Here is a 57,671-nt window from a genome sequence, read left to right as displayed (position 1 = left end):
TGCGCATCACCTCGGGCCTGCCTCTGCGCTCCGACATGCTGCGCAGCGCCGCCTCGGTGGTGATCGGCCAGACCGTCAAGGTGGTCGCCGAAGGACCGAATTTCACGATTTCGTCGGAAGGCAGCGTGCTCAACAACGCCGCGCCCGGACAGCTCGTGCGCGTGCGCACGCCGAACGGGCAGATCATCAGCGGCGTGGTGAAAGACGCCTCGACAGTGCAGGTGCAGATTTAGGGTCGATTCAGTGGGAGATTCGCTGGCCGATTCGCCGTCCGGACGTTCGCGATCGGGCCCGAAAACGCTCAGGATGGCTATGCGTGAAAGCACACGTAACATCGTGTAACGGCTGGAGATTCGCGCTAAAGTTCGCGCGGTTCCTTGCCGTTATCAAGGCCATACGGATCAGGAAGCCCCATCGTGAAAATCGACACCTCCACCCGCAATGACGCGCTCCCGCTGCAGGATGGCCTCGCGCGTACGCAGCAAGGCGAAACCGCAAGCACCGCGACGACCGGTGGCACGGCGTCCGGCGCCGCTACCGCGAGCGCCGCGAGCACTAGCGGAGACGCCAACGTGAGCCTTTCCTCGCTTTCTTCCTCGCTGCGATCGCTCCCAGCGAGTGGCTCAGCCGACATCGACACGGCGCATGTCCAGTCGATCAAGGACGCCATCAAGAACGGCACGCTGCAGATCGACACCGGCAAGATCGCCGATGGCATTCTGGAGACGGCGCGCGGCCTGGTGAAGCCCGCTTCGGGCAATTAAGCGGCCAGGCAGCGACGCTGCGGGCCGTCCCGCACAACCTGCTTTAATGGTGGTACCCGATGAAAGACGCTCTTCTCGCTACATTGATCGACGAACACGCCGCAGTGGAAGCGTTCGCCTCGCTGCTCGCCTTCGAGGAGAAGGCGCTCACGTCGGCCGAAGGCATCGACGCGTTGCCGCAGATCGTCGAGCAGAAGACGACGCTCACGCAGCGCATGGCGGGCCTCGAGAAGGTACGCGACGCGCAGCTCGCCGGCCTCGGCCTGCCGGGCGGACGCAAGGGTATCGAAATGGCCTGCGGCAGCGATACGCGGCTGGCTGGCACGTGGGAACTGCTCAAGGTTTCGACCGAGCGCGCACGCCGCCAGAACCTGACCATCGGCATGATGATCCGCACGCGCATGGAACATAACCGCCGCGCGCTGGCGATCCTGCGCGGCGAAACGAATAGCGCGACGTCGATGCTGTATGGACCGGATGGGCGCTTGCCGCAGTTCGGGCTGTAACGGGTCTTGAGATTTGCCGCGCGGTTGAACACCGCGCGAGACGGGAAAGCCGGAGCGTGAGTGCTTCGGCTTTTTGTTTTTGGGCAGCAGAATTCCCTTTCCCGCTTCCCGCCATCAGCGCATCACCGCATCACCGCATCACCAATAAAAAAAGCCGAAGCGCTCGCACGCTCCGGCTTCCCCTCCCCGTCGGCGCCGCCGTAGCCGCGCCGTTTTTGTTCAGTTTTCCGTCCCGGCCCACGCCATTTCGCGCAGACGCGCACGCAGACGCGCCACGGCCTGGCTGTGCAACTGGCACACGCGCGATTCGCTGACTTCCATCACCGCGCCGATTTCGCGCAGGTTCATGCCGCGCTCGTAGTAGAGCGACATCAGCAGCTTCTCGCGTTCGGGCAGGCGATCGATCGCTTCGACCAGCGCGCCGCGCAGGCTGTCGTCCAGCAGCGCCGAGAGCGGGTCCGAATGATCGACGCAATAACGGTCGAGGAACGGCTCGTCCTCGGCAGAACGGTCGAAATCTTCGTAGTAGATCAGCTGGCTGCCATGCAGGTCCTGCAGCATCGACTGATATTCGTCGAGCGGCATTTCCAGATGGTCCGCGATCTCGGTTTCGCTGGCCGCACGACCGAGGCGCTGTTCGACCTTGTGCACCGCGCTTTCGACTTCGCGCGAGGTGCGGCGCAGGCTGCGCGGCAGCCAGTCGTTGCTGCGCAGCTCGTCGAGCATCGCGCCGCGAATCCGCTGGCTTGCGTAGGTTTCGAACTGCGCGCCCTGGTCTTCCTTGTACCGGTTCGCGGCGTCCATCAGGCCGATCATGCCGGCCTGGATCAAGTCATCCAGATCCACGCTCGCGGGCATCTTCGCCACGAGTTGCAGACCCAGGCGCCGCACAAGCGGCGCGTATTTCGCCAGCACATCGGCCTGCGAAATCTTTCCTTGAGCGTTATACATCGTGCTCTCCTCTCGACCGCAGCCGACGCTGATGCGCCCGCTGCGATCCCATGCAAATAAGTAGCCTGTTTCCCTTGCTGCGCTCTCGAAGCCCCACGTCAGGCGTGCTGGGGCGTCGGGCGCGGCACGGGCGGGTCCGCCCGCCATCCTGCATGGGCCGACGCAGGCGCGGATGGAACGCCAGTGACGGTCGAAACAAACGATTCCGCGGATGAAGCCAGTGCCGAGACCGCAGCCGCCGCCACGCCGGCCGGCGCAGTGGCCACCGTCGGGCTGGCCGCGCTGCCGTTCGAGGCGTCTGCCGAAGCGGCCGCCGCGCGGTTATCCGCCGCCACGGCTTCGGCGAAACTCGGCGAGCGCGCGGCGCCCGTCGAGCGTGCCGACAACGCCGGGCGCATCGGCCAGTGCGGCAGTTCGGCGGCCACGTGACGGAAGTCGCGCGCGGCCGCCGTCGACGGAAACGCATCGACGATGCAGCGCGACAGTTGCACGGCGCGCGGCATGTGCGGATCGGCGGCCACGCAGCCCGCGCTTTCGAGCGACACGGTGAGGTAGCGGCTTGCCACTCCAGCGAGGTTCTCGAGCGCGGCCTGCGCGTCGTGGGCATGCTCGACGTGGTTCGCCAGCACGCGGAACTGGCCGATCGCATGCGCGAAGTGCAGCCGTTTCATGCAGGCGTAGGCGTCGGTGATCGCCTGCGCGGACACGCGCATCACGATCAGCAGATCGTGCGCATGCATCGCGAGCGGCGAAAGCGCGCCTTCGGCGTCGAGCTGGGCGTCGATCAGGACGAAATCGGCCGGACCGGTCAGCACCTTGTTCAATTGCGCGCTGCTGTACTGCGCGCGGTGTTCGCGCGAGGCGGCCAGCACGCCGAAGCCGAGCGCATGACGCCCCACGGCTTCGTCGAGCGGCATCTCGCCGCGCATCACCGCCGCGAAGTTGCCCGCGCCGCGCACGCCGCCGAGCAGCCCGCTCACCGAACGCGGCCCAAGGCACTCGTCGATGATGAGCACGTCCTTGCCATGCGCCGTGAGCGCGGCCGCGAGGTTGATCACGGCGGTCGTGCGTCCCGGCGCGCCGGGACCGCCCGTCACCGCGATCACGCGCGAGCCTTCGCGCGCCAGCAGGCGCCGCAGACCTTCTGCCTGATCGATTACAAACTTATCCAAACCGGACCTCGGGGGCTTGCGAATTCGAACGGTTCGACAGCGCGGACAGCAGCGCGGGGATGTCGTCTTCGTGCGGCACGAACGGCGAGCGGTCGCGCGGCACGCAGAAGGCGCTGCGAATCAGGAAGCGGCGCGTGGCCACATACAGGTTCTCGGGCACCTTCTGGCCCGTCGAGACGTAGTGCACCGGCAGCTTGTAGCGCAGGACCGTGTCGAGCGTGCTGCCGAGGTTGGTCGCCTCGTCGAGCTTGGTGAGAATGCAGCCGGTCAGCGGCGATTCGTCCGGGCCGCTCTGGTAGGCCTGCACGACTTCGTTGAGCGTGTCGCCGTGATTGGTCGCCGAGAGCAGCAACAGACGCTGCACCGGGCGGCCCGTGCCGCACAGCATGGCGATCTGGTCGGCCACGGCGCGGTCGCGCTGGCTCATGCCGATCGTGTCGATCAGGACGATGTGCTTGTTCTTGAGTTCGGTGAGCGCGAGTTGCAGATCCGCGCCGTCGCGCACCGCATGCACCGACACGCCGAGGATCTTGCCGAAAATACGCAGTTGCTCGTGACCGCCGATACGGTAGCTGTCGGTCGTCAGCAGCGCGACCTTGCTCGCGCCGAAGCGCATCACGCAACGCGCCGCGAGCTTCGCCGTGGTCGTGGTCTTGCCCACGCCCGTCGGGCCCATCAGCGCGAATACACCGCCGCGCTCCATCAGCGCTTCTTCGTCTTCGAGCACCGGCAGATTCGATTCGAGCACCGACTGCAGCCACTCCATGCCGGCTTCTTCGGTTTCGACCGCCGGCAGACGCTCGATCATCATCTTGACGAGCTGCGCCGAGAAACCGGCCGCGAAAAGCTGCTTGGTCAGCGCGCCCTGCACCGGGCTGCGGCGTTGGCGCTCGCCCCACAGCAGGCCGGCGAACTGTTCTTCCATCATGCCGCGCATCGACGCGAGTTCGTTCATCACGGTCTCGTTGACCACCTGCTCGATGCGCGAGCGGATCGCTTCGCTGACCGTCTGCGCCGTGTTCGATGCAGCGGCGGCAGCGGCCGCAGCGGCTTGCGGGCCCGGTGCGGGGCCGGCGGCTTCGGGGCCCTGGCCGATGCTGCGCGCGGCGCGGCGAGCGGCAGCGTGAGCAGCTTCGAGCGCCCACTGCGGCTGGCTCGCTTCGACATCGGCGGGATGCACGGGGTCGGCGGTCATGCCGAGGCCCTTGGCCATCGCCGCGGACGGCGACATGCCAGGCAGGCGGCCGTTATCCGGCTGATTCTGTTGACTCGCGATACGGCGCGCGTGGTCGAGCAGCCAGGGATTCGTTTCGGCCATCGTGCGCGGTGCGCTCGCGGGTTCGCCGAACGGATTCGCGACCGCCTGTTCGAGCATGGCGGCGGCTTCGCGCGCGGCGGCCTGGTTCGAAGCGGGACGGTTCGCGCCGTTCGAGGGGAACGTGCCGAACGGCGAGGCGGCATGGCCGGCCATCGTCTGCGCGGTCGGCGGCATGGTCGATTGCTGCGCGGCCTGGCCAGCCGCGGCGCGCGAGGCCGCGAACGGCTGCGCGGAGGCGCTGCCCAGGGCGGCTTCCATGGCTTCGGCGATCGGCTTCGCGGGCTTCGGCGGCGTGGTCTGGGCGAGCGAGACGGCGATATCGTCGGCGTGATCGGCATCGTCGTGGTCGTTCTGCGCGTCAGCGCCCAGCGCGCCTTCTTCCGCGCCCACTTCCGGGCTCGCGCCGAACACCGACGAAAACACATCGGGCATGCCGCCGCTTGCGTAGGGATTGCCGAAGCTGGCCGGCGCTGCCGGAGCGTTCGACGCCGCGCCTGCGGCGGGGTTGCTCATCGAAGGCAGGGCCGGGCGCTGCGTGCGCGGCGCGAGCGCCTGCAGTTGCGAGCTGCCGAGCTTCGCTGCATCCGCCGGCGTGATCGCCGCGAGGTCGCTGTCCGCGAGCGCAACGATCTCGACCGTACCGTCGTCGAGTGCGCGGTTCGACAGCACGACGGCGTCCGCACCCAGCGCTTCGCGCACGAGGCGCAGAGCGTCGCGGCTGGTGCCACCGATGAATTTGCGAATGTTCAAGCTATGCCCCTGATGAGGTAAGCGGCCTGCGCCGCCTGTCGTATGCCGATGAATTGCGTCTGGATCACTGCGGCTCACGCACTGCGCGAACCCTTTTCCGATGTTGGAATTATTTCGAAGGTGAGCCCTTCACGATCGGTGGATCAGGACGGGGAAATGCGGGTAATTCGGCCAATGAGATGGCGAGGGGGAAGCGGGCGCGTCGAACTCGACGATCTCCGGGCCGGAAAACAAAACGCCCGCGGCGATGCGCGGGCGTTGTGTCGCTGAGCTTCCAGTGCCGGTGGATTAACCTACCCCCACCACATTCACCACCTTCACATTGCGCGTATCCGGCACTTCGGCATACGACAGCACCTTGAGCTGCGGCAGGCTGCGGCGCAGGAAGCGCGAGAGCATCGGGCGCAGCGCGTGCTGCACCAGCAGCACGGGCGCGAGACCCAGCACCTGCTGACGGCCCATCGCCATTTCCGTCTGCGTGAGCAGCGTGTGCGCGAGACCCGGCTCCAGGCCCGGATTCGCCCCGGACGTCAGCGTCTGCGACAGCACGCGCTCCAGATTCGCGTCCAGACCCATCACCTGCATATCGCCGCTGCCCGGGAACCACTGCTGCGTGATCGCGCGGCCCAGCGAAATGCGCACCGCCGCCGTGAGATCGTGCGCGTCCGCCATGCGCGGCGCATGTTCGGCGAGCGATTCCATGATCGTGCGCATGTCGCGGATCGGCACGCCTTCTTCCAGCAGGTTCTGCAGCACCTTCTGCAGCGTCGTGACCTGCATGATCTTCGGCACCAGATCGTCGACGAGCGACGGCGTGTCCTTCTGCACGCGCTCGAGCAGCGCCTGCACTTCGCGGCGGCCCAGCAGTTCGGCGGCGTGCGTGACGACGAGGTGATTCAGGTGAGTCGCCACCACCGTGCTCGAATCGACCACGGTGTAGCCGAACACCTGCGCCTGTTCGCGCATGTTCGAATCGATCCAGATGGCCGGCAGGCCGAACGCGGGATCGGTGGTCGGCGTGCCCGGCAGCGCCGCGCTCACCTGACCCGGATTGATGGCGAGCCACTGGCCCGGATACGCCTCGCCCGTGCCCACTTCCACGCCCTTGAGCGTGATGCGGTAAGCGTTGGGGCGCAGTTCGAGGTTGTCGCGGATATGAATCACCGGCGGCAGGAAGCCGATTTCCTGCGCGAACTTCTTGCGGATGCTCTTGATGCGCTTGAGCAGTTCGCCATCGGTGTTCTTGTCGACCAGCGGAATGATGCGGTAGCCCACTTCGAGGCCGAGCGTGTCGATCAGCGCCACGTCGTCCCAGCTCGCTTCGGTGTTCTCGACCGGCGCAGCCGCGGCCGGCAGGACGTCCGCCAGCACGGCGCTTGCCTTCTTCGCCTCGGCGCTCTTCTTCATGACGCGGCCAAGCTGGATCGCCCCGCCGCCCAGCAGCAGAAACGCGAAGTGCGGCATGCCCGGAATCAGACCCATCATGAGGATGATCGAACCCGTGATCATCAGCACGCGCGGGTTGGTGAACAACTGGCCCGTCAGCTGCGTGCCGATGTCTTCGTTGGTCGCCACGCGCGACACGATCACACCAGCCGCCGTCGAGATCACCAGCGAAGGAATCTGCGCGACCAGGCCGTCACCGATGGTCAGCAGCGTGTAGGTCTCGCCCGCCGCGCCAAAGGCCATGCCGTGCTGCACCACGCCCACGATCAGCCCGCCGATGATGTTGATCGCCATGATCAGCAGACCGGCGATCGCATCGCCGCGCACGAACTTGCTGGCACCGTCCATCGAACCGTAGAACTCGGCTTCCTGGGCGATTTCCGTACGGCGCTTGCGGGCGGCTTCTTCGTTGATGAGGCCGGCGTTGAGGTCGGCGTCGATCGCCATCTGCTTGCCGGGCATCGCGTCGAGCGTGAAGCGCGCGGACACTTCCGCGATACGCCCCGCGCCCTTGGTGATCACCATGAAGTTGATGACCATCAGGATCACGAACACCACGATACCCACGGCGAAGTTGCCGCCCACGAGGAAGTGGCCGAACGATTCGATCACCTTGCCCGCGGCGTCGGGGCCGGTGTGGCCTTCGAGCAGCACGATACGCGTGGACGCCACGTTCAGCGACAGACGCAGCAGCGTGGAGAACAGCAGCACGCTCGGGAACGCCGCGAAGTCGAGCGGCTTCATGGTGTACATGCTGACGAGCAGCACCATCACCGAAAGCGCGATGTTGAAGGTGAACAGCAGATCCAGCAGGAACGGCGGCAACGGCAGGATCATCATGCCGAGGATCATGCAGATCAGGATCGGCCCGGCGAGTGCGCGCAGATTCGTGCTTTGCAGCACTTCTGGGCGCCGCGCGAGGAAACCGGTGCGGGCGTTCATTACGTTGCTCCTTCATTGCCGTCGCGCGCGGTATCGGCGCGACCTGCGGTGCTTGATGCTTGATTCGGTGCGGCTTTCGCGGCGTTGCTTGCTGCGCCCGCCTCGGGCGACAGCGTGTCGTCGGCTTCTTCGGCGGCGTCTTCGTCGCTCACGCCGCCCTTGTCGAATTCGGGCGGCACGTCGAGATCGGTCGGCGCCATCGGCACATCGCCGCCATGTTCGCGAAAACGCTTGAGCTGATAGACCCACGCCAGCACCTGCGCGACCGCGCCGTAAAGCTGGCCGGGAATTTCGCGATTCAGGTCGACGTTGTGATACAGCGCCCGCGCGAGCGGCGGCGCTTCGAGCAGCGGCACGTTGTTCTCGGTGGCGATTTCGCGGATGCGCGCGGCCACCAGATTCACGCCCTTGGCGACCACCTTCGGTGCGCGCATGTCGCCGTCGGTGTACTGCAGGGCCACGGCGAAGTGCGTCGGGTTGGTCACGACCACGTCGGCCTTGGGCACCTGCGTCATCATGCGGCGGCGCGCCATCGCACGCTGCTGCTGGCGAATCCGGCCCTTCACGTGCGGATCGCCTTCGCTTTCGCGGTGCTCGCGCTTCACTTCTTCCTTGGTCATGCGCAGCTTGCGGTGATACGACCAGAGCTGATACGGCACGTCGATGGCGGCCAGCAGGAACATGCCGCCCACCGTCATGCCGCAGCACACCACGATCAGATGGAAGGCATCGGCGAATGCGCGCGGCGCGGGCTGCATGCCCAGACCCAGAATCTCTTCGCGATGGTTCCAGAGCGCCGAGCCGCCGATCGCGCCCACCACGATCGTCTTCACCGTCGACATGCCGAGCTGGACCGGCCCGTTCATCGAGAAGATGCGGCCGAGGCCCGTCATCGGGTTCAGTCGCTCGAACTTCACGCCGATCGATTTCGATGAAAACAGCCAGCCGCCCAGCGCCATCGGCGCGAGCAGCGCGGCCGTGCCGGTCAGTGCCAGCACCGGCAGCACGGCGAGCAGGCCTTCGCGGGCCGCCGTGCCGGCGCCAATCAGCATGCGTTTGGTCTCGAACGCGCCCGCGTGATTGAAGGTCAGCGCGCCGCGCAGCATCGCCTGCAGATGCAGGCCGATGGTGTCCGACAGCAGCCATGTGCCGAAGCAACCCGCCGACAGCAAGGCGAACGTGGAAAGCTCCCGCGAACGCGCAATCTGCCCCTCCTCGCGCGCCTTCTCAAGGCGCTTGGGAGTGGCTGATTCGGTTTTTTCGAGGTCGCTGTCCTCTGCCACATATGCTCCGGTCGGCGGCGCACGCTGCCCGCCACCCTGGTGGTGACGGCGCACGCCCTTTTTCAGTGAGAGCGATTATTGCCTTGCGGGGCAAGCGACGATCGGCGGAGTAAGGCAGGGAAACCCGGGTATTTCACCGGATGGGCGCGCGTGCGGCGCCGGCGGGCGGGAATCGGGGATCGAACAGTGTGGTCAAAGCGGCCCGCCGCCCGCGATGCGGCGGCGGGCGCGCGGGTCTGCCCGGATGCGATCAGAACGCCACGTAAGGCGTCTGCGTGCCGCCGGTCGCGGTCTTGTCGATGCCGTAATAGACGTAGCGGCCATAGAAGAACGGCAGGCCGAGATCGAGGCTCGAATTGGAACCGAACTGCCCCGCGAGGTCGTTGAACGCGAAATAGCTGCTGTTGCCGAGCAGCGCCGACGCATTCACCACATTGAAGCTGATCGTGCCGGAGTCCTTGTTCTGGTCGACCAGCGTGGTGGTGAAGGTGAGCGCCGTGGACGGACAGTAGAACGCGCCCAGACTGCCGCCGCATTGGGTGATGGCGCTATCGGCGAAGAAAATGCCGTTCGAACCCGAGTCGAGGAAGGCGGTCAGCGAGCGGCTGTTGAAGGTCGTCGTCAGATCGCCCCAGGCGGTCGTGGTGAAGCGCTGCGAGGCCGCCATGGTGTTGTTCGACTGCGTGCCGATGCCGAACACCAGCGTGCCCGTGGCCGAAGCCTGACCGTTATTGGAAACGGGCGGCATCTGCAGGATCACGCCGTTGTTGTCGGTGGTGAAGTGCGCCACCGGGTTGGCCACCTGCTGCGTGAGGGCCACGCCCGTCTGGGTGCAACTGGTGCCGTTCGGACAGGCGAAGTAGTTGCTCGAGGTGGCCGTCACGCAGGTCGAGCCGCAATCCCAGGGCGCGACGCCAATGCCCAGGATACCGTTCGCGCCCAGCGCCGAGGTCGTGTTCTGCGCGGCGCCGATGTTCGAGCAGATGGTCGGCACCGAAGAGGTCGCCAGGTCGCCGATCACCTGGATCGGGATGGCGCTGGCCGTTTCGCCGCCGATCTTGACGTCGGCGCTACGCACGGTGCCCCAGGTGTAGCCGTCCGCGAACGCCGTGCATTCCGCCAGCGTGCCGCTGCTGGTCGCGATCGTGGAAAGCGCGCTGCGCATCGTGCTGGTGAACGCCGAATTCAGCACGCGCAGGCCGTACGAGCCGGTATCCACCTGAATATTGTCGACGGTCTGACAGGTGCTGCTGCCCGCCGCGCACACCGTCACGCTGACGGTGGGGATATTCGGCATCGTGTTGGTGACACCGCTGTTGACCGTGACGGCAACGGTATTCGCGGAGGTGGCGGCGATCGGCTGCTGGGTCGGGCCGGCGGGCAGCCCGGACGTATCGCCGCTCGCGCTGCTGGCGCTGCTCGACCCCGAGGAGCCGCCACCGCCGCCGCAGGCCGCCAGAACGGTGGCGAGCGCGAACAGGGCGCCCAGCGCGACAGCGCGGGCAGATTGACGGGACTCGCGCGGCTGGCGAGTGAAGGCGTTGAGAATTCCGTAGTTGAACACGCGTCGCCTCCCGTTCGTTATTGGATGTCGGACGTACTGAAGCCCGACGGCAGCGCCGAGGGCAACCACGCCTGCCCCGAGAACGCGCCCATATGGCCGCCCGAATGCACCACGAGCGCGCTGCTCTCGACCGCGCCGGGACCGCGCACGCCATTGGCGCGGCTGGCCTGCACGCCCGCCACGTACTGCGGGAAATACGTGCCGAGCAGCGCCGATAGATCGGGCATCTGCGGCCCGCTCCACGCCACGGCGAACACCGTGCCCGCCGAGCTGAGGTATTCGCGCACGGCGGTGCCGTTGACGAGCGTGGTCTCGCGCACCGTGTAGGTGGCGCTGCTGGTGCTGCTGGTCGAGGACGTACTGGAACTGGTGCTCTGGGCCGCCTGACGCGCGACTGTCGACGCGGCACTCCCGGAGGTGGTATTGACGCTGGCGCCGGACGGCGTGGTCATGGGCACGCCGCCGAGCGCGGCGCTGGCCGGCTGCACGACGCCCAGCAGACCCATCGCGCATAACAACGCTGCGGCGAGACGCATGGCTGCGCCGCGCGACATCACAGGCGCGCTACGACGGAAAAACGAAGTGGAGACACCAGACGCGCAGTCCATCGCGCCAGGTGAAACGGCGCTGCAGGATGCGGAAGATACCGCGGGGGAAACTGAGCTAAAAGCTGAGCTGGAAAAAACGGCAGACCCAGCAGCAGACCCAAAGGTCGAAACGTGCGGATTCAAGGCGGCCCTCCCTCTCTCGGTGGCGCGCTCCACCGCACGGCTCGTAACGCCTTGGGCGACAGCAGAAGGCGGACGTCGGCTCGACGGGGAACGGCTGGCTTCGCTTCGTTGCGCCGCAGCAGCTGCACGCGCGATTGCGTGTGTCCTGCAGCAGTGAGCGAACGCCCACTAGTATGCCTGTCCCGCATGACATGCGACAGCACGCCGTCGGGACCAAACCGGGACCCCGCGCGGGTTGCCAGGAAGGTTGCCAGGCGCCGCGCATCGCGCAACGCCGGACAGCCCGCCCGGCCCTTCCCGCCGCCTCAGAAACCGAGGCTGGCGAGCAGGTCGTCGACCTGTGCCTGATCCTGCACCACGTCGGCCTTGCCTTCCGGGTTGATCTGCGGCCCGTTGAGCAGACCTTCGGGGCTGCCCGTGCTCGCGTGGACTTCCGCGAGCGCCGCCGCCGTGGCCGCGAACTGTTCGCGCCGCTCCGGTGCGATGTTCTCGACCAGCACGGTCAGCAATTGCTGCTCGATCAGATAGACCACGTCCATGATCTTCTTGATCACCTGGCCGGTCAGATCCTGGAAATCCTGCGCGAGCATGATTTCGAGCAGATGCTGGTTCGTCGCCGCGGTGGTTTGCGGCACCACGTCGAGGAACTGGCGCGTGTCGTCCATCAGCGAGCGCACTTCCTCGCGCCCGATCGGTGCGTCGTACCAGGTCTCCCAGCGCGCCGACAGCACCTTGGCGTCGGCTTCGAGCTTTTCCTGCATCGGCTTGGCGAGTTCGATGGCGGTCAGCACGCGCACGGCGGCCTGCTCCGTCATGTCGGCGACGTAGCGCAGGCGGTCGCGCGCGTCGGGCACCGCTTCGGCGGCGCGCTCGACGTGCTTGTCCAGACCCAGCTCGCGCATCGAATCGCGCAGCGTGCGCGTCAACTGGCCGATGCGCGCGAGGATACGGTCCGTCGCGAACTCGCCCGAATCGGCGTCGTCATGCTGCCCGGCGGGCAACGCCGCGGACGCATCAATGGGCTCGTTCACGTCAGCTCCCGGTCTTCGCCATCTTTTCGAGAATCTTGTTGAGCTTCTCGTCGAGCGTGGCCGCCGTGAAAGGCTTCACGACGTAGCCGCTTGCGCCCGCCTGAGCGGCGGCGATGATGTTTTCCTTCTTCGACTCGGCGGTCACCATCAGCACCGGCAGGTGCGTGAGCGTGGCGTCGGCGCGAATTTCCTTGAGCATCGCGAGGCCGTCGAGGTTCGGCATGTTCCAGTCCGAAATCACGAAGTCGTAGTTGCCGCCGCGCAGGCGTGCGAGGCCCGCAGCGCCGTCTTCGGCTTCGTCGACGTTCGAGTAGCCCAGTTCCTTGAGCAGGTTGCGGACAATCCGGCGCATCGTCGGAAAATCGTCCACCACCAGAATCTTCATTCCCTTATCCATCTCGGTTCCATTCTCCAGGCTAAAACCCGGGCAATTATCCAGACAAGCGCCATGCCTATCCAGATAAATTAATCGTGATCGATCGCACAGTCCTTACAGAATCGTGCGATCTCTCGAAATATTGACTGCCAGCGCGTTGACGAGCAATGCGCGCGCCAGCTCCGTCAGACGCGCTGGACGCGGTCGCCCATCGAAGCCAGACGCGTCATCACGCGGCGGCTCATGTCCGACAGCGAGGCGATCTCGTCGGCGGCGCCGAGCGCAATCGCTTCGCGCGGCATGCCGAACACGATGCAGCTTGCTTCGTCCTGCGCGAGCGTAAACGCACCGGCCTTGCGCATTTCCAGCAGGCCAGCCGCACCGTCGCGGCCCATGCCCGTCAGAATCACGCCGATGGCGTTCTTGCCCGCGTGCTGCGCCGCCGAGCGGAACAGCACGTCCACCGACGGACGATGCCGGTTCACCGGCGGGTCGTCGGACAAATGGGCGATGTAGTTCGCGCCGCTACGCGCGAGCAACAGGTGAGCGTGACCCGGCGCGATGTAGGCGTGGCCGGGCAGCACGCGTTCGCCGTGCTCCGCTTCCTTCACGGTGATGCGGCACAGGCCGTTCAGGCGCTGCGCGAACGACTTCGTGAAACCGGGCGGCATATGCTGCGCGATCAGCACCGCGGGCGCGTCGGGCGGCAGCGGCTGCAGCACTTCGCGGATCGCTTCGGTGCCGCCCGTCGAGGCGCCGACGATGATCAGCTTTTCGGTCGACAGCAGCGGGTTGTTGATCATCGGCGCGGCGGCGACCGGTGCGTGCGCGTGGGCATGCGCGGCGTGCGCAGGCGCATGCGCCGAGGCACCGGCGGCACCAGCAGCCGGCGCCGCGGCGCGCGCGGGCGCCGCCGGACGCACGCGGGCGCGCGAAGCGGCGCGTACCTTATCGGCGAGCTTTTCGGCGTAGTCGAGCATGCCGTCGCGAATGCCGACCTTCGGCTTGGTCACGAAATCGACCGCGCCCAGTTCCAGCGCGCGCAGCGTGATTTCATTGCCGCGCTCGGTCAGCGACGACACCATCACGACCGGCATCGGGCGCAGGCGCATGAGCTTCTCGAGGAAATCGAGACCGTCCATGCGCGGCATTTCCACGTCGAGCGTAAGCACGTCGGGGTTGTGCTGCTTGATCAGCTCGCGCGCCACGAGCGGGTCGGGCGCGGTGGCGACGACGGTCATATCCGGCTGGCTGTTGATGATCTCCGTCATCAGGCTGCGGATCAGAGCCGAATCATCGACGCAGAGAACCTTGATTTTTTGCACAGCGTTCACGCCTCCTCTACTGTCCTGGCGTTGTCATGACCGAAACCAGGACCATGACTGGATGGCCGCGTGGCAGACGCACTCGCGCCGAACAACTCGATGCGCGGGCGCGCCGGCTGCGGCGCGGATGTTGGAAAGGGATTGCCGCCTGCGGTGCCGCCGGCACGCGAGCCGTTCAGGCCGAACAGCTCGACGCGGGCACGGGCGCGCGCAAGGCGCTCGGCACGCGCTTCGGCGCCTTGCTGCGCGAGTTGCTGCTCGCGCTCGGCCACGCTCGTTTCCTGCGACAGACGCAGTTTCTTGACCATCACCTGGCCCGTGCGCGGCAGGAACGCCACCTTGCGCGGATGCGAGCCCTGCAGGTCTTCAGCGGTGATACGGATGCTTTCGGTCGCCAGATAACGGCGCACGAAGGCGGAATTGCGATCGCCGATATTCATCGTCGTCATGCCCGCCAGCACGGCTGCGCCGCCGAACACCTTGGCTTCGAAGCGCTCGCGGCGCCCGCCGGCCTTGATCAGTTCGTTGATCAGCATTTCCATCGCGTAGGCGCCGTAGCGCATCGCGTCGGAGGCGCCGTGCGGGGCGTGGGCGGCGTCGGCGCCGTCGTCGGGCAGCATGAAGTGGTTCATGCCGCCGATGCCGGCGGTGCGATCCTGGATGCAGGCGGCCACGCACGAACCGAGCACGGTGACGAGCACCATGTCTTCGTTCGTGGTGAAGAATTCGTTCGGCAGCAGCTTCACGCCGGGGCGTTTGAAGTGCGCGTCGAAGTAGCGGTTGGTCGCGATCGGCAAGCGGCTCATACGGTCGCTCCCAGCGGTTCGGTCTTCGCGCCCGGCTTCACCGCCGTGGCGGTGGCCGTCGCGGCGGCGGCGCGGCCGCGCGTCAGTTCGTAGACGGTCTGACCGCGCAGACGGAAGGCCTGCGTCACATAGGTGAAGTTTTCCGAATGGCCCGCGAACAGCAGACCGTCCGGCTTCATCAGCGGTTCGAAGCGCGTGAGCACCTGCGCCTGGGTCGGCTTGTCGAAGTAGATCATCACGTTGCGGCAGAAGATCGCGTCGAAGGTCTGACGCAGGCCGTAATCGGCGTCGGTCAGGTTCAACTGCTCGAACTTGATCATCTGGCGCAGTTCCGGGCGCACCTTCACGAGGCCAGCGTGCGAGCCCGTGCCCTTCAGGAAGAAGCGCTTCAGCCGCTCGGGCGAGAGATGCTTGACCTGGTCGTAGGCGTAGACGCCCGCATCGGCCTTGGCGAGCACCTGGGTGTCGAGGTCGGTGGCGAGCACGCGCGACTCGCGCGCGGCACGCTCGCCGAGCGATTCGATCAGCGTCATCGCGATCGAGTACGGCTCTTCGCCCGTCGATGCCGCCGAGCACCACACCGAAACCGGCTGCGTGCGGCGTTTGACGAAGTCGGCGAGGATCGGAAAGTGATGCGCTTCGCGAAAGAACGCCGTGAGGTTGGTGGTCAGCGCGTTGGTGAACGCTTCCCACTCGTTCGCATCGTTGCGCTTTTCGAGTTCGTCGAGATAGTCGCGGAAGGTATCGAGGCCGAGCGCGCGCAGACGCCGCGCAAGACGGCTGTACGCCATGTCGCGCTTGTGGTCCGAGAGCGAAATCCCGGCGCGGCGGTGGATCAGCGCGCGGATGCGCTCGAAGTCCGCCGAGGTGAACTCGAAGTCGCGCGCGGCGCCTTCGCCGCCGGCGCGCGGCACATCGGCGTGACGATCGCTGCGATCGCCACGATCGGGACGGGAACGCAGCGCGTTCATGATGCCGCTCCAGCGCGTCGGGCGCGCAAGCCTGCTGCGTTCATCGAATCTTCCTGGGCCGTTGCTGCGTGGCCGCCCGCCTGCAATGCGTGCGGCGCATGCGCGGCGCGTGTCGCGTCCGCCGCCTTGCGGGCAGCGGCGCGGTGCATCTCCGGCCGTCCTTGTGCGCTCATGTGCATTGCTGTGCTCGTCGCGATTTCAGTGGTTCAAGGGTTCCGCTCGACGCGGAGGATCAAAACGATCAAAACGTTTCCCAGTCGGAGTCGTCCGAAGCGGACGCTGCCGTGCTGGCAATCTGCGGTTCAACACGTGCAGCGGGCTTGGGCATCGGCTTCGCTGCGGCCGGTGCGCTGGCCTGCGCTGCGGGCTTTGCAGCCGGTGCCGGCACGCGCTTCGCGGCGATGGCTTTCACGGCGGGCGCCGCTGCCTTCGCTGCGGGAGCTGCCGCTACAGCCGATGCCGAAGCCGTTGCGCGCACTGCACGGCTTTCGCCGCCGTGGTTGCCGCCGTGGTTTGCACCATCCGTGCGCCACGTCGCCAGCACGCTCTGCAAGTTGCGCGTCTGCTCTTCGAGCGACGCGGCCGCGGCCGCTGCCTCTTCCACCAGCGCCGCGTTCTGCTGCGTGACGGTGTCCATCTGCGTGACGGCGCGGTTGACCTGCTCGATGCCGCCCGACTGTTCTTCCGATGCCGCGCTGATCTCACCCATGATGTCGGTCACGCGACGCACGGCCTGAAGGATGTCGTCCATCGTCGTGCCCGCGCGGCCCACCAGTTGCGATCCGCTTTGCACCTTCTCGGCGGAATCGTTGATGAGTTCCTTGATTTCTCTTGCCGCACTCGCGCTGCGCTGCGCGAGGCTGCGCACTTCGCCTGCGACCACCGCGAAACCGCGGCCCTGCTCGCCCGCCCGCGCCGCTTCCACGGCCGCGTTGAGCGCCAGAATATTGGTCTGGAACGCGATCCCTTCGATCACGCTGATGATGTCCACGACCTTCGCCGAGCTGGTGGCGATGGCCTGCATCGTCGACACCACTTCGCCCACCACCGCGCCGCCGCGCGTGGCGATATCCGAGGCGTTCACGGCAAGCTGGCTTGCCTGGCGCGCGTTCTCGGCGTTCTGGCGCACGGTGCCGGTGAGCTGTTCCATGCTCGAGGCCGTTTCCTGCAGCGACGCCGCCTGCTGTTCGGTGCGCTGCGAGAGATCGGTGTTGCCCATGGCGATTTCGCGCGCGCCCACGTCGATCGAACCCGCGCCGTTATGCACGGCCGACACGAGCGACACGAGGCTTTCCTGCATGCGCTTGACGCCCGCAAAGAGACGGCCGATTTCGTTCTTGCTGTAGACGTCGATACGCTCGGTCAGATCGCCCTGCGCAATGCGCTCGAACGACTTCACCGCATCTTCGAGCGGCTGCACGATCAGGCCGCGCATCGCGAAACGGATCGCCACCACCAGCACCAGCGCCACCGCGATCACCACGCCGATCAGCGTGCGCATCAGCGAAATCTGCGAGCGCGCGCTTTCTTCGCGCGCCTGCGCGCCGTCCTGAAGCTGCTGCGCAACCGGGGCGGCCGAGTTGTCGTAATCGACGAACATCGGGCTGATCTTCGTATCGGCGATGGCGTGATAGGCCGCCTGGTCGTTCGCACGCAGCGCGGCGAATTCCGGCTGCACGCCGTCCTGCAGCAGCGCCGCGCGCTTCGTGTTGAGCGCGTCGAGCGTGGCCGCGTCGATACCGGTTTTCGGGGCGGCGACGAACGCCTTCCAGGCATCGTTCGACTTGCCGAGCAGGAAGTCGGCGCGATCGATGACTTTCTTCGCTTCGTCGTTCTGGCCGGCCACGTAAAGCGCGTTCACCCGGTCGAGCGAGACACGCGAGCGCAGCAGATACGACGAGGCGTCGTTGAGCGAATGCATCGCGACGAGATCGCCGCGCGCAATGGTGGCGAGCGAATCGCTCGCGTTGCCGAGCGCGATAAGCCCGAGCGCGCCGACCAGACCGGTCAGCGCCAGGAGAATGACCCCAACGCCCGTGAGCGTCGTGCGGATCGACCACTTGTGCAGCATCTCGTTTGCTCCTGTCCTGTGCGGCGTCGGGTATCGCGGGTTGATCGCGCAAGGTCGAGGCAGACCGGTATGGCATGGCGGTTGGGCCGCTCTTGCGCGGCGGCTTTCCGCTCTTCCTCTAGCGCGGGCCTTGCGGCCTCACCCCCGTAGCAACCTCGCCCCTTCCCTGATATCGGTATGCCTTGTCTCTCACACGCCCAGCGCTTCGATCAGGGCCATCTCGCGGCTCGTCATGAGCTTTTCGATGTCCATCAGGATCAGCATGCGGCCGTCCACGGTGCCGAGGCCCGTGAGGTATTCGGTCGTGAGCGTCGCGCCGAATTCCGGCGCGGGCATGATCTGGTCCATCTGCAGCGTCAGCACGTCGGACACGCCGTCCACCACCATGCCCACCACGCGATGCGCGACGTTCAGGATGATCACCACGGTCTGGTGGTCGTACTCCACGCGGCCGAGGTGGAACTTGATGCGCATGTCCACGATCGGCACGATGATGCCGCGCAGATTGATCACGCCCTTGATGAAATCGGGTGCATTGGCGATGCGCGTCACGCTTTCGTAGCCGCGGATTTCCTGCACCTTGAGAATGTCGATGCCGTACTCTTCCGCGCCCAGCGTAAAGACGAGGAATTCCTGACCGCCTGCGTCGGCCTGTTGCGCGTCGCGGCGGTGCGCGCCGGCGACTGCGCCCTGTGCGCCGCCGCCCTGGATGGAATGGACTTCTGCCACGTTAGCCCCTGAACGGTTGGGAAATGGTTGGTTGATGCGTGCTCATGCTGATGCGCCTGCTCAGGCGAATTCGGCGAACGAGCCGGAATTCGCGCCGCCGTGCGAGCCGACGGCAACACCGTGCGACGCGCGCGTTTCGCGGTTGAGCGCGGCCACGTCGACAATCAGCGCGACGCTGCCGTCGCCCAGGATCGTCGCCGCCGAAATGCCGTGCACCTTGCGGTAATTCGTTTCGAGGTTCTTCACCACGACCTGCTGCTGGCCCACCAGCTCGTCGATCAGCATGGCGAAGCGACGGCCTTCGGTTTCCATGATGGTGACGATGCCCTGGGTCGGGTCGGTGCGCGCGCCTTCGACATTGAAGACGTGATGCAGCGCGACGAGCGGCAGATATTCGCCGCGCACGCGCACCACGCGGTCGCCGTTGGTGACCGTGTAGATGTCTTCGTGGCGCGGCTGCAGCGACTCCATCACGAAGTTCAGCGGCAGGATGAAGATTTCGTTGCCGACCTTCACGGACATGCCGTCGAGAATCGCCAGCGTGAGCGGCAGCACGATGCGCGTGGTGCTGCCCTTGCCCGCGTGCGAGGTGATCTCGACGTGGCCGCCCATCGACTGGATGTTTCGCTTCACCACGTCCATGCCGACACCGCGGCCCGACACGTCGGTGACCTGCTCCGCCGTCGAGAAGCCCGGCAGGAAGATCAGGTTCCAGACTTCGTCGTCGGTCATCGTGTCGCTGACCTGCATGCCCTGCTTGGCTGCCTTGGCGAGAATCTTGTCGCGGCGCAGGCCTGCGCCGTCGTCGCTCACTTCGATCACGATATTGCCGCCGTGATGCGCGGCGGAAAGCACGAGCTGGCCCGTGCCGTCCTTGCCGGCGGCGCGGCGCGCTTCCACGGTTTCGATGCCGTGGTCGAGCGAGTTGCGCACGAGGTGGGTCAGCGGGTCGATGATGCGCTCGATCAGGCTCTTGTCGAGTTCGGTCGCCTGACCGAACGTGACCAGTTCCACTTCCTTGCCGAGCTTCGAAGCCAGGTCGCGCACCAGACGCGGGAAGCGGCTGAACACGTAGTCCATCGGCATCATGCGGATCGACATCACCGCTTCCTGCAGATCGCGCGCGTTGCGTTCGAGCTGCGCCATGCCGTTGAAGAGGCGGTCGTGCAGCGCCGGATCGAAGGTGCTGGTGGTTTCCGCCAGCATCGCCTGCGTGATGACGAGTTCGCCCACGAGGTTGATCAGCTGGTCGACCTTTTCCACGCCGACGCGAATCGAGCTGCCTTCCGCCGATGCGGCTGCAGCCGCGCGCGGCTTGCGTTCGTGGTCGGCGGCCGCCGACGCTGCGGGCGCGGCGACCGGCGCCGGTGCCGGAGCAACGGCAACCGGCGGCGCGGGCGCAGCCACGGGCGCCGCAGCGGGTGCGGCGGAAACCGCCATCGCAGCGGGCGCGCCAACCGGTGCCGGCGCGGCCGGGATCGGCGGAATCGTCAGCGCGGGCAGCACTTCGTCCGCGAGTGCGGGCGCGGCGTCGCCTTGCGGCGCGGCGCCACGGCCGATCGAAATCTGGCTTTCGTCGATCACGAAGCAGCACACGGCGACGATGTCGTCCGAGGGCACATCGGTTTCGAGCCACAGCGTCAGGTCGTCGCCGGTCTTCACCTGGCCGAGGATGCGGCCCAGATTGCCGAGTTCTTCGGCGAGCAGTTCCTGGTCCTTGGCGTCCACGCGGCGCAGCGTGATGCGCAGATGCGGGCCTTCGGCGGCCGGTGCGGCAGCGGGTGCCGCCGCGCCTGCCACCGAAGTGGCCGCGATCGCTTCGTCGACCACATGCTCGGGCACGTGCGTCGCCACGGCTGCGCCTGCCGCCATCGCCGACGGACGGTTCGCTTCGAAGGCCGCTTCGAGGTCTTCTTCCGAATCCATCGCAGGCGCGGGTGCCACCGCCATCACCGGTGCGGCCACGACGGGCGCCGGTGCCGGTGCTGCTGCGGCCGCAGCGGGCACGCCCTGGCTTTCCGCGTTCAGGCGTTCGAGCTTGGCGCGCATGGCGGCCGCCGTCGCCGCGTCGGGCTCGGCGCTCGCGCGGTAGGCCGCGAGCTGGTCGGACAGCACGTCCTTGGTTTCGAGAAACACGTCGACCATGTCCGTGCGCAACACGATTTCATTGTTGCGCGCGCGGTCGAGCAGCGATTCGAGCACGTGGGTCGTTTCGGTGAGCGCCGTGAAGCCGAAGGTCGCCGCGCCGCCCTTAATCGAGTGGGCCGCGCGGAAAATCGCCGCCAGATCTTCGGGATCGGGCTGGCCGACGTTCAGGTTCAGAAGAAGCTGCTCCATCTGCGCGAGCAGCTCGTCCGCCTCGTCGAAAAACGTCTGGTAGAACTGAGTGATGTCGAGAGTCATTGCTCTTTCACCGCGATTAATGCGTGGGGGGCGTGCCGCCGGTCCGGTTCCGGGTCCTGGTCGCTGCACTGACGTCAGTGCAGAGGCAGGATCTGCGTGCGGACTACTGCAGCGCGCCTGATGTCATGGTTGCGTTTCGCCGAGCGCGCTCGCCAGATCGACGAGCAGTTCGGGGTCCACCGGTTTTTCGATCCAGCCAGTCGCGCCCGCTTCCCGCACGGCTGCCTTGAAGCCTTCGTCCGATTCCGTGGTCAGCACGAGGATGGGCGTGTCCTGGTAAGACGGGTTCGCGCGCAGGCGCTTGATCAGGTCGAGCCCGCTCATGCGCGGCATGTACAGATCGGTGAGCACGAGATCGAAGCGCTGCGCGAGCGCATGCTCGAGCCCGTCTTCGCCGTCGTTGGCCACCGTCACTTCGTAACCCGCCGAGCCGAGCGCCGCACACAGGATCTCCCGCATGGACGCCGAATCGTCGATCGCCAGAATATTTCTGATCATCCGTTCCTCGTTCGCGCTGCTGTTCCGTCGATTGTTTCGTCGCTCGTCGCGTTCACCGCTTGTGCTGCTTTCACCTGGACGCCCCCGCCTTACGGCGCGGGCTTGCCAGGCATCGCGGGCGCCACGTTCGCCGCCACCGGCGCGAGCGACACGCCCGCGGGAGCGACCGGCGCCACACCCGGCGGCGCCTTCGTCACGTCCGGCGCCGGTGCCGCACCGCCGCTGATCGCCGGCAGCAACGAGCCCTTGCCCGAGCCCGCTGCGTCGTCCGACAGCGTCGTCGCGGTGCTGTCGTCGTGCTCGAGTGCCTCTTCCGACTTCTTGTTGAGCACGATGATGCTGATGCGGCGGTTTTCCGGGTCGAGCGGATCAGCCTTGTTCAGGTTCTGCGTGGAGGCCAGCCCCAGCACACGCAGCACCTTCGATTCGTCCATGCCGCCTGCGACCAGCTCGCGGCGCGAGGCGTTCGCGCGGTCGGCGGACAGTTCCCAGTTGCTGTAGCCGCTCTCGCCGCCGGCATACGGCACGGCGTCGGTGTGGCCTTGCACGACGATGCGGTTGGGCACGTCGTTGAGCGTCTTGCCGATCGCCTGCAGGATGTCGTGCATGTACGGCTCGACCACATCGCGCGCCGTCGCGAACATCGGGCGCTTCTGCGAATCGACGATTTCGATGCGCAGACCCTGCAAGGTCGAATCGACGCGAATCTGCTGCTTGAACTGGCGCAGCACCGGGTTCGCTTCGATCGCGGCCATCAGCTTGACCTGCAGGTCGTGCAGGCGCACCTGTTCCTTGCGCTCGAGCGAGCCTTGCTGCTGCTTCGACGCTTCGTCGTCGTTGTGCTTGACCGTGCTGCGGTCCGTGCGCTCGGTCTGGCCGTCGCTGCGACGCGTGATGCCGTCTTCCTGCGAGGAGATATCGCGCCCGCCGCCCTTCACGATCGACGAATCTTCCGCGCTGCGGTCGCCGCCCCAGAGCGTGACCTTGAGCGGCTGGTTGAAGTAATCGGCGATGCCCTTCAACTGCACCGTGGACGCCGAACTGAGCAGCCACATCAGCAGGAAGAACGCCATCATCGCGGTCATGAAGTCCGCGTAGGCGAGCTTCCATGCGCCGCCGTGGTGACCGCCCTTTTTCGGGGCGGCACGCTTGACGACGATCGCGCGGTCCTTGTTGTTGCTCATCGCGCGGTCCTTACTTCGCCTTCACGCGGCGCACGTGTTCTTCGAGTTCCGAGAACGACGGGCGCTCGGTCGAGAACAGCACCTTGCGGCCGAATTCGACGGCAATGGCCGGCGCGTAGCCGTTCAGGCTCGCGAGAATGGTCACCTTGATGCACTGGAACATCTTGGTCGATTCGGTCACGCGCTGCTCGGCGAGCGAGGCGAGCGGGCCGATCAGGCCGTACGACAGCAGAATGCCGAGGAACGTGCCCACCAGTGCCTGGGCGATCATCTCGCCGAGCACGGCAGGCGGCTTGTCGGCCGATGCCATCGTGTGCACCACGCCCATCACCGCGGCGACGATACCGAATGCCGGCATCGCGTCACCCACCTTCGACAGCGCATGCGCGGGCGCTTCGCCTTCGGCGTGATGGGTTTCGATTTCCTCGTCCATGAGGCTTTCGATTTCGAACGCGTTCATGTTGCCGCCCACCATCAGACGCAGGTAGTCGGTGAGGAATTCGACGATGTGATGGTCGGCCAGGATCTTCGGGTATTGCGTGAAGATCGGGCTTTTCTGCGGGTCGTCGATATCGGCTTCGAGCGTCAGCGTGCCTTCCTTGCGCGCTTTCGCCAGCAGGACGTAGAGCAGCGCGAGCAGCTCCATGTACACGTCCTTGCTGTACTTCGAGCCCTTGAACAAGGCGGGCAGCACGCGCAGCGTCGCCTTGATCGTCTTCATGCCGTTGCCGAGGATGAACGCGCCGAGTCCCGCCCCGGCGATCATCAGCACTTCGACCGGCTGCATAAGAGCGCCAAGGTGGCCACCCTCCATGGCATAGCCGCCGAAGACGCAAACGAGCGTCACGAGAGTTCCAACGATAATCAGCACAGACGGGTCCTCACTGGAGAAGATTGCGCTGCGAGCCGCCATTGGCCCGCGCCCTTAGAAGGGTTTACGGCACGGACGCGGAAAACTTTGAGCCTGGATGGGTGCTGGCCTGCTGTGGCGCGACGAATCGGCACCGGCCCGCGAAGCCGCGCCGCGCGGACGCGCTCACGCAGCGGCGGGCGATGTTTCATCGATGAATTCGTCGGCGGAATGAAGTGGCAATCTGTCGCCAATTTGCGGCAGCATTTCATTGCCTTACCTGCTGGAAACGGCGCCGCGCTCACGCGCCGCCTGTGCCCGGCAGCATGGGCGCCGGGTGGGCGCTGGCCGAAACGCTGGCAGAAACGCTGGCAGAAACGCCGGCCGGCGCGCGCCGCGTGCGTCCCGCGCGCGATGGCGGCTGGCACAGCCCGCACACGTAGTAGCGCTGCGGTTCGTGCGCATGCGCGACAAAACGCCCGCCACAGCGCGTGCAGCGCGTCATCTGCAGCAGCCCTGAGGCGAAGTAACGCACCAGCGTCCAGGCGCGCGTGAGACTCAAGGCGGGTTCGTCTTCCTGGATGCGCACGTGTTCGAGATAGAGCCGGTAGCTCTTGACGATCGCGCGCACCGGATCACAACGGCCGTGGCCGTTCATGAACAGATAGGTGTTGTAGAACAGCGAGGAATGCACGTTGGGCTGCCACGTCATGAACCAGTCGGTCGAGAACGGCAGCATGCCCTTGGGCGGCGATTCGCCCTTCACTTCCTTGTAAAGCCGGATCAGGCGATCGCGCGACAGCGAGGTTTCCGCTTCGAGCAGTTGCAGCCGCGCGCCCAGTTCGATCAGCTCGATCGCCAGTGCGATCTCCTTGACCTCGAGTACCACACTTTTTGTCGCCATTCGGCTCCCGCATCGACCCGCAAACCGGCGGTCCGCATGCGGACCCCGCGCTTTTCTGCGCCTGCGCCGCGCCAGGCTCTGTCAGAGCCGTGCAGCGAAGCCGGTCGACTCAGCCGACCTGTTCGACGCTCTGGCCGGCCATCAGGATGGCGGAATGGGTCTGTGCGGATTTGCCCTTGTCGGCGAGCGCGCCCAGGATGGCGTGATCGTCGAAACGGAAACGGCAAAGCAGCTGGTTGGACGATGCGAGGCGCGCAGTCTGCGCGAACGTCAGGTTGGCGAGCACCTCGGCAAGCTGCGCCGAAATGCCCATACGGAACATCCCCGTCGGACGGTCCTCGCGCAGCAGGCGCTGGGCGAGCAACAGATACGACAGATTGACTTCCTTGATCTCGCTGAGCATGTCGCTTGGCGTCGTCGCGCTCATGGATTCCCCCGAATTCGAAACGTAGCGGCTGGTCAGGCCTGATACGGAAACGTTTGCCCGTGAAATGCAGTGCGCAATGGCGCACGACAAAGCAAACGGCCCGTTTAGTGGTCGTCCTCGCATTGTGGCGACGCCACACGCAAAAGAAAATCGGAAGGATGCCGCGACGCGTTGCGAGAAAAACTTCCCTTTTTATGTAGGAATTTTTCTGACAATCGGTAGAAAAGTAAGATGGGAGGCTGTGTGACTCATGCCGAAGGCATATCAGCCTAATCCTCTGGAGATTATAAAAGGCTTTTCATAGCCACGTAACAATCCTCAGGCTACCCAATTCGAATTATTAACGGGGGTCGAAACCATTGTCTGTGCGCAGGCACACCAATTGCGAATTGGCCCCGCCGGCATCGCCGTGCAGACAGGCGTCACGTCTTGCAACCGCCGCTTACAGCCCATGTATCCCGCTGTAACAACATTAAGCGTTTGCAAAACAACTCGTAACGTGAATTCAAATGCCCATAATCGGAATCAGGGATAACCCGATACCGCAGTGCCCCCGTTAATTTTCGATGGGTCGTCGTCGTAGACATGCGGTTTTTGCCAAGGAGATCAAGCCAATGCGAATCGCACAAATTGCGCCACTTTACGAAGCCGTCCCGCCGAAGCTTTACGGCGGCACTGAGCGCGTCGTGTCCTATCTGACCGAAGCGCTGGTCGAACAAGGCCACGAGGTGACGCTGTTCGCCAGCGGCGATTCGGTCACCTCGGCAAAGCTCGAAGCGGCCTGGCCGCGCGCCCTGCGCCTCGACCAGACCGTGCGCGACGCGCTGGCGCCGCACATCGTCCTGCTCGAACGCGTTCGCCGCATGGCGCACGAATTCGACGTGCTGCATTTCCACCTCGATTACCTGCCGTTCCCGCTGTTCTCGACGCTCGACACGCCGTTCGTCACCACGCTGCACGGCCGTCTCGATCTGCCGGAACTGCAGCCGGTGTTCGATTCGTTCCCGCAGGCGCCGGTGATTTCGATTTCGGATTCGCAGCGCCAGCCGCTGCATCAGGCCAACTGGCTCAACACGATCTATCACGGCCTGCCGAAGAACCTGCTCACGCCGCAAACGAGCAAGAAGCCCGAATATCTCGCGTTTCTTGGCCGCATCTGCCCGGAAAAGCGTGTGGATACGGCCATCAAGATCGCCGCGCTTTCGGGTCTGCCGCTGAAGATCGCCGCCAAGGTGGACAAGGTCGACCAGGATTACTTCAAGAACGAGATCGAGCCGCTGCTGTCGCAGGCGCACGTGGAATTTGTCGGCGAGATCAACGAAACGCAGAAGCCGGAATTCCTCTCGGGCGCCAAGGCGCTGCTGTTCCCGATCGACTGGTCCGAGCCGTTCGGCCTCGTGATGATCGAGTCGATGGCTTGCGGCACGCCGGTGATCGCGTTCAACCGCGGTTCGGTGCCTGAAGTGATCGATCCGGGCGTGACCGGTTTCATCTGCGAAGACGTTCAGGGCGCCGTGGCGGCGCTGCAGAATATCGACTCGCTTTCGCGCGATGCGATTCGTGCGCAATTCGAGCGTCGTTTCACTTCGCACACGATGGCGAGTAATTATGTCGAAAGCTATTCGACGCTGATCGAAGCCGCCCAGCGTCCGGTGCTGCGTCGAGTTGCAGCGGGCGCTTGAGTTTGATCGGGCGTTTCGCTATATCGCAGAAAACGCTATCGATGCGATAAAAGCACCACAAATGGGCAATGTGAATCGTTTGCGTACGCCGAATTAGCGTAATGGCCGATCACATATAAAAAGAGCCGCATGTTTCATGCGGCTCTTTTTTATTGCGTGCCGGATTGCGCTTATGCAGGCCGGTCAGGCGATCAGATAGCGTTCGCGGTTCTTGCCGGCGATCCATTTGGGCGGCTTGCCGCGCCCGCTCCAGGTCGCGCCGGACTTGGGGTCCTGATAGCGCGCCGGCAGCGGCGCCTTCTTGGGCGGGCGTCCGCGCCGGGCGGCGACGGCGAAACCGAGGTCCTGCGCCGACAATCCATACTCCGCGATTTTCTCCCGGATCATGTTGATGACATCCGCGATTTCGGTGCGCCGGGCTTCGTCAGCCTGGGCCTGAAGCCGGGCGATCTGCGCCTTCAGTTCTGAGTATTGCGACATTTTTTCCTCTCCCCCTTCATTGTCAATCTAAGTGACTCGATCGGAGATTAGACGTAAATAAGAGAATAAGCAATCGCTGCTAATACTGTTTTATCGCTTAATTTCTTCAATTAAGAACGTTATGCAGTTGGCGGAATTCGGAACGCATCCAGCGCAATAATGAGAACAATTACATCGGAATTGACAATCCTTGACACCCGTGCTTTTCGCGACTCCCTAGAATCTGGCATTTCCCGGTGCCGGTGCTTTATTCGGCTCCCCGTCAAATGACTTTTCGAGGCGTCTAACAATGCACTTATCCAAACGACTTCTGGCCGAAATGTTCGGCACTTTCTGGCTGGTTCTCGGCGGTTGCGGCAGCGCCGTGCTCGCCGCCAATTTCGCCGGGCCGGTTCACGGTCTCGGCATCGGTTTCGTGGGCGTGTCGCTCGCCTTCGGCCTGACCGTGCTGACCATGGCGTTCGCCATCGGCCATATTTCGGGCTGCCATCTGAATCCGGCGGTGAGCGTCGGCCTGACCGTCGCGGGCCGCTTCCCGGCGCGCGACCTGCTGCCGTACATCGTCGCGCAGGTGATTGGCGCGGTGATCGGCGCGGCGGTGCTGGCCTGCATCGCCACCGGCAAGCCGGGCTTCGACCTCGTCGCCAGCGGTTTCGCCACCAACGGTTACGGCGATCAATCGCCGGGCCACTACACGCTCGCCGCCGCCTTCGTCTGCGAAGTCGTGATGACCGCGTTCTTCCTGTTCGTGATTCTCGGCGCGACCGATGTGCGCGCGCCGGCCGGTTTCGCGCCGATCGCCATCGGCCTGTGTCTCACGCTGATCCATCTGATCTCGATTCCGGTCACCAATACCTCGGTGAATCCGGCGCGCTCGACCGGCCCGGCGCTGTTCGTCGGCGGCGAAGCGATCTCGCAACTGTGGCTGTTCTGGGTCGCGCCGATCATCGGTGCGGTGATTGCAGGCGTGGTGTATCCGCTGATCGCGGGCCGCCGCGAAGCCGTGGCCGAACTGGCCGCGCGCGTGAAGGCGTAACGTCGCGCCAATACTGTAGCTGTGTGAAAACGGGCGCTGCGGCGCCCGTTTTTTATGCGCGTGAGCCTGCGAGGCTCGCGCCGGGTGCGTTGGCGCCACTGCTAGAATCGGCGCACCCTCCAACTTCCAGGCAAGGCGCGCGGCATGAAGCATTCACGATATTCGCTGGGGCGTCTCGCTGGATCGATGGCGCTGCAATGGTTCGCCGCGACGGGCGGTCTGCTCGCCAGCGCGGGCATGGCCTACGCCGCCAGCACGCCCGATGCGGCCAACACCACGACGCTGATCTTCGTGCGCCACGGCGAAAAGCCCGCCGAAGGGCTCGGCCAGCTCAACTGCAAAGGCCTGAACCGCGCGCTGGCGTTGCCTGCTGTGATCGCCGCGAAATACGGCAAACCGGACGCGGTCTACGCGCCGGACCCGGGCGAGCAGAAAGACGATCGCGGCCACGCTTATTACTATGTGCGCCCGCTTGCGACGGTCGAGCCCACGGCAATTCAGTTCGGACTGCCGATCCAGACGCCCTACGGCCATTCGCACACGCATGCGCTGGAGAAAACCCTGCTCGATCCATCGATGCGCAATCGCACGGTGCTGATCGGCTGGGAACATCGCGAGATCGAAACGCTGGTGCGCAAGATGGTCGCCGAACACGGCGGTTCGGCCTCCGACGTGCCTAAATGGAAGAGCGCGGATTTCGACAGTATCTACGTCGTGCGCGTGGACTGGACGAGCGGCTCGCCGCGCCTGCGCTTCAGCCACGATCGCGAGGATCTGGATAGCGTCGCCGACGATTGCCCGTGCGCAGGATTGCCCGCGCCGCAGCCGGCTTCGCAGACGCCCGCGCAATAAAACGCGGGCGTTCAACGAAGCGCATTAACTCGGGATCTAGCCCGTGATTTCGTCGTCGATCGCGAACAGCTTGCGCAGATGATGCGCAACGCCCGCCTCGAAGTTGTTGCCGATACGCGGCACCTTCGGCAGACGCTCCATCAGCAGCGGATTCGCGTTATTCATCATGAACGGATGGCCTGCCGTTTCGAGCAGGTCGATATCGTTCATGTTGTCGCCGAACGCGACGCAGCGCGCGGCATCCACATTGAGTTGTTCCAGCACGACACGCAGCGCGCGTCCCTTCGACACGCCCGCAACCATCACTTCGAGGCAATCGGGCAGCGAATAGGTGATATAGAGCGCGTCGCCGAATTCGCGCGTGAGGCTGGCTTCCACATGCGCGAGATCGGCCGGCTCGCCGATATACAGCGCCTTGGCAATACCCGCGCCGCCGAGCGTGGCCAGATCTTCGGTCACGCGGTACGTGAAGCCGGAATCCTGATGGAACGCGAGCAGTTCGGGCGCGTCGCGGTCGATGAACCACTCCGTATCCGTGTAGAGGCTCACGATTACGCGACCGTGCGCGCCCACCGTATCCGGCGCGACGAGGCGGCGCACCATCGGCTCGGGCAGATTGCTCGCGTGCAGCAGCGCGTTGTCGGGGCCATGCACGCGCGCGCCATTCGACGTGATCAGATACGCCGGAATCCCGAGGATGTCGCGAATACCGGACACATCGCTGTAATGACGGCCCGTGGCGATGATGAACGTCAGCCCCTGTGCGTCGAGCTTGTTCAGCGTGGCGACCGTGAACGGGTCCAGTTGATGGTCGGCGTTGAGCAGCGTTCCGTCGAGATCGGTGGCGATAACCTTGTACATGGCAATTCAGGCGGCTAGCGGGAAACCGTCAATGCTAGCACCCGAACACGACGGGCGCGTTTTTGGGACAGACCCGCGCAGCGCTTCACGCTGCACGCATGCGCTCGCTTTCGCGCAACGCCAGCCGCAAGGCCCCGCTGGCCGAATCCGCGAGCGGCGCGCGCAGACGCTCGCGCATGGCTTGCGGCACCCATTCGCTCAGCGGCGCACCCAGACCGCCCGCCAGCGCCACGGGCAGCGCGGCCGCCGGGTCCAGCGCCGTGATCATGCGCGCGACGGCCTCGCCGGCTTCGGCCAGCAGCGTCGCCACAAACGGATGGCCGCGATGGGCGAGCACCACGGGCGCAAGGCTCGCATAGGCGGTCTGATTCGCTGCGCAGAGCCAGACGATCAGGCTGTCGCGATCTGTCGCGCCGGTGTGCGCGAGCAGGGCCTGCGAGAACGCATCAGGCGCGACCCGGCCGTCGAGCGACTGCTGCGCCCACGTGATGGCGCGCAGGCCGAACCACGCGCCGCTCGCCTCGTCGCCGGACGGAAAGCCGAAACCGCCCGCAATGCGGCAAGCGCCCGACGCATCGAGCGCCGCCGCGATGCTGCCGGTGCCCAGCGCCACGACCACGCCGGCTTCTCCGCCGTGCGCGCCGAGCAGCGTGGTGTAGGCATCGCTTTCCACGGCGAGGCCCGCAACCGGCGGTGCGGCGGTGCGAAACGCTGCAAGCCACTCAGGATTGTTCACGCCCGCCAGCCCGCAACCGAGCACGCATTGCGACCAGTCGAACGCGATCTGCGCCTGCGCGAACGCGGCGCGCGCGCCTTCCTCGATCGACTGCCAGGCGCGCCCGATGCCGAGCCCCAGCCCCGACGGCCCCGCGCTCGCACGGGCGAGTTCCTTGCCATGCGCGTCGCCCAGGACGACCCGCGTGCCCGTACCGCCACCATCGACGCCGATCAACCAGGAAGAGGTCTGCATGATTTGAAGGACTCCAGGAGTCTTTGAGTAACTAACGTGCCGCAGAGACTAACGGCTTGGCGTGATTCGCACAATTGGCCGGATGGCCAGGTGGCGGCGCGCAGGCGATCCGCTATTCTTGCGAAGCGCCACCGCCAGGAGAAACGACCGTGACACACCGCTGTAGCTGGGCCTCGAGCGAAGCCCTCGCGCAATACCACGACGAAGAGTGGGGCGTGCCCTCGCGCGACGACCGGCATCTCTATGAAATGCTCATCCTCGAAGGCGCGCAGGCTGGACTGTCGTGGTCGACGATACTCAACAAGCGCGAAGGATATCGGCGCGTTTTCGCGAATTTCGACGCCGCCAAAGTCGCGCGCTTCACGCCGAAGCACGTCGAGGCCCTGATGGCCGATGCCTCGATCGTGCGTAACCGCGCCAAGATCGAATCGACCATTCTCAACGCGCGCGCCGTGCTGCAGATCCAGGCGGAGCACGGCTCGCTGGCCGCGTTTATCTGGTCCTTCGTCAACGACACGCCGTTGCAGAACGACCTGGCTTCCTATCGCGACGCGCCCACCTCGACTGAAGTCTCGGATGCGCTCAGCAAGGCGCTGAAGAAATACGGCTGCAAGTTCGTCGGCACCACGATCTGCTACGCGTTCATGCAGGCGGTGGGCATGGTCAACGACCACGAGAAAACCTGCATGTGCCGCAAGACGTGCGCGGCGCTCGGCGGCGTAAAGCCGAAAAGCAAAAGCCGGAGCAAGCCCGCCGCAACGCAAGACGCCTGACGGCGCGGGAAAGTCCCAGGTCAACCCGCGCGTCCTTGTATATCAAGGCTGCGCGCACTGCCGCCGGGCACGCGGAGACGCATAAACATGCCGATTTTTAACCGTCAGGGTACGCCGCCCAACGGTTTTTCTGTGCCGCGCCGTTATAAGTGGAATCGGATGCGTCCGGGGCACTTCGTCTTGACGGGGCCAGTACACGATTCGAATCAGGACACAAGACGAAGAAAGCGCGCCGAAGGGCGTGCGCAGATGCATCCGGCAGACCTAACCGCTGTGCGACGCGCAGGGGGCCGACATGAAAAACGTGCACTTCCTGACTCATCAGGACATCTTCGACCGCGCCGTGGCGCATCTCTACGGCCAGGGCAGCGCAGCCTTGCTGCCGTGCGGCGGCGGCGCTTATCGCGGCGGCTATAGCGGCGGCGGTTTGCATAACTACGGCGGCTGCCCGGTCGGCAGTTTCATTCGGCCGCGCGACTATATGAGCGCGATGGAAGGCATCCCCGTGCGCTTCATCTCGCGCGAGGCGAGCGAAGTGCCCGCCTATATGGATGTGGGCGTGGCCGCGCTCAAGAAAGCGCTCCTGCACGCGCACATCAACATCTACGATCCCAACACCGTCAGCCTGCTGAGTTGCCTGCAGAACGTGCACGATGTCTTCGGGGTGTGGGAATGGCGCGAGCGTCTGCTTTCGATTGCCGCGCAGTTCAGGCTCTCGCCGCAACGCTTGCTGGACGCCGCCTGAACGCGGCCTTTCCACGACATCGGCCGAATAAGCCGACCGAAAAATCCGGCCCACAAATGCAAACGGCGGCGCAGCTTCTTTCGAAGCATGCGCCGCCGTCTGGCGGAAGCTGAATCGGCTCTTAGTGGAGCTTCTTCGGCAGCATCTGGCTACGCAGACGCTTGTGCAGACGCTTGACTGCAGCTGCCTTCTTACGCTTACGAACAGCCGTCGGCTTTTCGTACGATTGGCGCTCACGCAGTTCTGCGATCAGGCCGTTCTTTTCGATTGCGCGGCGGAAGCGGCGGATTGCCACTTCGAACGGCTCGTTTTCCTTCAGAAGAATCGTCGTCATGTATGTCCTAACTCAATCACTTGATACGGTACAAAGGCGCGAACACAAATGCATTCACGCACCGGCCCTCCGGTCGTCCACCAACGTGGGGGTGTAACGAGAGGCAAGGCGGCCACGGAGGCCGGAAAAGAGAAGTAGGGGGTTCACAGCGGAACGCGGCCAGGCTGACCTTGCTGCAACACGCCTGACCGCCGGTTTGCGGCCGCCAACAGTAACGAACACGGCAACAAAACAGGCAGAGATCTCAATTCACTCTCAATGATATCAGGAAAAAATCTGGCCGACCAGGGGTTTCTTGTGTCTCTTCAGTCACTTGCGACGCCGGCGCGGTCTGCAATCCGCACCGCGCACCGTCAGGAGTCCTGGGTTAGCCGACGTTCGAACGCCGGCAACCTTTTCCAGATAATCACCCGATAATCAGTTCCTTATCTGTCCCCGATCAGGCGCTCGCCTCGTTGAGCGCCTGAATATCGGCGGGATCGAGTTTCAGGCGCACGGCGGCCGCAAGACTGTCGAGTTGTTCGAGCGAGGTTGCGCTCGCGATCGGCGCCGTGATGCTCGGGCGCGCGATCAGCCAGGCGAGCGCCACCGCCGCCAGCGTACTGCCGTGGCGCTGCGCCACGAAATCGAGCGCCGCGAGGATGCGGATGCCGCGGTGATCCAGATACTTCTCCACGCGCGAGCCGCGCGCGCTCTTCGCCAGATCTTCGCGCGAGCGATATTTGCCCGACAGGAACCCGCTCGCGAGGCTGTAATAGGGCACGACCGCAATCTGCTGCGCGAGCGCGACGGGCTCGATATCGGCTTCGTAACCGGCGCGATCGTAGAGGTTGTACTCAGGCTGCACGATCTGGTACGCGGGCAGCCCGGTCTTGTGCGCGAGCGCCAGCGCTGCTTCGGTGCGCGCGCCCGTGTAGTTCGACGCGCCCGCGACGCGCACCTTGCCCGCCTCGATCAGCTTCTGGTACGCGCCCAGCGTTTCTTCGAGCGGCACTTTCTGGTCGTCTTCGTGCGAGAAGTAGACGTCGATGTAATCGGTCTGCAGGCGGCGCAGCGAATCTTCCACCGCCGCCGCGATATTGGCCGCCGACAACCCCGGCCGATGCGCGCTCTTGGCGACCTTGGTGGCGATCACCAGCTTGTCGCGCTTGCCGCTCTTCGCCAGCCACTTGCCGATGATGGTTTCCGATTCGCCGCCCTGGTTGCCCGGCACCCAGGCGGAATAGACGTCGGCGGTATCGACGAAATTCAGGCCCGCGTCCACGAACGCGTCGAGGATCGAGAACGAGGTGGCTTCGTCGGCGGTCCAGCCGAACACGTTGCCGCCGAACATGAGCGGTGCGACCTGCAGCGAGGAATTGCCGATCCTGCGTAGTTCCATGATGTCTCCAAAGTAGGGCGAGAGCGGAACCAGTGAGGATACGCCCGCTCGGGCATCGCTGCAGCGCGCTGCGGAAATTGCACTAAATCGTTTGCAAGTGCTGCCGTAAACAAACTTGCACGCGGGAGAAAGCGCATGGCGACCGGTAGTACGCAGGAAGCCGGCGACGAGCAAAGGCTGTTATGCGTGCTGCAAATCAGGTCTCGAATGTTTGCGCTTCTCCCTCAAGTTTTCTGCACCCACGCCGTCAACCTTTACTGAGGCGGCCAGCAATGAACCCAGGCTTCCGCCGAAGTCATTGTGGCTTGTAACGGGCTAATTGCCCGACTAGGAGAATTTCCATGCTCGGAATTAACAGCAACATCAACTCGCTGGTTGCACAACAAAACCTGACCAGCTCGGGCAGCGCACTGTCGCAAGCTATTACCCGTCTGTCGTCGGGTAAGCGCATCAACAGCGCAGCTGACGATGCAGCAGGTCTCGCGATCTCGAACATCATGCAGACCCAGATCAACGGTCTGAATCAAGGTGTGTCGAACTCGAACGACGGCGTGTCGATGGTGCAAACCGCATCGAGCGGCCTGTCGTCGCTGACCAGCAGCCTGCAACGTATCCGTTCGCTGGCAACGCAAGCGACCAACGGTTCGATGACCGACACGGACCGCGCAGCACTGCAACAGGAAGTCTCGCAGCAAGTTTCGGAAATTAACCGTATTGCGTCGCAAACGACGTACAACGGCATGAACGTCCTGAACGGCACGCTGGGTTCGGTGTCGTTCCAGGTTGGCGCGAACGTCGGTCAGACGATCACGCTGAACCTGTCGCAAAACATGTCGGCAGCATCGGTTGGCAGCGGCGTTCCGCAAGCTGGCCAGACGCTCGGCACGTTCACGGGCCTGAGCCTGGATTCGTCGGGTGGCGCAGTCACGAGCGGCACGGGCGCGATCACGGCGATCAACGTCGTTTCGGACGGCAGCGGCGGCTTCACCTTCACCGACCAGAACGACTCGGCACTGGATTCGACGGCAGTCAGCGCACTGTTCTCGGCAACGGGCGCAACGGTCAGCGGCAACGCACTGGCAGGTTCGGGCACGGCGCTGACGCTGAGCGACTCGGCTCTGACGGCTCTGGGTACGGCTGGTGGTTCGGCTACCGACGCAGCAGTGATGACGCAGATCACGGCCTACAACACGCCGACGACGGTTGCCAACATCGACATCAGCTCGCAAAGCGGCGCTTCGATGGCGATGGAATCGGTCGACAACGCACTGAACGTCCTGAACAACCTGCAGGCAACGCTCGGCGCGGCACAGAACCGCTTCACGGCAATCGGCACCACGCAGCAAGCTCAGTCGACCGACCTCTCGACGGCACAATCGTCGATCCAGGACGCTGACTTCGCTCAAGAAACGGCTAACCTGTCGAAGGCTCAAGTTCTGCAGCAAGCTGGTATCTCGGTTCTGGCGCAAGCGAACTCGCAGCCGCAACAGATCCTGAAGCTCCTCCAGTAAGCGCTTCTCGCAGCAAGCCTCGCACGCACCCGCGCCTTATCCGGTGCGTGCGGCGCAAACCGGTCGGGAGGCTCGCCTCCCGATTGGCATTTCCCCGATCTGAATCGAATCAAACGACATCGCCCAAGCAGGGAGCCTGTCCATGTCCACCGTAAATTCGGCCGCCAGCACGATCGCGAGCACCGTCGCCTCGACTACGGCGTCATCGAATGCCGCTCTGCAAGAAGCCGCACAGTCGATCATCAGCGGTTCGACCGGCAACTCGTCGATGGATGTGAGCTCGCTCGTTTCGGCGCTCGTCAATGCAAAGATCGCCGGCCAGGCCGCGACCATCGCGACCTCGCAGTCGACCGACAACACCCAGATTTCCGCCTTCGGCACGCTCTCGGCGGCGCTTTCCGCGCTCCAGGCAAGCCTCGGCACGCTTTCCGACGGCACCACCGTCAACTCTTTCGCGGCGACCACCAGCGGCACGGGCATCACGGCGACGGCTGCCAGCGGCGCAGTCGCAGGCACGTATTCGCTCGACGTTGCACAGATCGCCAAGGCCCAGGTGCTGACCTCGAAGGGCTACGGCGCGACGACCGCGCTGGCCAGCGGGTCGGCGACCATGACGCTCTCCGTCAACGGCCAGAGCACGACGATTTCGCTGAACAGCTCGAACAGCACCGTTTCCGGCATTGCGGCCGCGATCAACAGCGCGAGCAACAATCCCGGCGTGACGGCATCGGTGGTGAACGGCGCGGACGGCGCCCACCTGGTGCTGCACGCGACCACCACGGGCTCCACGAACGGCATCACCGTGGGCATCAGCGACGCCACGGCCGGCGACGCGCTGAATAACCTCGCCGTGACGACGACCTCGGGCACGACGCTCACGGGCAAGGGCAGCGCAACGTCCACCGATCTCACCGCCAACCAGTCGACGATCGACAACACGACGTCCTGGACGCAGTCGACGGCGGCGCAGGATGCCTACTTCACGATCGACGGCACGGGCGTGACCAGTGCAAGCAACACGGTGACGTCGGCCTTGTCGGGCGTGACGCTGAGCCTTTCGGCCGCGTCCGTCGACACGACCGGTTCGTCGCCCCAGACGCTGACGGTCGCGCAGAATACGACCGCGCAGTCGAACGCGATCAACAATTTCGTGACGCTGTACAACACGCTGGTCACGACGATGGGCACGCTGACGTCGTTCAGCTCGACTTCGAGCTCGCAAGGCGTGCTGCTCGGCGATTCGACGCTGAACCTGATCCAGAACCAGCTCGCGACGATCGTGGCAACCGGCGTGAAAAACGGCAATACGACGACCAGCCTGGCCTCGATCGGGGTCTCGCTGGGCGCGGACGGCACGCTGTCGATCGACAGCGATACGCTCAACAGCGCGCTGCAGAACAACCAATCGACCATCGCCACGCTGTTCAGCTCGACCAATGGCGTGGCGGAGCAGTTGAACACGAACATCGCGAGCTACCTGTCGAGCACCGGTGCGATCGCGACGCGTACCAACGCGCTCAACGCCGACCTGACGAGCCTGACGACAAAGCAGACGAATCTGACTGACTACCAGACGCAGCTCACGAGCATGTACACGGCGCAGTTCACGGCGCTGAACACGCTGATGGCGACGATGAACAACAACCAGCAGTATCTGACGCAGCTCTTCGGCGGCACCAACAGCGCGGGTGCGCTGGCCACCAACAAGAGCTAACGCGAGCGAATGGAACAAGGAGCGCGAGCCATGGACGCACAGAACCGCATCGAACGCATCTGGCAATTCACCAAGGCCATCGAGCAGGCCGCGGCGGTCGGCGAATGGGCGCAGGCCGCGCAACTCGCGGACGCACGCTCGCCGCTGCTGATGTCGCTCGGCGCGCAGCAGACGCCCGCCGCGCTCGCGCAGATCAAGGAAATCCAGGCAATCGACGCGCGTATCGCCGAAACTGCCCAGGCCGCGCAGAGAGCGCTCGGCACGGAGTATCAGGCGAGCATGCGCGCAACGCGCAACGTCAGCCAGTACCAGCGCGTCGCGCAGTTCTGAACCTGTCGCCACGAACGTTCCGTGCGCCCTGCACGGCGCACGCATAAACTGCGGCCCGCCTCGTGCGGGCCGTTTGTTTTTCGCGCCCTTTTTGCGGCGCCCGGCACGCGCCGCCAGAGCGCCACTTACCCGTCAAATTAGCGGTAATTTTGCCTCCACCTCGGCGCATCGGCGCGCTCGGCCGCCCCTCATAATTCCCTCAACTTCCGCTCCTGGACGCGTTCGCGCGCCTTCGTCATGACCGCTTCCCCCACTTTGACCGACACGACTACGCTCAGCCCCGAAGCGCAACGGGAACAGGACATCGACCTTGTGATGCAGGCGGCAATCGAGCATCACCAAAACAAGGAATACGCCGACGCTGAGGCGCTGTACGCCGCCGTCATCGACGCCGACAGCGATCACGTCGACGCGAATTACCACATGGGCGTCCTGCTCATGCAGACCGAGCGGCCCGCCGAAGCCGTGCCGCATTTCGAACTGGTGCTCGGCCAGACGCCGAATTTCGCGCAGCTCTGGATCTACTATTTCAACGCGCTGGTCGGCAGCAAGCAGATCGAAGCCGCGCGCGCAGCGCTCGACCTCGCGAAGCAATGCCACGTTCCGGCCTATGCCCTCGACACGCTGCGCGCGCAGCTTCCGGGCACCGACGGCGCACCTCCCGCCGTCGACAATTCGGCATCCGAAGCAACGCCGGCGCCCGAAACCGCGCAGCCGGAAAGCGAAGTCAAGAAGGACAAGAACGAGGACAAGCGCCGCGCCTCGCCTGCGGAAATGCGCGAATTCACGACCCTGTTCGGTAACGGCAAGATCGAGCAGGCGCTCGAGCTTGTGCGCCGCCTCGTGAAGCGCAATCCGGGCCACGGCGAATGCTGGCTGGGACTCGCGCACTCGCTGCAGCGCACGGGCCGCTATGCAGAATCGCTGCACGCCGCCGAGCGGGCCGCGAAGCTGTTGCCCGATTTGCAGATGGCCCAGGTCGTGTTTGCCAATACGCTGTGCATGGCGCGCAACTATGCGCTCGCCGAGCAGCATTGCCGCCAGGCGCTCGAGCGCTTTCCCGACTGCGCGCCGCTGTATCGCGTGCTGGGAGCGTCGCTGCAAGGCCTTGGCCGCCACGCCGAAGGCATCCCGCACATCAAGCGCGCCGTCGAACTGGCGCCGGGTGACGCGCTCGAACTCGACGCGCTCGGCAACGCCTTGTCGGAGCATGGCCAATACGTAGACGCCGAAGACGCCTTCCGCCGCGCGCTCGAACTCGCGCCGCTTCAGGCGCCGACGCACAGCAATCTGCTGTTCTGCTTGATGCACAAGGAAAACCTCGACGCACCGACCGCCTTTGCGGAATTCCGCAAGTTCGGCGAGCGTCATGAAACGCGGCTGCAGACGAGCCCGCCCAAGCACGCCAACGACCGTGATCCGGCGCGCCGTCTGCGCGTGGGCTTTGTCTCGGGTGACCTGATCAATCACCCGGTAGCGTATTTTTTCCAGTCGGTGCTCGAACATCTGGCGCGCGATCCTGGCCTGCAGATCTGCATCTATTCGAACTACGTTTTCACCGATAAATTCACCCAGCAGATCCGCGAGCACGCGCACGAATGGCACGAAGCGTTCGGCAAAACCGATGCGGAACTGGCGCAGCAGATCCGCAATGACCGCATCGACATCCTGATCGACCTGTCGGGCCATACGGGCCGCAACCGGCTCGTGACGTTCGCGGAGAAACCCGCGCCCGTCCAGGCAAGCTGGATCGGCAATCCGGCGACGACCGGGCTGACGGCAATCGACTATTACATGTCGGACCGCAACGTCACGCCGCTCGACCAGTTCGCCAGCCAGTTCTCGGAAAAACTCGCCTTCCTGCCCGCGCTCGCGCCGTTCAAGCCGTATACCGACGCGCCCGAGGTGAAGGAATTGCCCGCGCTGAAGAACGGCTACATCACGTTCGGCAGCTTCAGCCGGCTGGTGAAGATCGGGCCGGAAGTCGTGAAGCTTTGGGCGCGCGTGCTCAAGAGCGTGCCCGATTCCCGCCTTTTGATTGGCGCGATTTCGTCGGTCGAGCAAATGACGCGGCTGGCCGGGCGCTTTGTGGAAGAAGGGATCGATGCGAGCCGCGTCAGCTTCATGCAGCGCAAAGGCGTGGCGAACTACCTCGAGCAGCACAACATGGTCGACGTCTGTCTCGACGCCTTCCCGTTCGCCGGCTCCACCACGACCATGCACGCGCTCTGGATGGGCGTGCCGACCGTGACGCTGCCAGGCTACTCGATGGCGAGCCGCGGCAGCACCGGCTGGCTCACGCATCTGGGCCTGCAGGACGCCTTCGTCGCCCAGGACAAGGACGATTTCGTCGCCAAATGCGCAGCGCTCGCCGAAGACCTCGACGCGCTCGCGACGATCCGGCGCGAGCTTCGCCCGCACTGCATGCAGTCGCCGCTCATCAATGCCGATGTGATTGCGAACGCCGCCTCGCGAGCGCTGCGCGTCATGTGGCAGCGCTGGTGCGACGACCTCGCGCCGGTGCATTTCGAAGTGCCGACGCAGGCGGACCAGGCGCCGGTGATTCTGGAACCGCAAGCGCGTGCCGCAGGCGCTTCGGGAACCGCCAGCGCGCCGATCACCTCGTTGCGCCTGACCAACGTGCCGCCTTCGACGCGCAAGGCCGTTCGCCTCGTGTGCGGCACGCGCAGCAGCCGCGAGCAGTTCCTGACCGACACGGCGCTGGGCCGCTCGCTGAAGCTTTTCGAGCGTATGCCCGATGTCGAACTGCAATTGTTCGATAGCAACACGCGCGGACTGTCGACCATCTACAACGCGGCAATCGACGATGCAAAGGACAATCCCGCGCATCTGGTGTTCGTTCACGACGACATCTGGATTCTCGATCTGTTCTGGGCCGAACGCGTTCGCGAATCGCTCGCCCGCTTCGACGTGATCGGTCTCGCCGGCAATATCCGCCGGCTGCCGAAGCAGCCATCGTGGGCAATCACGCCGGAACTCGTGTGGGAAAACCGTCAGTTCCTGAGCGGTTCCGTGGGTCACGGCAAGGGCGGCTTCCCGTGCGAAATCGCATCGAATTTCGGGCCTTCGCAGAAGGACTGCAAGCTGCTTGACGGGCTGTTCCTGAGCGTCGATAGCGACACGCTCGCGCGCAGCGGACTGCGCTTCGACGAGCAGTTCGAGTTCCATTTCTACGACATGGACTTCTGCCGTCAGGCCGAACTGCGCCGCCTGCGCATGGGCACGTGGCCGATCTCGGTCGTTCACGAAAGCCAGGGCGCGTACAACTCGCCGGGATGGAAGGCGGGCTACGAGCTTTATTTCGCGAAGTACGGAAGCTGAGTTGCCAACTTGTTAGTACCTCAAAAAATCTATCGACTACTCTTTGAGACTAAAACGCCTCCGATGATGGAGGCGTTTTAGTGAATCAAGCGTGTGAAGGTTCTCGACTTAGCAAATCGAAATCGTCGTGATTTTCGAACGGCGCGTAGGCCGCTCCCCATGGGGCGGTTACGCTACACAACAGCCTCATATCAAGAGGCGCATCCAGATTAACGCACTTAACCTTCACCTCTACCGCTGCGGCCTTCTCTCGCAGAAAACTGGAGATGTCTCGCGCATAGTATTTGGGGCAATATCCTACGAGATGCGAAGGTTTGAGTGTAGCCAAGCAAATAGCAAACTCGTCAAACCCATTCTGGCAATCGTGCAGAAGTATGAGGTTGTCACCAGCAGATAGCTCGGCGATCGCTTCCACCGAGCTCTTCGGCAGATGACGAAGACCGCGTGCAAAAAACGTAACTTGATAGCGACCGTCATGGGTACGTTTCGGTTGCGGAAATAACTCGATCGAATCCGTCCCGCGTACGCCCCCGGTCATTGCTAACACCGCGAGCGGATCCGAGTCCAGATCGCTGAGACCGATCCAGCGCAGGTAATCGCGATACTCCGGTCGAGACTTCGCAATCACTCGATTCGCAAAAACAGGGAAAAGAGTATCTGATTCGTACGTAGCGTATAGATCGCTGAGACGTCCGAACGCCTGAAAGTTCTTGGCTCTTAATGCGCCACGCGTATAAGCAAACTTGTAGACGTGGTTCGCCCGCGCCAACTTTCCTACCGGGATCCACTCCCTCGACTCTGGTTCTTGCCAGGCGACAAACAGAGCGTCCATATCGTTTCCCTCACAGGGCTAGCAGCCTTGCGCGATTTGTCTGCAAGAGCTGCGAAGTAAATTCTTTCGTAAAGTCACTAGCATGGGACGGTGGAATTAAACCCACAAGTGAAGTTATAAATTCGGGCGTTACCGCACGCAATTTCTGCACCCAAGCCTCGGCAGCGGCGGGTCGAAACCGAGCTGCATAAACGAACGCGTCCATCGTAGATAGCGGCTTCGTCTTCTCTCCCGCTAGAGGCGGATAAAGCGCCGAAGTTGCACGAGTGACGTAAGCTGTTATTTGCTGCCCCTTATCGCGCGTTCTCAGTATCTGCGACCGTCTTTCATCCGTCTCGTTGCGCCCCATACTAGACCCGTGGTCGAACGAAGGCGCCAAGTGCGTATCTCTGCCGTATCCCCGCACCAGTCCCCAGTTTTGACTGTGCCTGTCTTGGTTAGCAATCCACGCATCAAACAAGAGATATCCCACGAACACGTCGATTGCTGTTTCCACGCGATCGAATGGCACGAAGTCAAAAGGCGGCAAAATGTCCGTTACCGCGCGGAAGTACGAAAACACCCGCGTGATGGTGTGACTTCGATCACGGTAGAACTTCCGGTCCGCGTTAGCCGTCTCAGTGCCAACAGCACCAATCAGTTCATTGCCATGAATCAAACGTCCGTCATCAGGCACAAAACTCTTACTAATTACCCCTGCCCGCTCTCGAAACTGAGCTAACTCATAGTACGCGTGGGGTAAACCGATCACAAGCGCGAGTTCCGCAGCAAGTCGCTCAGCCCAGTTCTCACCAGTGTTGGGCCGGCCCTCTTTGAATAGGGAACGACCCAAATTGGCATCCTCGAACCAACTTGTATTTCGTACCCAATTGCTCGGTGATTTCGGCAGCGTCGTCCGGAACTTGAAGTATCTGAAACATGCGTGCTCCAGCTGGTTTCTCTGTGCCGTTCCATGCAAACAATGCGCGCGTAAAAAAGCCCGCGTCGAACCACTGCGGGCTTAATAATAGTTTGCGCTGATTCGCCCTCACACTGCCCGGCTTCCGGGATCCTCAACTAGGATGGCAGCGAAAAACGCGGCAAGGCTTGTCCTTTTTGGCGCGCCCGGCTGGGATCGAACCAGCAACCCCTGCCTTCGGAGGGCAGTACTCTATCCATTGAGCTACGGGCGCGTTGCCATTTATTGCCATTCGAGCGCTGCGATCAGCCCGATGAACACGGGGAGATAGCAACGTCAAAGAGACCGAGAGAATACCCGGTTTCCATGACGGCGTCCACCTGGCGGCCTTTTGAAGCCTTGAGCGGCGCGGCTCGCGGCACAATGCGGCAAGAAGCGCGACGATCCCGGCCGATGATCCGTCACGAATTGCAAAACCACCCGCCGCCAGCCGCACCGGCTTCGGGTAAACGCCCGCTGAACACCCCTCGCGCGCGGCCACCGGCGGCGAAACCTTGCGTCTATAATCGTCCCTGTTTGCTCAATCGCAAGGCTAATGCCGTCCTGCTGTACCGCTCACCAAAAAACCAACGGGAGACGAGACAAGCATGAGCGAAGCACCCCACGGAGCCCCGATCAAAACGCCCGGCCAGCTGATTGCCGCTGTCATTGCCGGGTTTGCCGTCCCCATCGTCATCATCATTCTGCTTGCGTACTACGTCGATAACACGACGCGCACCGGCGCAGGCACCGACGAGCTTTCCGTCCAGCAGGTCACCAGCCGCATCGCGCCCATCGCGCAGGTGTCGGTTCGCGACGCCAATGCGCCGCGCGTCTACAAGACCGGCGAGCAGGTCTATCAGGCGGTCTGCTCGGCGTGTCATGCGAGCGGCGCGGCTGGCGCACCCAAGTTCGGCAATGCGGGCGACTGGGCGCCGCGCATCGCGCAGGGCTACGACACGCTCTGGCACACGGCGCTCGCCGGCAAGGGCGCGATGCCCGCGCGCGGCGGCACGAGCCCGGACGATTATTCCGATTACGAGATCGGCCTCGCCGTCGCCTATATGGCGAACCACGGCGGCGCGAACTTCCAGGACCCGCCGAAGCCCGCGCCGGGCGCAGCCAACGCCGCGTCGGGTGCGGCGGCCGCAGCGCCGGCCTCCGGTGCGATAGACGCCAACGCCGCGCAAGCCTCGGCGGCGGCCGCAGCGATCGCCGCGATTCCCCAGACCGGTTCGGCACCGGCAGGCGGCGCGACGCAAAGCGCCGACGCCTCGCAGGCCGGCAAGGCGCTTTACACCCAGGTCTGTCAGGCCTGCCACGCGGCGGGCGTGCTCGGCGCGCCGAAGTTCGGCAACAAGGCCGACTGGGCGCCGCGTCTGAAAGATCCGATCGACACGGTCTACAACTACGCGCTGCACGGCAAAGGCCAGATGCCCCCGAAAGGCGGCTCCAACGCCTCCGACGCCGACGTCAAAGCCGCCGTCGATTACATGGTGAGCGCCGCGAAGTAAGCCTGCCGCGCATCGCAGAAAGCGCTGAACACGTAGAACACGTAGAAGGCGCAGAAAAACAAAGGGCCGCATCGTCGATCGATGCGGCCCTTTACGTTTTAGCGTCGTAAAACTCAGCCCTTCTGCAGCAACGCCTTCAGGCTCGCCAGCCGGTCCTTCGGCGACATCGGCGCTTCCTCGGCGGTCGGCGGCGGCGCGTCGTCCAGTTCCATTTCGGGGATGAAGCGCGACGCTTCGCACACCACCGTCTCGCGCGCCCGCTTGCGCTTCTTGCACCAGTTCAGATGCAGGCTGCGCTGCGCACGCGTGATCGCCACGTACATCAGGCGGCGTTCTTCCTCGATGCGCGAATCGTCGATGATGTCGTCTTCCGAGCCGCCGCGGTGCGGCATGATGCCTTCCTCGACGCCCACCAGGAACACGTGCGGATACTCCAGCCCCTTCGACGCGTGCACCGTCGAAAGGCGCACCGCGTCCGGGTCTTCTTCCTTGCCTTCGAGCATCGACATCAGCGCGACGGTCTGGATCAGGCCCATCAGGTTCTTGCCGGTATCGGCGAGACCGTCGGTGTTGTCGTAGCCGGTGGCTTCACTGTCTTCGCCGATCTCCTGCTCGGGCTTGGTGCCCTTGCGCTTGAGCCACTCGAGGAATTCCAGCACGTTCTGCCACTTCGACTGCGCCTGGCGCTCGTCGAAGGCGTCGTACAGATAGGCCTCGTAGTGGATCGCGTCCATCAGGTCGTCGAGCACGACGGTCGCCGGTTCCTTGAGCGCGCGCTCGGCCAGACGCTGCATGAAGTCGCAGAACACGCGCATCGGTTCGACCTGGCGCGCGGACAGCCGCGCCTCGATGCCGCCCATGTACACCGCCTCGAACAGCGACACCTTCGCCTGCCCCGCGAACGAGCCGAGCGCTTCGAGCGTGGTGTTGCCCACGCCCCGGCGCGGCGTCGTGATCGCGCGGATGAAAGCGGGATCGTCGTCGTGATTGGCGATCAGGCGCAGGTACGCGCAGATGTCCTTGATTTCGGCTTTATCGAAGAACGACTGGCCGCCCGAAAGCACGTACGGAATGCGTTCGCGGCGCAGCACCTGTTCGAAGATGCGCGCCTGGAAGTTGCCGCGATACAGGATCGCGTAGTCGCGAAACTGCGCGCGGCGTTCGAACTTGTGCGCGGAAAGCCGGAACACCACCGACTCCGCCTCGTGCTCTTCGTCGTTGCAGGGCGTGACGGTGATCGTGTCGCCCATGCCGTGCTCGGACCAGAGCTTCTTCTCGAACAGCTTCGGATTGTTCGCAATGACGTTGTTCGCCGCTGTCAGAATGCGCACCGTCGAGCGGTAGTTCTGTTCGAGCTTGATGACGTGCAGCTTCGGATAATCCTTGCCGAGCTGCGCCAGATTTTCGATCGTCGCGCCGCGCCAGCCGTAGATGGCCTGGTCGTCGTCGCCCACGGCCGTGAACGCCGCGCGCGGGCCCGCCAGCAGCTTGAGCAGCTCGTACTGGCAGGTGTTGGTGTCCTGGTATTCGTCGACCAGCAGGTAGCGCAGCTTGTTCTGCCAGCGCTCGCGCACCTGTTCGTTCTTCGCGAACAGCTCGGCGGGCAGGCGGATCAGATCGTCGAAGTCCACCGCCTGGTAGGCGTGCAGCGTCGCCATGTAGTTGCGGTAGACGATGGCGGCCTGGTGTTCGTCTTCGTTCGACGCGGTCGCAAGCGCTTCCTCGGGCATCACGAGGCCGTTCTTCCAGAGCGAAATGATCGACTGGATCTTGCGGATAAAACCCTTATCGGTCGAGCCCACCTGCTCCTGGATCATGGAGAAACAGTCGTCCGAATCCATGATCGAGAACTGGGGCTTGAGGCCCAGATGCTCGGCTTCCTGACGCAAGATCTGCACGCCCAGCGAGTGGAAGGTACAGACCGTGAGCTGATGAGCGGGCACCTTGCGGCCTTCCTTGCCGGGCGTCGTGAGCGTCTTGCCTTCGAGCAGCTTGCCCACGCGCTCGCGCATTTCGGCGGCGGCCTTGTTGGTGAAGGTGACGGCCGCGATATGGCGCGGTTCGAAGCCTTTCGCTTCGATCAGGTGCGCGATCTTCTGCGTGATGACGCGCGTCTTGCCGCTGCCCGCGCCGGCGAGCACGAGACAGGGACCGTCGAGATAGCGCACCGCTTCGTTTTGGGCGGGGTTCAGACCTGCGGACATCGTTGCCTGGAAGTGAAAAACGGGTGGTTACGGCTGGGAGGCGCGGGCTTCGTTCGCGCTGTCTGCGACGCTGGACGGCGCAGACGCGGCGAGCCGCGCGGGCGAGAGGCGAAACAACCAGGGCGCGGCTGGTTCAGCGCGCCGGGCCTCTCGCGCGAGAGGTGCGATGTTAACACGCCCGGCCGCCCTGCCGATGTCACCCCGCTAATGGCCGCCCTAGGCCCGCTCGCCACGGCTCATCTGTCCCTTGCGTGCCGCCACGCGCGGCGTCGTGCGTGCCAAAATAGCCCCTTGCCTCCGCCTGCGGCCACGCTACCCGCGCTGCCGCCGGGCATGCTGCATCACCGCTGCATCACCTTCTGCAAACCGCTGGAAAGAGGACGCGCTTCATGACTGCACCGCTGCAAATCGGCCTGATGGGCTACGGCTTCGCCGGCCAGACCTTCCACGCTCCCGTGATCGCCCATAGCGGCGCTGCCACGCTTGCCGCCATCGCCACGAGCCAGGCCGAGCGCGCGCAGGCCGATTACCCGGACGCCGCGATCGTGCCCGATATCGACGCGCTGCTCGCACTCGACGCCATCGAATGCGTCGTCATCGCCACGCCCAACGACACGCATTACGAGCTCGCGCGCCGCACGCTGGAGCGCGGCAAGCATGTGCTGGTCGACAAACCCGTCACGCTCACCGCCGAAGAGGCGCGCACGCTCGCGGCCATCGCGAAGCAGCGCGGTCTGGTGTTCGCGCCCTTCCACAATCGCCGCTGGGATGGCGATTTCCTCACCGTCAAACAACTGATCGCAAACGGCGAGCTTGGCCGCGTCACGCATTACGAATCGCACTTCGACCGCTTCCGCCCGCTGGTGCGTCAGCGCTGGCGCGAGGACGCCACGCGCGGCGGCGGCCTGCTCTACGATCTCGGCCCGCATCTGATCGACCAGACGCTGGCCCTGTTCGGCGCGCCGCAAGCGGTGACGGCCTTCGTGCACACGCGCCGCGACAACGCCAGCGCGCCCGATTACGCACATATCGTGCTGCGTTACGACGGTCTCGACGCCGTACTGCACGCAAGCGCGCTGGCCGCCTACGCGCCGCGTTTCGCGATCCACGGCACGCGCGGCAGCTACCTGAAGAACGGCCTCGATACCCAGGAAGACCAGTTGAAGGCGGGCCTGCGCCCCGGCCAACCCGGTTTCGGCGCTGGCAACGAGGCCGGCCGCCTGCACACCATGGCCGACGACGGCCAGGAGTCGGAGCGCGAAGTGCCCAACGCAGCCGGCAATTACGCCGATCTGTACCGCGCGCTGGCTGCCGCGATCCGCGACGGCCAGCCGTTCCCGGTGAGCCCGCAGGACGCCATCGACGTGATGACGATCGTCGAACTGGCCATGCAAAGCGCAGCCGAAGGCCGCACGATCGCGTTTTCGCGTGCTGCCTGAGCCTTGAGGCTTGTGGCTAGAGCGTCGCTACCTTGCAGTCCGCCGACGCGGCTGAAAGGTCCATACAAACGGTTACATCTGCCGCAAGCCGCGCGGTCATCGCACCGCGCGCGCGGGACGTTTGCCGACGTACAACGCCAAAAAGAGCAGCAATGACCACAAGGAGAGTCGAAGCAATGACCCGTATCAACCGTGCCTTCCGCCGTACCGTTCAATTCGCCGCCGCGAGCGCGCTGGTTTCGACGCTCGCCGCGTGCGTCGTCAACCAGCCCGCGGTACGCAGCGGCCCGAATCCGCATGAAGTGGCCGTGGACCGTCTGCATCAAATCGATGCGCGCATCGACAACCTGAGCCATCGCATCGACAACCGCGTGAATCAGGGCTACTACCCGCCGCCCCAGGGTGGCGCGCTGCATCACCGTCTCGACACCATTCGCGGCGAAGCGCATGACATGGCCGCCCAGCATGGCGGCGGCATTTCGGGCGACGAACAGCACGTGCTGAATCAGGAACTCGATACGGCGGCGCGCGCGATCGGCGAATAAATCCGCCGCAGCGCATCGCTTGACGAAACGGGCCGCCTTCGCGCGGCCCGTTTTCTTTTGCGCGCGCGCTGGAACCGAACGAACCAAACGAACCAAGCGGGCCAGATCGCAAGCCAAAAATCGCCCGTCTGCGCGAGCACGGCGAGCACAAACGCCCTCGCGCAAACCCTTGCCAGGCGGCCATCGCAGCCTTTAGCGCGTAGCTACCCGCCGCCCCGAAACCCATTTTTTCCGGATTGACACAGCCCCACGGCGTCCAGCACAATCGCTGCGCGCGTCGGGAGAGCGCGCCGTCGAAGTCGGATGGCGCCGCCGAAGGGGCAACCCACAAACTCTCAGGCAAAAGGACCGTGCGCGCCGGACCGCTGGATCGCCACAGGCGAATCGGCACTCAGGTCCGCAACTCTGGAGAGCGGCAGTAGGACGGCGGCGCGGATCGTAACGCACCCGGACGTTCAGGCTGCCCACCGAAGGGGCGCGCGTCTTTCGAGGCGCAATCTCTCAGGTATCGAGGACAGAGGGGCCATGCAGGAAACGACCACGGGCATTGTGCCGGCGGCGTTTCCTGCATGGCCTTTTTCGTTTTCGCGCGAAATCACGTGAATTCCGCACGAAACCTCGCGACCGCCTGAGGCCCCATGACCGAACTCAAACGCACCCCGCTGAACGACACGCACCGCGCGCTCAATGCCCGTATGGTCGACTTCGGCGGCTGGGACATGCCCGTCAACTACGGCTCGCAGATCGACGAGCATCGCGCCGTGCGTACCGACGCCGGCATGTTCGACGTCTCGCACATGTGCGTGGTCGATTTCGCCGGCGCGAAGGCGCGCGAGTTCTTCGCCCGCGCGCTCGCCAACAACGTCGCCAAGCTGACGGTGCCGGGCAAGGCGCTCTACTCCTGCATGCTCAACCCCGAAGGCGGCGTGATCGACGACCTGATCGTCTATTACTTCGCCGACGATGCATTCCGCACCGTCGTCAACGCGGGCACCGCCGAAAAAGACATCGCCTGGTTCGACAAGCTCAACGCCGAAGGCGGCTTTGGCCTGACCATCACGCCGCGCCGCGATCTGGCGATCGTCGCCGTGCAGGGCCCGAACGCCCGCGAAAAAGTCTGGCAGGTTGCGCCCTCCTCGCGCAGCGCCTCCGAAACGCTCAAGCCTTTCAATGCCGCGAAGATCGAAGCGACGCCGTTCGGCGAGCTGATGATCGCGCGCACCGGCTACACCGGCGAAGACGGCTTCGAAATCGTCGTGCCGGCCGCCGCCGTCTGCGAACTCTGGGATGCGCTGGTACGCCAGGGCGTGAAGCCCTGCGGCCTGGGCGCACGTGACACGTTGCGCCTCGAAGCCGGCATGAATCTCTACGGCCAGGACATGGACGAAGGCGTTTCGCCGCTCGACGCGGGCCTCGCCTGGACCGTCGACATGAAAGAGCCGCGCGACTTCACCGGCCGCGCCGCGCTCGAAGCCAATGGCACGCGTTCGACCTTCGTCGGCCTGATCCTGCATAAGGAAAACGGCAAGGCCGCGGGCGTGCTGCGCGCCCACCAGAAGGTCCTCACGGCGCAGGGCGAAGGCGAGATCACGAGCGGCACTTTCTCGCCGACGATGCAGGAATCGATCGCCTTCGCGCGCGTGCCCGCGGGCGTGCAGCCGGGCGACGCCGTGCAGGTGCAGATCCGTGACAAGGCCCTTCCCGCAAGCGTGGTAAAACTCCCGTTCGTGCGCAACGGCAAGGTAATGGTCGCCTGATCCTGTCCGCATAGACAGGCTTCACGCCGCGCACGCCTCCCTCTTTTCAAGCCCTATAAGCAACCACGCACTGGAGCAACCATGAGCATCCCGGCCGATCTGAAATACACCGAATCGCACGAGTGGGTCCGCACCGAAGCCGACGGCACGCTGACCGTCGGCATCACCGATCACGCGCAGCAGGCGCTGGGCGACATCGTCTTCCTGGAACTGCCGGAACCCGGCCGCAAGGTCCACGTCGATGAAGCGGTCGCCGTGATCGAGTCGGTCAAGGCCGCTTCGGACATCTACGCACCGGTCGCGGGCGAGATCGTCGCGTCGAACGCCGAACTCGTCGATACCCCGGAAGACGTCAACAGCGAGCCCTATGACTCGTGGCTCTTCAAGATCAAGCCCGCCGCAGACGCCACGCCTGACCGGCTGATCGACGCCGCCGCCTACGAAAAGGCAATCGGCGCTTAACCCCAACCGCATCGGCGCGGCGGCGCGAGGCTCCTGACGGGCCTCGCGCCGCCCGCCGGCAGGAAATTTCATGAAGCTCGAACACCCGGATCGTCTGATGAACACCTCGCCCTCGGCTATTTCGCTCGCGGCACTCGAAGCCCACGACGCCTTCGCCGCCCGTCACATCGGCCCCGATACGGCCGACCAGCAGGCGATGCTCGATGCGCTGGGCTTTGCCTCGCGCGCCGCGCTGATGGACGCGGTGATTCCGGCGCAGATCCGCCGCAAGGAAACGCTGCCGCTTGGGCCCTTCGCGCAACCGCGCTCGGAAGCCGAAGCGATCACCGCCCTGCGCGCGCTCGCCGACAAGAACCAGGTGTTCCGCTCGTACATCGGGCAGGGCTACTACGACACGCATACGCCGGCCGTGATCCTGCGCAACGTGCTCGAAAATCCGGCCTGGTACACGGCTTACACGCCGTATCAGCCGGAAATCTCGCAGGGCCGCCTCGAAGCCCTGCTCAACTATCAGCAGATGATCGTCGACCTCACGGGTCTGGCGATCTCGAACGCCTCGCTGCTCGACGAAGCCACCGCCGCCGCCGAAGCCATGACGCTCGTGCAGCGCGTGGGCAAGTCGAAGTCGAACGTGTTCTTTGTCGCCGACGATGTGCTGCCGCAGACCATCGAAGTCGTGCAGACGCGGGCAAAACCGATCGGCATCGAAGTCAAGGTCGGTCCGGCGGCTGACGCTGCGCAGGCAGGCGCTTTTGGCGTGCTGCTGCAATACCCGGGCGCGAACGGCGATGTGCGCGATTACCGCGAACTCGCCCAGGCCGTGCACGCTGCAGGCGGCGCGGTGATCGCCGCCGCCGATCTGCTCGCGCTCACCGTGCTCACGCCGCCCGGCGAATGGGGCGCGGACGTGGCCGTGGGCAACTCGCAGCGTTTCGGCGTGCCGATGGGCTTCGGCGGCCCGCACGCCGCTTATCTCGCGGTGAAGGACGAATTCAAGCGCCAGATGCCGGGCCGCCTCGTGGGCGTGACCGTCGATGCGAACGGCAACCCGGCGCTGCGCCTCGCGCTGCAAACGCGCGAACAGCATATCCGCCGCGAGAAGGCCACTTCGAACGTCTGCACGGCGCAGGCGCTGCTCGCGATCATGGCGAGCATGTACGCGGTCTATCACGGCCCGCAAGGCCTGAAGCGCATCGCGCTGCGCGTGAACCGCGTCGCGGCGATCCTCGCGGCCGGCGCGAAGCAACTGGGCTACACGCTCGCCAACGCGTCGTTCTTCGACACGCTCACCTTCGAAGCCGGCGCGCGCACCCAGGCGCTGCACGACGCGGCGCTCGCACGCGGCATGAACCTGCGCCGCGTGAGCGAAACGCGCGTGGGCGTGTCCGTCGACGAAACCACGACGCGCGCCGATCTGGCCGACCTGCTCGCCGTGTTCGCGCAAGCCGCGTTCGCGGGCGAAACGCCGTCGGTCGACAAGCTGGACGCCGAGCTTGCCGCTGCGACGAACGCGGCGAACGCGACGAACGCGACGTTCCCGGCCGCGCTCGCACGTGAAAGCGCCTACCTCGCGCACCCGGTTTTCAACCGTCACCATTCGGAAACGGAAATGCTGCGCTATCTGCGCAGCCTGTCGGACAAGGATCTCGCGCTCGACCGCTCGATGATCCCGCTCGGCTCGTGCACGATGAAGCTCAACGCCACGTCGGAAATGCTGCCGGTCACGTGGCCCGAGTTCGGCCAGATTCACCCGTTCGCGCCCGCCGAACAGACCGTCGGTTATCGCGAAATGGTCGATCAGCTCGAGCAGATGCTGGTGGCCGCGACCGGTTACGCCGCGGTTTCGCTGCAGCCGAACGCCGGCTCGCAAGGCGAATACGCCGGCCTGCTGATCATCCAGGCGTACCACGCCTCGCGCGGCGAAGCGCACCGCAACGTCTGCCTGATTCCGGCTTCGGCGCACGGCACGAACCCGGCATCGGCGCAAATGGCCGGCATGCAGGTCGTGGTGGTGGCCTGCGATGCGCAAGGCAACGTCGATATCGCCGATCTCAAGGCCAAGGCCGATCAGCACGCCGCGAAGCTGGCGGCGATCATGATCACGTACCCGTCCACGCATGGCGTGTTCGAACAGAACGTGCGCGAAGTCTGCGAAATCGTTCACGCGCATGGCGGCCAGGTGTACGTCGATGGCGCGAACATGAACGCGATGGTCGGTCTCGCAGCGCCGGGCCAGTTCGGCGGCGACGTCTCGCACCTGAACCTGCACAAGACCTTCTGCATTCCGCACGGCGGTGGCGGCCCGGGCGTCGGTCCGGTCGCGGTGGGCGCGCACCTCGCGCAGTTCCTGCCGAACCAGCTTTCGTCGGGCTACAAGCGTTCGAGCGATCAGGGCCACGGCATCAGCGCGGTGAGCGCGGCGCCGTACGGCTCGGCATCGATCCTGCCGATCTCGTGGATGTACATCGCCATGATGGGCGCGGAAAACCTCACCGCCGCCACCGAAACCGCGATCCTCAACGCCAACTACGTCGCGAAGAAGCTCGCGCCGCACTTCCCGGTGCTGTACAGCGGCCCGGGCGGACTGGTCGCGCACGAGTGCATTCTCGACCTGCGCCCGATCAAGGATGCAAGCGGCATCACCGTGGACGACGTCGCCAAGCGTCTGATGGATTACGGCTTCCACGCGCCCACCATGAGCTTCCCGGTGCCGGGCACGCTGATGGTCGAGCCGACCGAGTCGGAATCGAAGGAAGAGCTGGATCGCTTTATCGACGCGATGGTTGCAATCCGTGAGGAAATCCGTGCCGTCGAGGAAGGCCGCGCGGACAAGGAAGACAACCCGCTGCGTCACGCGCCGCACACGGCCGCCGTGGTGATCGCGAACGACTGGAAGCACGGCTACTCGCGCGAGCAGGCGGCCTATCCGCTGGCGTCGCTGGTGGCGCGCAAGTACTGGCCGCCGGTTGGCCGCGCCGACAACGCGTATGGCGACCGCAACCTGTTCTGTTCGTGCGTGCCGGTCGGCGAATATGCCGACGAAGCCGCCGCTCAGGGCGCGGGCGAGTAAGACGCGCCCGGCGCCGCACGCTCTGTCGCGCCGTCTCGTGGCCGCCTGCCGGCCCCGCTGCGAGGCATTCGAGCCGCCGCGCGCCCCTTGCGGGGCCGCGGCGGCTTTTGCGCAACGTACATTTGCCGCCGCAAACGTCCGCCAAACCGTTAACATCACACACCTGTCAGCCTTGAACCAGGGAGTCGCGCATGGCGCGGAAGGTGGAAACGGCCTTTGCCGGGCATGCTCAATCAATTACGCAGGCGATCCGGGCGCGCACGCGCGTCGCGGCCTGTCTGCTGGGCGCGGGGCTGATCGCCCTGGGCGCGGCGCAACCGGCGCGCGCGGCGATGAACTTCTGCGCGGCGCCCGCGCTGCAAACGAGCGAGCGCACCAATGCCGATCCGGGCGTGAAGGCGCTCGTGGCCGAAGTGCAGTCGCACGTGAACGACACGCCGCATCCGCTTGCGAAGCTGCATACGGAAGGCACGCTGCCGCACGAGGGGATTTACGACCAGAGCGTGGAGGCCGAGAAAGAACTCGACCTGATGCGCAATGCAGCGCTCGCCTGGCGCGCGACCAGCGACGACCGCTATCTCAAGCTGGTCGACCGCTTCCTGCTCGCCTGGGTCACGACCTACCAGCCGAGCTTCAATCCCATCGACGAAACGCGTTTCGAAGGGCTGATCCTCGCCTACGACATGACCGCCAGCGCGCTGCCCGTGAAAACGCGCAACGCCACGATGGTGTTCCTGAACAAGTTCGCCAACGGCTACATCCAGCAGGTGGATGCGCAGCCGCGCCCGCTCAAGGGCACTTTCGCGAACAACTGGCAGAGCCATCGCGTCAAACTGATTTCGATGATCGCGTTCACGCTCGACAACCGCAAGATGATTGCGACGGCGCAGCGCCTGTTTATCGAGCATATCGGCGACAACGTTTCGCCGGACGGCTCGACGCTCGATTTCGGCGAACGCGACGCACTGCATTACGTGACCTACGATCTGCAGCCGCTCGTGACGGCCGCGCTCGCCGCGCGCCGCCACAACCGCAACTGGCTGCCGGAGCGCGCCGCCAACGGCGCCACGCTGGCGGCCGCGCTGGACTGGTTGACGCCCTACGCCACGGGCGACAAATCGCACGACGAATTCGTGCATTCGAGCGTGCCGTTCGACGCCAAACGCCGCGAAGCCGGGCTGCCCGGCTACACCGGCGCATGGGACCCGAGGAACGCCGCCGAGCTGTACCACCTTGCAGCGCGACTGGACGGCCGTTACACGCCGATCGCGCTGAAGCTGGCGCCCACGCCACCCGCGTGGGTTGCCGTCTGCCTGCCGTTGCCGGCGCGCTAGAAGCGCGTGATGGGTTGCAGCGGTGGCGCATTGAGTCCGATGCCGCGCACCGCACCGTGCGGCATCCCCTGAAAACCGACACGATCAAGCAGGAGCAGTACCCATGGCAGTAAGCGTTTTCGATCTCTTCAAGATCGGCATCGGGCCTTCGAGCTCGCACACGGTCGGCCCGATGCGCGCGGCGCTGATGTTCGCCGAAGGGCTGGAACGCGACGGGCTGCTCGCGCCCACCGCCTCGGTGAAAGTCGAGCTGTACGGCTCGCTCGGCGCCACCGGCAAGGGCCACGGCACCGACCGCGGCGTCATGCTCGGCCTGATGGGCGATGCGCCCGACACCGTCGATCCCGACACCATCAACGAACGCCTCGAAGCCGTGCGCACCTCGCGCCTGCTCGCGCTGCTCGGCCATCACACGATCCCCTTCGTGATGAAGGAGCACATCGCGTTCTACCGCCAGGCGCTGCCCGAACACCCGAACGGCATGAAGCTGCGCGCGCTCGACGCCACCGGCGCGACGCTGCGCGAAAGCACGTATCTCTCGGTGGGCGGCGGCTTCGTCGTCACGGCGGGCGCGCCGAATACCAAGGTGCTGTCCGCGGTGGAGCAGATGCCGCATCCGTTCCGCTCGGGCGCCGAATTGCTGGCGCTGTGCGCCTCGACGGGCAAGAGCATTGCGCAACTGATGCTCGAAAACGAGCGCGTCTGGCATAGCGATGAAGAAATCCGCTCGGGCCTGCTGCGCATCTGGGACGTGATGCAATCGTGCGTCACGCGCGGCTGCGGCATCAATAATCCCGATGCCGAAGGCACGCTGCCCGGCCCGTTCCAGGTCAAGCGCCGCGCGCCGCAGCTTTATCGCGCGCTCACCGCGCACCCGGAGCGCGCGTTGCAGGACCCGCTCTCGATGATCGACTGGATCAACCTCTACGCGATCGCCGTCAACGAAGAAAACGCCGCGGGCGGGCGCGTCGTCACCGCGCCGACCAACGGCGCCGCCGGCATCATCCCCGCCGTGCTGCACTACTACGTGCGCTTCACGCCCAGCGCGAACGAACAAGGCGTGATCGACTTCCTGCTCACGGCCGCAGCCATCGGCATTCTCTACAAGCTCAATGCGTCGATTTCGGGCGCGGAAGTGGGCTGCCAGGGCGAAGTGGGCGTGGCCTGCTCGATGGCGGCGGGCGCACTCGCGGCCGTGATGGGCGGCACGCCGCTGCAGGTGGAAAACGCCGCCGAAATCGGCATGGAGCACAACCTGGGGCTCACCTGCGATCCGGTCGGCGGCATGGTGCAGATTCCGTGCATCGAGCGCAACGCGATGGCGTCGGTGAAGGCGGTCAACGCCGCGCGCATGGCGCTGCGCGGCGACGGCGCGCATTACGTCTCGCTCGACTCCGTCATCAAGACGATGCGCGAAACCGGCGCCGACATGAAGACGAAATACAAGGAGACCTCGCGCGGCGGCCTGGCGGTGAATATCGTCGAGTGCTGATCGCAGGCTGATGCACCGGCGCACACATATCGAAGCAGGATCGTAAAACCCGATTCAGGACTGAGAGGAGACAGCAACGCCATGCAGCAGCAGTCGAACGAAATCGCTTCAAGCAAGGCATCGACCACCACCGGCGCACGCCTCGTGGTGGATGCGCTGGTCGCCAATGGCGTCGAGCGCGTGTTCTGCGTACCCGGCGAGAGCTATCTCGCCGTGCTCGATTCGCTCGCCGATGAAACCGCGCGCATCGACACCATCGTGTGCCGTCACGAAGCGGCCGCCGCCAATATGGCCGAAGCCACCGGCAAGCTCACCGGCAAGCCGGGCGTGGCGCTCGTCACGCGCGGGCCGGGCGCGACGCACGCGTCGATCGGCGTGCATACGGCCTTCCAGGATTCCACGCCGATGATCCTGCTGATCGGCCAGGTCGCGCGCGAACAGATGGACCGCGAGGCGTTTCAGGAGATCGACTATCGGCGCATGTTCGGGCAGATGGCGAAGTGGGTCGCGCAGATCGACGACGCGCGCCGCGTGCCCGAATACCTGAGCCACGCTTTCCATATCGCGACCTCGGGCCGCCCTGGTCCGGTCGTGCTCGCGCTGCCCGAAGACATGCTCAGCGGCGCGATTCCCGCCGCCGAAGCGCAGCGCACGCCGCCGGCCGCGCAGCGCGTGCAGGCGTCGCCATCGGCGGCGCAGATGGAACGCGTGCGCGCGTTGCTGGCGGGCGCGAAAAAGCCCTTCGTGATCGCGGGCGGCCACGGCTGGACGCCTGATGCCTGCGCCGATCTGCAACGCTTTATCGAGAACTGGCAGTTGCCGCTGGGTCTCGCGTTCCGCTTCCAGGACACGCTCAGCAACGATCATCCGAACTATGCGGGCGATGTGGGTCTCGGGATCAATCCGGCGCTGGCCGCGCGTATTCGCGAAGCCGATGTGCTGCTTGCGCTCGGCCCGCGTCTGGGCGAATCCACCACGGGCGGCTACACGCTCTTCGACATTCCCAAAACGCAGCAGACGCTGATTCACGTGCATCAAGGCGCGGAAGAACTCGGCCGCGTCTATGCCGCCG

At 64.9% G+C, this 57,671-nt stretch carries 50 protein-coding genes, 1 tRNA gene, 1 pseudogene and 2 riboswitches (2 of these 54 running past the window's edge); of the genes and pseudogenes, 22 read left to right on the top strand and 30 right to left on the bottom strand.

The features are described from left to right. From flgA to U5A67_RS10055, 3 genes are all read left to right on the top strand, one after another. Positions 1 to 233: the end of a flagellar basal body P-ring formation chaperone FlgA gene (gene flgA / locus U5A67_RS10065; RefSeq protein WP_321813866.1), read on the top strand. The gene continues 1,117 nt to the left of window position 1, outside the view; 233 of the gene's 1,350 nt are visible here — the last part of the coding sequence; its start codon lies beyond the left edge, outside the window; its stop codon occupies positions 231 to 233. A 183-nt stretch (positions 234 to 416) separates the two neighbouring features. Further along, positions 417 to 764, top strand: coding sequence for a flagellar biosynthesis anti-sigma factor FlgM (flgM, locus tag U5A67_RS10060; RefSeq protein WP_205987033.1), 348 nt, complete (start codon positions 417 to 419; stop codon positions 762 to 764). Between the two features lie 59 nt (positions 765 to 823). Further along, on the top strand, positions 824 to 1,270 hold the full coding sequence (locus U5A67_RS10055; RefSeq protein WP_205987032.1) for a flagella synthesis protein FlgN: 447 nt from the start codon (positions 824 to 826) through the stop codon (positions 1,268 to 1,270). Positions 1,271 to 1,489: 219 nt separating this feature from the next. On the opposite strand, the gene U5A67_RS10050 is transcribed toward U5A67_RS10055, so the two are convergent. From U5A67_RS10050 to U5A67_RS10020, 7 genes and pseudogenes are all read right to left on the bottom strand, one after another. Beyond that, entirely contained in the window at positions 1,490 to 2,221 is a 732-nt protein-coding gene (locus tag U5A67_RS10050) for an RNA polymerase sigma factor FliA (RefSeq protein ID WP_205987031.1), read from the bottom strand. A 389-nt stretch (positions 2,222 to 2,610) separates the two neighbouring features. Next, a pseudogene (locus U5A67_RS10045) lies at positions 2,611 to 3,393 on the bottom strand (MinD/ParA family ATP-binding protein); the annotation flags it as partial. After that, on the bottom strand, positions 3,386 to 5,461 hold the full coding sequence (gene flhF, locus U5A67_RS10040) for a flagellar biosynthesis protein FlhF (protein ID WP_321813865.1): 2,076 nt from the start codon (positions 5,459 to 5,461) through the stop codon (positions 3,386 to 3,388). The pseudogene U5A67_RS10045 and the gene flhF, both read right to left, overlap by 8 nt. Positions 5,462 to 5,749: 288 nt before the next feature. Next, positions 5,750 to 7,849 (bottom strand): flagellar biosynthesis protein FlhA, encoded by a 2,100-nt coding sequence (gene flhA / locus U5A67_RS10035; RefSeq protein WP_205987029.1) that lies wholly within the window; start codon positions 7,847 to 7,849, stop codon positions 5,750 to 5,752. Further along, the gene (flhB, locus tag U5A67_RS10030) at positions 7,849 to 9,132 is read right to left on the bottom strand and encodes a flagellar biosynthesis protein FlhB (protein ID WP_321813864.1); all 1,284 of its coding nucleotides are present in this window, start codon (positions 9,130 to 9,132) and stop codon (positions 7,849 to 7,851) included. Before flhB ends, flhA begins: the two co-directional genes overlap by 1 nt. 250 nt (positions 9,133 to 9,382) lie before the next feature. Continuing rightward, positions 9,383 to 10,621: a DUF3443 domain-containing protein gene (locus U5A67_RS10025; RefSeq protein WP_205987073.1), complete on the bottom strand. Its 1,239-nt coding sequence runs from the start codon at positions 10,619 to 10,621 to the stop codon at positions 9,383 to 9,385. Positions 10,622 to 10,713: 92 nt separating this feature from the next. Then, positions 10,714 to 11,232 carry a DUF2844 domain-containing protein gene (locus tag U5A67_RS10020; RefSeq protein WP_321813863.1) on the bottom strand — a complete coding sequence of 173 codons (519 nt, stop codon included), beginning with the start codon at positions 11,230 to 11,232 and terminating at the stop codon, positions 10,714 to 10,716. Between U5A67_RS10020 and U5A67_RS10015 the strand changes: the two genes are divergently transcribed. Further along, on the top strand, positions 11,231 to 11,584 hold the full coding sequence (locus tag U5A67_RS10015) for a hypothetical protein (protein ID WP_321813862.1): 354 nt from the start codon (positions 11,231 to 11,233) through the stop codon (positions 11,582 to 11,584). The genes U5A67_RS10020 and U5A67_RS10015 overlap by 2 nt on opposite strands. 148 nt (positions 11,585 to 11,732) lie before the next feature. Here U5A67_RS10015 and cheZ read toward each other — a convergent pair whose 3' ends face one another. The 14 genes from cheZ to flhD all read right to left on the bottom strand — a co-directional run bounded on the left by cheZ (position 11,733) and on the right by flhD (position 25,002). Continuing rightward, positions 11,733 to 12,458, bottom strand: a complete 726-nt coding sequence (gene cheZ / locus U5A67_RS10010) for a protein phosphatase CheZ (protein ID WP_205987026.1) — start codon at positions 12,456 to 12,458, stop codon at positions 11,733 to 11,735. Between the two features lies 1 nt (position 12,459). Beyond that, positions 12,460 to 12,855, bottom strand: coding sequence for a chemotaxis response regulator CheY (gene cheY, locus U5A67_RS10005; protein ID WP_205987025.1), 396 nt, complete (start codon positions 12,853 to 12,855; stop codon positions 12,460 to 12,462). A gap of 164 nt (positions 12,856 to 13,019) precedes the next feature. Beyond that, on the bottom strand, positions 13,020 to 14,168 hold the full coding sequence (locus U5A67_RS10000) for a chemotaxis response regulator protein-glutamate methylesterase (protein WP_321813861.1): 1,149 nt from the start codon (positions 14,166 to 14,168) through the stop codon (positions 13,020 to 13,022). Then, positions 14,165 to 14,965, bottom strand: coding sequence for a chemoreceptor glutamine deamidase CheD (gene cheD, locus U5A67_RS09995; RefSeq protein ID WP_205983241.1), 801 nt, complete (start codon positions 14,963 to 14,965; stop codon positions 14,165 to 14,167). Before cheD ends, U5A67_RS10000 begins: the two co-directional genes overlap by 4 nt. Further along, positions 14,962 to 15,936, bottom strand: a complete 975-nt coding sequence (locus U5A67_RS09990; protein WP_321813860.1) for a CheR family methyltransferase — start codon at positions 15,934 to 15,936, stop codon at positions 14,962 to 14,964. The genes cheD and U5A67_RS09990 overlap by 4 nt, the downstream gene beginning before the upstream one ends. Further along, positions 15,933 to 16,109, bottom strand: a complete 177-nt coding sequence (locus U5A67_RS09985; protein WP_321813859.1) for a hypothetical protein — start codon at positions 16,107 to 16,109, stop codon at positions 15,933 to 15,935. The genes U5A67_RS09990 and U5A67_RS09985 overlap by 4 nt, the downstream gene beginning before the upstream one ends. 68 nt (positions 16,110 to 16,177) lie before the next feature. Then, on the bottom strand, positions 16,178 to 18,007 hold the full coding sequence (locus U5A67_RS09980) for a methyl-accepting chemotaxis protein (protein WP_321813858.1): 1,830 nt from the start codon (positions 18,005 to 18,007) through the stop codon (positions 16,178 to 16,180). A gap of 189 nt (positions 18,008 to 18,196) precedes the next feature. Continuing rightward, the gene (locus U5A67_RS09975; RefSeq protein ID WP_027816042.1) at positions 18,197 to 18,736 is read right to left on the bottom strand and encodes a chemotaxis protein CheW; all 540 of its coding nucleotides are present in this window, start codon (positions 18,734 to 18,736) and stop codon (positions 18,197 to 18,199) included. A 60-nt stretch (positions 18,737 to 18,796) separates the two neighbouring features. Continuing rightward, entirely contained in the window at positions 18,797 to 21,139 is a 2,343-nt protein-coding gene (cheA, locus tag U5A67_RS09970; RefSeq protein ID WP_321813857.1) for a chemotaxis protein CheA, read from the bottom strand. A gap of 123 nt (positions 21,140 to 21,262) precedes the next feature. Then, the gene (locus U5A67_RS09965; protein ID WP_205983237.1) at positions 21,263 to 21,637 is read right to left on the bottom strand and encodes a response regulator; all 375 of its coding nucleotides are present in this window, start codon (positions 21,635 to 21,637) and stop codon (positions 21,263 to 21,265) included. A gap of 89 nt (positions 21,638 to 21,726) precedes the next feature. Next, positions 21,727 to 22,821 (bottom strand): flagellar motor protein MotB, encoded by a 1,095-nt coding sequence (gene motB, locus U5A67_RS09960; RefSeq protein ID WP_205983236.1) that lies wholly within the window; start codon positions 22,819 to 22,821, stop codon positions 21,727 to 21,729. A gap of 10 nt (positions 22,822 to 22,831) precedes the next feature. Next, entirely contained in the window at positions 22,832 to 23,692 is an 861-nt protein-coding gene (motA, locus tag U5A67_RS09955) for a flagellar motor stator protein MotA (RefSeq protein ID WP_205983235.1), read from the bottom strand. 280 nt (positions 23,693 to 23,972) lie between these two features. After that, positions 23,973 to 24,575, bottom strand: coding sequence for a flagellar transcriptional regulator FlhC (gene flhC, locus U5A67_RS09950; protein WP_321813856.1), 603 nt, complete (start codon positions 24,573 to 24,575; stop codon positions 23,973 to 23,975). 109 nt (positions 24,576 to 24,684) lie between these two features. Further along, positions 24,685 to 25,002: a flagellar transcriptional regulator FlhD gene (flhD, locus tag U5A67_RS09945; RefSeq protein WP_205983233.1), complete on the bottom strand. Its 318-nt coding sequence runs from the start codon at positions 25,000 to 25,002 to the stop codon at positions 24,685 to 24,687. 614 nt (positions 25,003 to 25,616) lie between these two features. Between flhD and U5A67_RS09940 the strand changes: the two genes are divergently transcribed. Beyond that, complete coding sequence (locus U5A67_RS09940) at positions 25,617 to 26,684, top strand: glycosyltransferase family 4 protein (RefSeq protein ID WP_321813855.1); 1,068 nt, start codon at positions 25,617 to 25,619, stop codon at positions 26,682 to 26,684. Between the two features lie 183 nt (positions 26,685 to 26,867). Here U5A67_RS09940 and U5A67_RS09935 read toward each other — a convergent pair whose 3' ends face one another. After that, entirely contained in the window at positions 26,868 to 27,164 is a 297-nt protein-coding gene (locus tag U5A67_RS09935) for an H-NS family nucleoid-associated regulatory protein (RefSeq protein ID WP_205983231.1), read from the bottom strand. Between the two features lie 289 nt (positions 27,165 to 27,453). Between U5A67_RS09935 and aqpZ the strand changes: the two genes are divergently transcribed. Next, positions 27,454 to 28,200 (top strand): aquaporin Z, encoded by a 747-nt coding sequence (gene aqpZ, locus U5A67_RS09930; RefSeq protein WP_205983230.1) that lies wholly within the window; start codon positions 27,454 to 27,456, stop codon positions 28,198 to 28,200. A gap of 144 nt (positions 28,201 to 28,344) precedes the next feature. Next, positions 28,345 to 29,052 carry a histidine phosphatase family protein gene (locus U5A67_RS09925; protein ID WP_321813854.1) on the top strand — a complete coding sequence of 236 codons (708 nt, stop codon included), beginning with the start codon at positions 28,345 to 28,347 and terminating at the stop codon, positions 29,050 to 29,052. A gap of 36 nt (positions 29,053 to 29,088) precedes the next feature. On the opposite strand, the gene U5A67_RS09920 is transcribed toward U5A67_RS09925, so the two are convergent. After that, positions 29,089 to 29,913 carry a Cof-type HAD-IIB family hydrolase gene (locus U5A67_RS09920; RefSeq protein ID WP_321813853.1) on the bottom strand — a complete coding sequence of 275 codons (825 nt, stop codon included), beginning with the start codon at positions 29,911 to 29,913 and terminating at the stop codon, positions 29,089 to 29,091. Between the two features lie 85 nt (positions 29,914 to 29,998). After that, positions 29,999 to 30,883, bottom strand: coding sequence for a BadF/BadG/BcrA/BcrD ATPase family protein (locus U5A67_RS09915; RefSeq protein WP_321813852.1), 885 nt, complete (start codon positions 30,881 to 30,883; stop codon positions 29,999 to 30,001). 149 nt (positions 30,884 to 31,032) lie between these two features. Between U5A67_RS09915 and U5A67_RS09910 the strand changes: the two genes are divergently transcribed. Together U5A67_RS09910 and U5A67_RS09905 are read left to right on the top strand one after the other, a co-directional pair. Continuing rightward, positions 31,033 to 31,656 carry a DNA-3-methyladenine glycosylase I gene (locus U5A67_RS09910; protein WP_321813851.1) on the top strand — a complete coding sequence of 208 codons (624 nt, stop codon included), beginning with the start codon at positions 31,033 to 31,035 and terminating at the stop codon, positions 31,654 to 31,656. A 295-nt stretch (positions 31,657 to 31,951) separates the two neighbouring features. Continuing rightward, positions 31,952 to 32,401, top strand: coding sequence for a hypothetical protein (locus U5A67_RS09905; RefSeq protein ID WP_321813850.1), 450 nt, complete (start codon positions 31,952 to 31,954; stop codon positions 32,399 to 32,401). A 121-nt stretch (positions 32,402 to 32,522) separates the two neighbouring features. Here U5A67_RS09905 and rpsU read toward each other — a convergent pair whose 3' ends face one another. Then, positions 32,523 to 32,735: a 30S ribosomal protein S21 gene (rpsU, locus tag U5A67_RS09900; RefSeq protein WP_006401410.1), complete on the bottom strand. Its 213-nt coding sequence runs from the start codon at positions 32,733 to 32,735 to the stop codon at positions 32,523 to 32,525. Positions 32,736 to 33,174: 439 nt separating this feature from the next. After that, the gene (locus U5A67_RS09895) at positions 33,175 to 34,116 is read right to left on the bottom strand and encodes an aldo/keto reductase (protein ID WP_321813849.1); all 942 of its coding nucleotides are present in this window, start codon (positions 34,114 to 34,116) and stop codon (positions 33,175 to 33,177) included. A 341-nt stretch (positions 34,117 to 34,457) separates the two neighbouring features. On the opposite strand from U5A67_RS09895, the gene U5A67_RS09890 reads away from it, so the two are divergent. The 4 genes from U5A67_RS09890 to U5A67_RS09875 all read left to right on the top strand — a co-directional run bounded on the left by U5A67_RS09890 (position 34,458) and on the right by U5A67_RS09875 (position 41,013). Next, entirely contained in the window at positions 34,458 to 35,627 is a 1,170-nt protein-coding gene (locus U5A67_RS09890) for a flagellin (RefSeq protein WP_321813848.1), read from the top strand. Positions 35,628 to 35,769: 142 nt separating this feature from the next. Beyond that, positions 35,770 to 37,341 carry a flagellar filament capping protein FliD gene (fliD, locus tag U5A67_RS09885; RefSeq protein WP_321813847.1) on the top strand — a complete coding sequence of 524 codons (1,572 nt, stop codon included), beginning with the start codon at positions 35,770 to 35,772 and terminating at the stop codon, positions 37,339 to 37,341. 30 nt (positions 37,342 to 37,371) lie between these two features. Then, positions 37,372 to 37,671 carry a flagellar protein FliT gene (locus U5A67_RS09880; protein ID WP_321813846.1) on the top strand — a complete coding sequence of 100 codons (300 nt, stop codon included), beginning with the start codon at positions 37,372 to 37,374 and terminating at the stop codon, positions 37,669 to 37,671. A 237-nt stretch (positions 37,672 to 37,908) separates the two neighbouring features. Continuing rightward, on the top strand, positions 37,909 to 41,013 hold the full coding sequence (locus U5A67_RS09875) for a tetratricopeptide repeat protein (RefSeq protein ID WP_321813845.1): 3,105 nt from the start codon (positions 37,909 to 37,911) through the stop codon (positions 41,011 to 41,013). A gap of 85 nt (positions 41,014 to 41,098) precedes the next feature. On the opposite strand, the gene U5A67_RS09870 is transcribed toward U5A67_RS09875, so the two are convergent. The 3 genes from U5A67_RS09870 to U5A67_RS09860 all read right to left on the bottom strand — a co-directional run bounded on the left by U5A67_RS09870 (position 41,099) and on the right by U5A67_RS09860 (position 43,017). Next, positions 41,099 to 41,845: an HIRAN domain-containing protein gene (locus U5A67_RS09870; protein ID WP_321813844.1), complete on the bottom strand. Its 747-nt coding sequence runs from the start codon at positions 41,843 to 41,845 to the stop codon at positions 41,099 to 41,101. A gap of 10 nt (positions 41,846 to 41,855) precedes the next feature. Continuing rightward, complete coding sequence (locus tag U5A67_RS09865; protein WP_321813843.1) at positions 41,856 to 42,677, bottom strand: HipA domain-containing protein; 822 nt, start codon at positions 42,675 to 42,677, stop codon at positions 41,856 to 41,858. Positions 42,678 to 42,941: 264 nt separating this feature from the next. Further along, positions 42,942 to 43,017: transfer RNA gene (locus U5A67_RS09860), tRNA-Arg, on the bottom strand. A gap of 373 nt (positions 43,018 to 43,390) precedes the next feature. Between U5A67_RS09860 and U5A67_RS09855 the strand changes: the two genes are divergently transcribed. Then, entirely contained in the window at positions 43,391 to 44,296 is a 906-nt protein-coding gene (locus U5A67_RS09855) for a c-type cytochrome (protein ID WP_321813842.1), read from the top strand. Between the two features lie 113 nt (positions 44,297 to 44,409). On the opposite strand, the gene U5A67_RS09850 is transcribed toward U5A67_RS09855, so the two are convergent. After that, positions 44,410 to 46,500, bottom strand: a complete 2,091-nt coding sequence (locus U5A67_RS09850; RefSeq protein WP_205983209.1) for a UvrD-helicase domain-containing protein — start codon at positions 46,498 to 46,500, stop codon at positions 44,410 to 44,412. A gap of 389 nt (positions 46,501 to 46,889) precedes the next feature. On the opposite strand from U5A67_RS09850, the gene U5A67_RS09845 reads away from it, so the two are divergent. From U5A67_RS09845 to U5A67_RS09810, 8 genes are all read left to right on the top strand, one after another. Continuing rightward, positions 46,890 to 47,939, top strand: a complete 1,050-nt coding sequence (locus tag U5A67_RS09845; protein WP_321813841.1) for an oxidoreductase — start codon at positions 46,890 to 46,892, stop codon at positions 47,937 to 47,939. Between the two features lie 176 nt (positions 47,940 to 48,115). Continuing rightward, positions 48,116 to 48,484, top strand: a complete 369-nt coding sequence (locus tag U5A67_RS09840) for a hypothetical protein (protein ID WP_205983207.1) — start codon at positions 48,116 to 48,118, stop codon at positions 48,482 to 48,484. 268 nt (positions 48,485 to 48,752) lie between these two features. Beyond that, positions 48,753 to 48,844: riboswitch (glycine riboswitch) on the top strand. 35 nt (positions 48,845 to 48,879) lie between these two features. Then, positions 48,880 to 49,012, top strand: a riboswitch (glycine riboswitch). A gap of 110 nt (positions 49,013 to 49,122) precedes the next feature. Continuing rightward, the gene (gene gcvT, locus U5A67_RS09835) at positions 49,123 to 50,241 is read left to right on the top strand and encodes a glycine cleavage system aminomethyltransferase GcvT (protein ID WP_321813840.1); all 1,119 of its coding nucleotides are present in this window, start codon (positions 49,123 to 49,125) and stop codon (positions 50,239 to 50,241) included. Positions 50,242 to 50,322: 81 nt separating this feature from the next. Next, positions 50,323 to 50,703 (top strand): glycine cleavage system protein GcvH, encoded by a 381-nt coding sequence (gcvH, locus tag U5A67_RS09830; RefSeq protein ID WP_321813839.1) that lies wholly within the window; start codon positions 50,323 to 50,325, stop codon positions 50,701 to 50,703. Between the two features lie 70 nt (positions 50,704 to 50,773). After that, positions 50,774 to 53,773 carry an aminomethyl-transferring glycine dehydrogenase gene (gene gcvP / locus U5A67_RS09825; protein WP_321813838.1) on the top strand — a complete coding sequence of 1,000 codons (3,000 nt, stop codon included), beginning with the start codon at positions 50,774 to 50,776 and terminating at the stop codon, positions 53,771 to 53,773. Positions 53,774 to 53,964: 191 nt separating this feature from the next. Further along, positions 53,965 to 55,107, top strand: coding sequence for an alginate lyase family protein (locus tag U5A67_RS09820; RefSeq protein WP_321813837.1), 1,143 nt, complete (start codon positions 53,965 to 53,967; stop codon positions 55,105 to 55,107). A 103-nt stretch (positions 55,108 to 55,210) separates the two neighbouring features. After that, positions 55,211 to 56,599, top strand: coding sequence for an L-serine ammonia-lyase (locus U5A67_RS09815; protein WP_321813836.1), 1,389 nt, complete (start codon positions 55,211 to 55,213; stop codon positions 56,597 to 56,599). Between the two features lie 81 nt (positions 56,600 to 56,680). Continuing rightward, on the top strand, positions 56,681 to 57,671 hold the 5' portion of the coding sequence (locus tag U5A67_RS09810; protein WP_321813835.1) for a thiamine pyrophosphate-binding protein. It continues 734 nt past the right edge of the window; 991 of the gene's 1,725 nt are visible here — the first part of the coding sequence; the start codon lies at positions 56,681 to 56,683; its stop codon lies off the right edge, out of view.

It is taken from the genome of Paraburkholderia sp. J69-1 (genome assembly GCF_905220255.1).
Classification (GTDB): domain Bacteria; phylum Pseudomonadota; class Gammaproteobacteria; order Burkholderiales; family Burkholderiaceae; genus Paraburkholderia.
The sequence above is the reverse complement of the archived record's forward strand: the minus strand, read 5'-3'. Positions and strand labels throughout refer to the sequence as shown.

Coding starts and splice junctions, on each gene's coding strand:
- U5A67_RS09935 (WP_205983231.1), bottom strand. CDS start 27,164: ATGTCGCAATACTCAGAACTGAAGGCGCAGATCGCCCGGCTTCAGGCC.
- U5A67_RS09850 (WP_205983209.1), bottom strand. CDS start 46,500: ATGTCCGCAGGTCTGAACCCCGCCCAAAACGAAGCGGTGCGCTATCTC.
- U5A67_RS09940 (WP_321813855.1), top strand. CDS start 25,617: ATGCGAATCGCACAAATTGCGCCACTTTACGAAGCCGTCCCGCCGAAG.
- U5A67_RS09840 (WP_205983207.1), top strand. CDS start 48,116: ATGACCCGTATCAACCGTGCCTTCCGCCGTACCGTTCAATTCGCCGCC.
- U5A67_RS09925 (WP_321813854.1), top strand. CDS start 28,345: ATGAAGCATTCACGATATTCGCTGGGGCGTCTCGCTGGATCGATGGCG.
- U5A67_RS09890 (WP_321813848.1), top strand. CDS start 34,458: ATGCTCGGAATTAACAGCAACATCAACTCGCTGGTTGCACAACAAAAC.
- cheA (WP_321813857.1), bottom strand. CDS start 21,139: ATGACTCTCGACATCACTCAGTTCTACCAGACGTTTTTCGACGAGGCG.
- cheY (WP_205987025.1), bottom strand. CDS start 12,855: ATGGATAAGGGAATGAAGATTCTGGTGGTGGACGATTTTCCGACGATG.
- U5A67_RS09845 (WP_321813841.1), top strand. CDS start 46,890: ATGACTGCACCGCTGCAAATCGGCCTGATGGGCTACGGCTTCGCCGGC.
- rpsU (WP_006401410.1), bottom strand. CDS start 32,735: ATGACGACGATTCTTCTGAAGGAAAACGAGCCGTTCGAAGTGGCAATC.
- U5A67_RS09915 (WP_321813852.1), bottom strand. CDS start 30,883: ATGCAGACCTCTTCCTGGTTGATCGGCGTCGATGGTGGCGGTACGGGC.
- fliD (WP_321813847.1), top strand. CDS start 35,770: ATGTCCACCGTAAATTCGGCCGCCAGCACGATCGCGAGCACCGTCGCC.
- U5A67_RS09965 (WP_205983237.1), bottom strand. CDS start 21,637: ATGATCAGAAATATTCTGGCGATCGACGATTCGGCGTCCATGCGGGAG.
- U5A67_RS09895 (WP_321813849.1), bottom strand. CDS start 34,116: ATGGAACTACGCAGGATCGGCAATTCCTCGCTGCAGGTCGCACCGCTC.
- U5A67_RS09920 (WP_321813853.1), bottom strand. CDS start 29,913: ATGTACAAGGTTATCGCCACCGATCTCGACGGAACGCTGCTCAACGCC.
- U5A67_RS10015 (WP_321813862.1), top strand. CDS start 11,231: ATGGCTGCGCCGCGCGACATCACAGGCGCGCTACGACGGAAAAACGAA.
- U5A67_RS09990 (WP_321813860.1), bottom strand. CDS start 15,936: ATGAACGCGCTGCGTTCCCGTCCCGATCGTGGCGATCGCAGCGATCGT.
- gcvH (WP_321813839.1), top strand. CDS start 50,323: ATGAGCATCCCGGCCGATCTGAAATACACCGAATCGCACGAGTGGGTC.
- U5A67_RS10020 (WP_321813863.1), bottom strand. CDS start 11,232: ATGCGTCTCGCCGCAGCGTTGTTATGCGCGATGGGTCTGCTGGGCGTC.
- U5A67_RS09870 (WP_321813844.1), bottom strand. CDS start 41,845: ATGGACGCTCTGTTTGTCGCCTGGCAAGAACCAGAGTCGAGGGAGTGG.
- U5A67_RS09905 (WP_321813850.1), top strand. CDS start 31,952: ATGAAAAACGTGCACTTCCTGACTCATCAGGACATCTTCGACCGCGCC.
- U5A67_RS09875 (WP_321813845.1), top strand. CDS start 37,909: ATGACCGCTTCCCCCACTTTGACCGACACGACTACGCTCAGCCCCGAA.
- flhC (WP_321813856.1), bottom strand. CDS start 24,575: ATGGCGACAAAAAGTGTGGTACTCGAGGTCAAGGAGATCGCACTGGCG.
- gcvP (WP_321813838.1), top strand. CDS start 50,774: ATGAAGCTCGAACACCCGGATCGTCTGATGAACACCTCGCCCTCGGCT.
- U5A67_RS09820 (WP_321813837.1), top strand. CDS start 53,965: ATGGCGCGGAAGGTGGAAACGGCCTTTGCCGGGCATGCTCAATCAATT.
- U5A67_RS10055 (WP_205987032.1), top strand. CDS start 824: ATGAAAGACGCTCTTCTCGCTACATTGATCGACGAACACGCCGCAGTG.
- U5A67_RS09985 (WP_321813859.1), bottom strand. CDS start 16,109: ATGAGCGCACAAGGACGGCCGGAGATGCACCGCGCCGCTGCCCGCAAG.
- gcvT (WP_321813840.1), top strand. CDS start 49,123: ATGACCGAACTCAAACGCACCCCGCTGAACGACACGCACCGCGCGCTC.
- aqpZ (WP_205983230.1), top strand. CDS start 27,454: ATGCACTTATCCAAACGACTTCTGGCCGAAATGTTCGGCACTTTCTGG.
- cheD (WP_205983241.1), bottom strand. CDS start 14,965: ATGAGCCGCTTGCCGATCGCGACCAACCGCTACTTCGACGCGCACTTC.
- U5A67_RS09880 (WP_321813846.1), top strand. CDS start 37,372: ATGGACGCACAGAACCGCATCGAACGCATCTGGCAATTCACCAAGGCC.
- motB (WP_205983236.1), bottom strand. CDS start 22,821: ATGAGCAACAACAAGGACCGCGCGATCGTCGTCAAGCGTGCCGCCCCG.
- flhA (WP_205987029.1), bottom strand. CDS start 7,849: ATGAACGCCCGCACCGGTTTCCTCGCGCGGCGCCCAGAAGTGCTGCAA.
- U5A67_RS09815 (WP_321813836.1), top strand. CDS start 55,211: ATGGCAGTAAGCGTTTTCGATCTCTTCAAGATCGGCATCGGGCCTTCG.
- U5A67_RS10050 (WP_205987031.1), bottom strand. CDS start 2,221: ATGTATAACGCTCAAGGAAAGATTTCGCAGGCCGATGTGCTGGCGAAA.
- U5A67_RS09980 (WP_321813858.1), bottom strand. CDS start 18,007: ATGCTGCACAAGTGGTCGATCCGCACGACGCTCACGGGCGTTGGGGTC.
- U5A67_RS09855 (WP_321813842.1), top strand. CDS start 43,391: ATGAGCGAAGCACCCCACGGAGCCCCGATCAAAACGCCCGGCCAGCTG.
- flhD (WP_205983233.1), bottom strand. CDS start 25,002: ATGAGCGCGACGACGCCAAGCGACATGCTCAGCGAGATCAAGGAAGTC.